The organism is Prevotella denticola, assembly GCF_900454835.1.
Lineage (GTDB): Bacteria > Bacteroidota > Bacteroidia > Bacteroidales > Bacteroidaceae > Prevotella > Prevotella denticola.
On sequence record NZ_UGTM01000002.1, the window covers coordinates 1,038,083 to 1,095,753 of the forward strand.

Genomic DNA, 57,671 nt, shown 5'->3' on the forward strand with positions numbered 1-57,671 from the left:
CTCGATCCCGACAAGACAGTAGCCGTCATCGACAAGTATTTCGGCAGCTGGAAGCCCAGTGTACACATTGATGTACCGCAGTATGCTGCCCAGCCGGTCCTCACTGCTCCTGCCGACACGACCGTCATCGGCAAGGAGGCACCGATGTTCTTCATGGGGTGGCGAGCCGAAGCCGCCAACTCCCAGCAGATTGACACGCTCGAGGTAATCGCACAGCTGCTGTCCAACGGACGGGCCGGTCTCTTCGACCTCGACCTCAACCAGAAGATGAAGGTACAGGATGTTGGGGCTGGCGTGAATGACATGACCGACTATTCCGTCTTCTATCTTTACGGACAGTCAAAGGCGGGACAGACCCTGCCGGAGGTACGCAGCCTCGCACTGGCCGAGATAGAGAAGCTGAAAAAAGGACAGTTCTCCGACGACCTGCTGCCTTCCATCGTCAACAACTACAAGCGATACTACTACACACAGCTCGACAAGAACCAGTTCCGTGCCAACCAGTTCGTGGACGCTTTCATCAACCACAAGGACTGGAAGCGAGAAGTAGAGAAAATCAGCCGGATATCCAAACTGACCAAAGCAGACATCGTCAGCTATGCCAGGAAGTTCTTCAGCAACGGCTTTGCCTGCGTCTACAAGGAACAGGGCAACGACACGACAATCAAAAAGGTGGAAAAGCCTTCCATCACACCTATCCCTACCAACAACGACAAGCACAGTGCGTTCCTGGAAGAAATCGTAAACACGAAGACAACACCTATCCAGCCGCAATTCGTCGACTACAAGCGTGATCTGACCAAGGCCGTGACGAGGAAGGGCCTGCCCATGCTCTACAAACAGGACACGACAAACGACCTGTTCACGCTGTGTTTCGTCCTTCCGTTCGGTGACGAACACAATCCGAAGCTCAACTATGCCGCCGGCTATCTCGACTATTTAGGTACGGACAAGCTGACCAACGAACAGATCAAGCAGCAGTTCTACAAGCTGGCGTGCGATTACAGCATCAGCGAAAGGAACGAACGTACGTACATCACGCTGAACGGTCTGAACTCCAACCTGCCGCAGGCACTCGCTCTGCTGAACAACCTGGTCAGCAATGCAAAGGTAGACAGGCAGGCATACGACCTCTATGTAGAGCAGATACTGAAATCCCGCAGCGACAACAAGGCCAACCAGCAGGCCAACTTCTCCGCACTCAGGAACTATGCGACCTACGGAACCTACAACCCGACACGCAACATCCTCAGCGAAAAGGCCTTGAAGGCGATGAACCCACAGGAGCTGCTTACGATGCTGAAAAGTCTGAAGAACTACAAAATGACAGTTCTCTACTATGGGCCGTCAAGTCTGAAAGCCATCGACCAGCTCGTCACGAAGACCGTTCAGTCGCCGAAGACATTCGCCGCTGTACCTGCACAGAAACGCTACGTGGAACAGACGACACCAAAGAACGAGGTCGTCATCGCACCTTACGATGCCAAGAACATCTACATGGTACAGCTCCACAACGAGAATCAGGAATGGTCGGCCGACCGTGCCCCCGTCATCGCACTCTTCAACGAATACTTCGGCGGCAGCATGAACGCCATTGTCTTCCAGGAGCTGCGCGAGGCACGCGGACTGGCCTATTCAGCCTTTGCACGGTATGACGAGCCTTACCGTCTGGGCGACAAGGAGAGCTTCTACACCTATATCATCACGCAGAACGACAAGATGATGGACTGTGTACACGAGTTCAACAAACTACTCAATGATATGCCGGTACGTCAGGCCGGCTTCGACCTCGCCAAGCAGAGCCTGATGAAGAGCCTGGCCTCCGCACGTACAACGAAATACGGCATCCTTACGTCTTATCTCGCAGCACAGCGGCTGGGACTCGACTACTCGCTGAACGAGAAGATTTACAAGGCTCTGCCGGCTCTGCAGCTGAAGGACATCATCGACTTCGAGAAGACGTACATTGCCAACAAACCTTACAAGTACATCATCCTCGGCGACGAGAAAGAGCTGGACATGAAGGCGTTGGAAAAAATCGCTCCGATCAAGCGGGTAACGACAGAGGAAATCTTCGGATATTGAGGATTCCCACCCTCTTGACCGCTCAGAAGACACACATCTATCCCCTCTCGGCAGAGAGGGGGTATCTGGCGAAAACATACAAAAACATCATATAACAAACAGATAACCCCGAGCGGAGCTGTATCAGAGAAGCCAATGGGTCATTGATACTTCCTCTGACGGGCAAACAAAACATTATGGCTGAATTCAAATACGCCCCAATGTTCCAATTGGGCAAGGATGACACCGAATACCGGCTGGTATCAAAGGAAGGTATCAGCACCGGTGAGTTTGAAGGTAAAGAGATTCTCAAGGTCAGCAAGGAGGCACTCACTCTGCTGGCGCAGGAGGCTTTCCACGACTGCGAGTTCATGCTCCGCCGTGCGCACAACGAGCAGGTTGCGAAAATCCTGACCGACCCGGAGGCATCAGAGAACGACAAGTACGTCGCCCTGCAGTTCCTCCGCAATGCCGAGACGGCCGTAAAGGGCATACTGCCTTTCTGCCAGGACACGGGTACCGCCATCATCCATGGCGAGAAAGGACAGCAGGTATGGACCGGGTTTGAAGATGAAGAGGCACTCTCAAGGGGCGTGTTCAACACCTTCACCGAGGAGAACCTCCGCTACTCTCAGAATGCTCCGCTCAATATGTACGACGAGGTGAACACCAAGTGCAACCTCCCGGCACAGATCGACATCGAGGCCGTCGAGGGTGCAGAGTACCGCTTCGTCATGGTTGCCAAGGGCGGCGGTTCCGCCAACAAGACCTACTTCTACCCCATGACCAAGGCCACCATCCAGAACGAGGGCACGCTCATTCCGTTCCTCGTAGAGAAGATGAAGAGCCTCGGAACGGCAGCCTGTCCTCCTTACCACATCTGCTTCGTCATCGGCGGTACTTCCGCAGAGAAGAACCTCCTCACCGTAAAGCTCGGCAGCATTAAGTATTACGACAGCCTTCCCACTACCGGCGACGAGACAGGCCGCGCCTTCCGCGACACCGACCTGGAAGCCAAGCTGCTCGTTGAGGCGCATAAGATCGGGCTCGGCGCACAGTTCGGCGGCAAGTATCTTGCCCACGACATCCGTGTCATCCGCCTGCCCCGCCACGGTGCCAGCTGTCCTATCGGCATGGGTGTCAGCTGCTCTGCCGACCGCAACATCAAGGCGAAGATCAACAAAGAGGGTATCTGGCTCGAGAAGATGGACACCAACCCGGGCGAACTGATTCCGGAGGAATACCGCAAGCCGGGCGAAGGAAGCAAGGGGATTGAGATCGACCTCGACAAGGGCATCGATGCCGTTCGGGCTGAACTGACGAAATATCCTGTCTCGACACGTGTCAATCTTAAGGGAACCATCATCGTTGCCCGCGACATTGCCCACGCCAAGCTCAAGGCTCGGCTGGATGCCGGCGAGGACCTGCCACAGTATTTCAAGGATCATCCCATTCTCTATGCCGGACCGGCCAAGACGCCGAAAGGCTACCCATGCGGTTCGATGGGGCCGACCACGGCCAACCGCATGGATCCGTATGTCGACGAGTTCCAGGACCACGGCGGCTCGCTCGTCATGATTGCCAAGGGCAACCGCACGCAGACTGTTACGGATGCCTGCAAGAAACACGGCGGCTTCTATCTCGGCACCATCGGCGGTGTCGCAGCCGTACTGTCCCAGAGCAGCATCAAGAGCATTGAGTGCGTAGAATACCCCGAACTGGGCATGGAAGCCATCTGGAAGATTACCGTGGAGGACTTCCCGGCTTTCATTCTCGTAGACGACAAGGGGCACGACTTCTTCAAGGAGCTGAAGCCGTGGACAGGCTGCAGCTGTGGAAAGTAGTTTTTCCACAGGTACGGCAACAGGACTTTAACTGTCAGCATTGCTGACCGCCAGACAAAAGAAAGCGGCATGAAGACATCGCACAATGCGTGTCTCATGCCGCTTTTCTTGTACAGTTGCGGTCCGTCCTACTTGATTGAACTACAGGCGGCGCGATTCCCAGACAGTCGGGAATGACGTTCCCGAACGGTCGGGAACAGCATTCCCAACGCCCGGGAAGGCTGTTCCCAAGCGGTTGGGAATATCAAAGCCGATGCCTTCATTTTCAATTTGCCGGACCGACCAGTACCTTCCGCACACGCCCGTCACTCATCCTGATGATATTCAAGCCACGTGTTCTGTGCTGGAGTCTTCTGCCGTCGATACTGTAGATACCTGTTTCAACAGCTCCGTCCATCCCCTTGTCAAGAGACTTGATACGGGTCGGTGTAAGGTCTCCTACAATGCTGTCAAACAGTCCGGAACCGAAAGTACCGTCAGCCTCGTATTTACTTTCCGCTCCTCCCACAACGTGCAAGGTCACACTGTTGTCGAAGGTGTTGAAAGCACCGGCTGCACAGGTAGGCGGTTCAGGGGCATAGATAGAAACGTCCGTGAGGGAAGTGTTGTAAACGGCAAAGATGTCATTACCTATATACGTCAGCGTGCTTGGCAACGTGACGCTCTCCAGGCTGCCGCAGGCTCCGAAAGTGGCATCCTCCAGCCGGGTGATGCCCTCCGGAAGGGTGATCCGGCTTAGGTCTGTATAGTAGAAACAGCTGCTTCCGATGCTCCTGATCGTTTGGGGAAGTTCTATTTCCTCCAGTCCACTGAAGAGGAACGCATCTTTTCCGATGGTTTCAGTACCTTCGTTGACCGTTACCCTGGCCAGATTCTTCTCGCGTTTTTCTTTGCCTTTCATCCCGGCATGGGCATTCTGACCGCCCGCCTGGGCAAAGGCACCGTCGGCAATCTGTCTGACCGTAGCCGGAGTGGTATAGCTTTTTCCGTCCTTGGAGGCCGGATAGGTCCACAAGACTGACCTGTCTTTGCTGAAGAGTACGCCGTCAATTGCTGCGAAAGAAGGGTTTTCCGATGCCACTTCAATCTTTTGCAGCGCATAAGTCATACTAAATACTTCACTGCCGATATGGGTGACAGAAGCAGGAATACGGACAGCCGTGACCTTCTTCAACGGAGAGAAGGCCTCATCACCGATGCTCTCCATATCCTGCGGGACTTCCACGATGCCCTCGGACATATTGAAACATTGCAGTACCTTATGTCTGCTGACATCGCAAAGCATGTACCCAATCATCTTGAAGACAGTGTTGGCAGGATCGACCTTCACCTCCGTATAATCTTTGCTGCCTGCAAAAGCCGCATCTCCAATATACTTTACAGAGGCCGGTATCGTCAGGGCCTTACTGTGAGTACTGTAGAAGGCACGCTTCCCAATGCTCTCCAGGCCATTGTTCAACACTACCGAAATCAGGTCGCAGTTCTGGAAGGCATTGTCAGAAATGGTCCTGAGCGTCTTCGGGAAGTAAATATACATGAAATAAGTCAGGTTCTGGAAGCAGCCTTCGGGTATGCTTTCAAACTCCGCATCATGCAAGTTCGCCGAATGCAGGTCCGTCAGCGAACCTCCTTTCGCAAGTCTGGCCAGGAACTTCAGGTCAGCATCATTCATCGGTCCGGTGACTTTGATGCCCTGGACATGTACGTCACCATAGAGTTCCATCACGGTCTGTTCCAGCGTGCCGGCCTTGGTAAGCTGTACAACACGCTGATTGAAATAGGCATCAGTGGGAACCTTGTAATCGTCCTGTGCAAAGACAAACGTCGTACTGAACAAGACGAAGAGGGTAAGTAAGATCTTTTTCATACGCAATTGATATTTAATAAATGAATTCATTACAGGAGGCAATGCGTTGCCGCCTGCCTCAGAGTGTTACGCCCATTGAAATTTCAAGATTGTGGCCATGCTGGTGGTTGTCGTACCACCTGCGCCCCAGCTGCATCTGCATGAAAGCGGAAGTCAGAGACCTGACAAGTCTGAAATCATAGCGGATGTGAAGCCCTGCGTCCCAATAGCTTGCCTGCTGCATGAATGCGTTGTTGCGGAACATCCCGACGGGCTTGTCGAACACTTGGGGTTCAGTGAAGACAAAATGATGGTGGACCTGCCTGCCTACATGAGACAGGAAGCCTACTGACAGCAGGCCTCTTGAGAACATTCTCGACAGATCCAGTTTCAAGGAAGGTACGAGAAAAGCTGTTTTCAGTTGTCGTGCAGGAGTCTGGTACTGCGTATTGTCTACGTCATAAGCCAGCCTCGGCAGCATGACGAGCCAAATGGCAGGTGTGAATTTATATAACGCCGAGAGCGACAACTGCATGCCCTGGTGCTGGTAAATGAAAGGTCTGGAGCTTGCTATCTCCTTGTAATTTGTCAGTCCGCTGTCATAATAGCGTTCCTGCCCCTCTCTTTTCGTTGTCTCGGCGGAGAATGTTGCCTTGCAGTCCCACTGTCTCCATTGCCCTGTCCAGCTTAGTTCACCTCTCCACTTCGTCTGGAAAACATCACAGATCGGAATGTCACGTTCCGAGGAAAGCCGTTTCTGGATGTTCTCATACTCGAGATCCGTTGAAGCCTGCAGCCCGAGCCCGTCCTTCGTATGTGTAGACAGCCCCGCTGAGTAATTTCCACCTTCATACTTCACGCCGTTCTGCAATCCTTTGAAACGGAAATACTGCATGCCCAGACCGGTGAGATGATACAGGACACGGTTGCCCTGCGGGTTCATAAACTGTACGTCACTCTGCTGTGTGTACTTCCCGATGCCGGCATACAGCCCTACGACACGCCGTGCGGAGACAGCATAGCCTCCTCCAAAATGCAGCTGTACGTCAAGTGTCGTGTTCTTGGGACGTGGGTCACGGTCGCGGTACTCTATTGTAGAGCGGTAACTCATCTCAGCTCCTATGGAGAGTCTGTTCATCTGGTGTGCATATCCACCCCTGAACAAATAGTACTCGCGCCGCATTGATACAGTGGCTGTATCGGCAATGACGTAAGGGAACACACGCTGGTAATCGCTGTTCAGATTCCATGATATACCCTGCCTGCTGCCGTTCTCATAGACGGCTTCCCCCCATGCCACAGACTTCTTGCTGATTCTTAAGTGCGACTGTACTCTGAAGAACATCAGCTCCGCACCGGTCCCCTGCTGTGCATCGACCGCGAGAGACGCTCCGTCATGGCGGTAGCCGGCCTGCACCTGCGAAAGGCTGGGAGTAAATTCATTCAGATTGGAGACTATGTCTGATGGGTTCAAGTAGCTCAAAGAAGGCAGCCGGAGGGTAGTCTCCCGTACAGCTTCCAATGAATGTGAATGCGAAGACAGGGACGGCTGTATGTGCTCTTGTGCGGCTCCACAGAGAGGGGAGACGCACAGAAGCACAAAGAGGAAATACCGGCATGGCCTATTTGAAGACATACCATGGATCAGCCTTAACCGTCTCGAAGTCATTTTGAGAGTCGTTAGTGTCAATCAGCTTATGTTTCCTGGCATCGTATTTCCTGCGCACCGACTTGCCATAACGCTGCTGGTCATGGTCGACTGTGGAGAACCAGGCATAGCCGTTGTCCAGTGTCGGACTGATTACATTCCATTTCTTCTTGTCTTTGATGGCCAGTACTACGGCATCTACAATCCATGTGTTGGGGACTTTAACAGCATGGAATTTCATGTCCTTGACCGTCGTCCCGTACACGAAACGGTAAGAATAATCGTATTGGTAGTCTTTTCCGGTCGTAAAGGTATGGTTGTCCACTCCCAGGAAGCCCATGACATAGGAATAAAAACCACGGTCGTGCGGACCCCATATCGTACGTGAATAGGTATAGAGACGCTCCATGTTGGGGACATCGGGGTTGTCAATATCAGTGACCCTTGGGTTTGTCGACTCGTCATACCATTCGAAGTTGGCCTTTGAAAGATTGAAAGAGTTGGGATTCCTGCCGGCTGTGGTATGGTCAATGGCATTGTCGCAGATAATGAGCGAAGCACCGGGCTGGACAGGATAATTCTTGTCTACACCATGCATTCCCGGGATTTTGGTGATGTACTGTACCGGTGTTTCCTTGTCCAGAACATACGGCTTATAGTCCTGGTGTATCATCTGCTGGAAGGCACTCTCCGCAATGAACAGCCCGTCGGCATAGAGCACCTCATCCGAATTATTGGTAATTCTGAAGTACTGGTCACCGGTATATGGGTCACCACTGGGGCGGAGTGTGCGGGCGGCAAAGATTTCAGCAATCACGAAGCCATTACCCATATTGGGGAAGAACAGGTCGATGGCGAAACGAGGCAGCGTAGAAGCAGTGCTTTTCACCAAGGACTGGTTCATCAGATTGCCACGGACAATGCTTTTAGTCTTCAGCTTGCTGTGATGAACGGCATTAGCCTCAAGCTCTACATTGTAAAGCCCTTCGGCGATATTGAGCGTATCAATACTGATGGACGACTGCAGTTTCCCCTCCGCATCAAGGCATTTGACGGACGGAACGGTAAAAGTGCTGTCCCTTCCTGTTGACACATTATGTACCTTTACCTTGATGGAGACAAGGGAATCGACACCGCTGAATGCCTGGGACAGGCTGATGTCAAGTCCGAACTTGGCATAGTTCACGGCAGAACCGCCAGGAGAAACATCATCATTGGTGCAGGAGTTGAAAAGAACTGACACCAATATGATGGCAAAGAAAGTTTTGATTAACGTTTTCATATCTGTCTGTTTATAATTAGGTTTATATCTTCAGTCCCATTTCCATTCCAAAATAAGGCGAGAACGTACGGCGTACAGTAAACCCGTTCACCTCATAATCAGGGGCAATGTAAAGTACCCTGTCGGCAAAGAAAGACAAGGAAAGATGCTTGCCGAACTTTTTTGTCGCCTTGAAATTGACCAGCATATAGCTGCGTTCCCTATTGCTCATGTCCTGTCCTGCCGTACCGCTCAGTACAAGCCAGCGCAGGTAAGGGTCGTTCTTGTCGGCTTCGGTATAAGGATGTACCGCACCAGTGATGTCCATATAACCCATGGGGACGCTTGAGGTTGGCGGGCGTTTCGTGCTACTCATCCAGAAACATTCAGACGTTGCCGACAGAATCAGTCCCAATCTGTCGATATACGAGTCAAAGATAAAATTAGATGTAAAGATCTGTCTGTCATATCTATCCGTATTCAGATAGTATCCGGCATATCTGTCGACAACAGCCACACCGCCGACAACCACATTGGGTGCGGCTCTGAACAGCGGAATACTGTTCTCGTATACGGTCCTGAACCATGCTCCGTTCACGGTTATGCGGGTCTGGATGACAGGTATGCGCGGTGAGGAATACTGGAACTCTATGCCCCGCTTCTTTATCCTTGATCCGTTTTCGGTCGTTCCGTATCCGTCTAAGATGGTATCAGTAACAGATGGCAGGGCATCCAAGGCCGGCGGTCCGGTGAGTTTTGACGGGTCGATAGCCGACGTAGCGTATTTCCTGTAAGTAAACGGACGTATTGTCGTGGTGCTTCTGAAGCCGTCCTTCATGTCTTCCTGGAAATAGGTAAGGTTGAAATGATGCGCACCTCTGTCTACTCCCATGCGTATTTCCCATTTCCTGTTGCGTGCCGGCTGCAGGTCGGGATTGACGGGATTCAGCTTGTACGTGCGGATATGGATACGTTTGTATTCGGGGCGGATGTCCCAGTAGTTCAGTTCCGTAATGTCCTTATAGATATAATCAGGGTACAGATCAAGGATTGTCGGCATCTTCGTCATCATTCCGAAGCCGCCGGAGACATAGCACCTGAAGCCTGCAAACTGCGGAAAGTCCCATTGGGCATTGATACGTGTGTCGGTGAAGATTCTGCCGTGTATGGCGTAATAGCCCGGGATGTTGAGCAGCTGGGTAGTACGGATGCCGCCCATCAGCGTCAACCGGTGTCTGCCGACAGGCATGGTCGCATTGTCTTCCGCATAGAAAGACAGGATATCCGTTGCCGGAATTTCCTTGTACGATCGGGGGCGGCGGGCTGTTGAAGCATGCAGGGGTCTTGTGATGTCGAATATCTGTCCTCTCCCATAGTTTTTGTTGAGCTGGAATTCTGCACCTGCCGTTATACGGTGGCGCATGGATGCAGTCCGTGCCGCCCATTCCGTCTCACCTCTGACAGTACTGTAGAACGGAATGCCTTCTACACGGTAGTCGCACACATACTGGAACGGCAGGAACAGTCCGTCGTACTCACCGCTCTCATAAGCCAGCGGGACGGCATAGTCCCGTTGCAAGGCGACGGCCTCGGTCTGGTGTATTCGGTCGAAGGCAATACTGGCGGCATAGGTCAGCAATGCACTTCTGAATCCGGTCTGCTCCATTCTCCTGAACATGAGCTGCTGATTCAGTCCCATCTTGAGGTACGAGGACCGGTAACGGTCGTCTTTATGTATCTGGATCTCCGGATCCGTCTTCACATTATCTATGTTCAGGGCATAGTCCGTAGCTCCGTTCCATTCAAGAACATAATGCCTGCCCAAATCCCACTTGCGCTGCAGGCGGGCTGAGAAGGTGAGGCGGCGATAGGTCTCGAACCTGTTCCTCGGTTCTTTGCGGGCATCGAGCAGACCGCCGTCAACATTCAGGTTCCACTTTCCCGACAACAGGAAACCTTTTCCCAGCGACACCAGTTTTCCGTATTCGTCGGCCTTAAGGCGGAGCTGCAAGGGCGATTGTGTATGCTTTCTCGTGATACTGATCAGTCCGCTCGTCAGTTCTCCGTATTTTACGGATGGTATGCCGCGGATGATTTCCACTTTCTCAATGTTGTCAGTAGGTATTTCCCGCATATCCACACCGTAGCTCGTGTGGTTTCTGCTGTTATCGGCATCCCCCTGGAATGTACCCGCAATGTACTGCATATTGGCATCCGTGCCGATGGCCTGTCCGTCTATCACGAATTTCGTACCCAACGAGGAGGTGGCATACTGTGAGCTTGGAGAACCCGCCTCGCGCAACGTAATGACATTGGCACTGCCCAGCGAAGGTGGCTTCGTCATTCCACCGGGCAGCAGTGCCAGCAGATCGGCAAACGAGGAAGGCTGCAGATGTTCCATGGCTGTCTGTCCGATGATGGTGGTACTTGTCATTCCTTTCTTTTCCGCTGCCGTTACAACAACCTCGTTCATGGCTTGCTTCTGTGCCTGCATATAGATACGCACGGAGCCTGTTTCCTGAAGCTGCAGGACGGTGTCGACAGGCTGGTAGCCGACAGCTGTGACACGAAGCTGCAGGACACCTGGAGGAAGGCCTTTCATGATGAAATGCCCTGCAGCGTCTGACACGGTTCCTCCCAACAGCTTCTTCTGCCGGTACACACGTATCGTAGCCCCTGCCACCTCCTGTGCGGCATCAGAGGCGGTGACTGTTCCTTGCAGAAGACGTGCAGCACGGTCGCCGTCATGCTGTGCATGGGCTGCCAGGGTTGTGACCAGAAACAGAATTACAACGTATATGGATTTAGCCATTGGGATTGATTTGGTGGCAAAATTAATAAGAATGTACAATCCAGTCAATACCTAAAAACAATGATTTCATACGGACATAGACAACGAGTCCCTGTCTTCATAGGTGACAAAGGTGAGAATAACAGATGTGGAGCAGAGAGAAAAACAATCCTGTAAACTTACAAAAGGATGTTTACAGACTCGGAAAAACGAGATGAAGAAGTGGCTGTGCTGACATCAGGAAAAGTCATGACACGCCAAGGCAGTGCAGTTCCCAAGTAGTAGGGAATGGAATTCCCAGACAGTGGGGAACAGCGTTCCCAACGCCTGGGAAGGCCGTTCCCAACGCCCGGGAATAGAGTTCCCGATCGGTTGGGAACATCACGCTACCGTAGTCACGGTCATCTTAACGTCGGTACAATGGCAAGATAGACAACATCGTGGTCCGTCCGGTTCTCGAACCAGTGGAAATGTCCCTCCGGACAATAATGCATCTGCCCTACCCTTGCCACTTCCGTCGTGTCGTCGTAATGAACGGTCAGCTCACCGCTGAGGACATACATCGCCTCAAACGTACCCGTATGCTGATGGCGGCCGCTGCTGGCACCCGGCCGCAAAGTAGAATACATGATACGTGCCTTGTCGTCCACATAAGCCCGCATATCGAGCTTTCCCTCTCCGCCTTTGAAGCCTTCGATGTGCTCCTCGGCAATCTTGTCGAAATCAATGATCATGATGTTTCTCGTTTTGAATTTATCTCCTGCAAAATTACATAAAAATGTCGAATAACAGGCCGGACAGATAAGGAATGCTCCTTTCCTATTAGATGGCATACACGAAAAAAGCAGGAACTCCGGCGGAGTCCCTGCTTTCCCTATTGTTGTTTCTGAAGATTTAGAAAGTGTAACGCAAACCGAGCTGACCGCGCCAGCGGCTGTAATAGTCGCTGTAGTCGCGTGTCGCATAGCCGCCGGTGAACTGGTAGTGACCGTTCTTCTGGTAGTTTACAGGATTGTAGTAAACGCCGAAGCCGTCGCCATGGGTATGTCCCCAGTCCTTGTTGAGCAGGTTGCCGACATTGATGATATCGAAGCTCAGTTCGAGCGAATTCATCTGACCGCCCACCTTGAAGCTATACTTCTGTGCGAAATGCACATCGAAGTGATGTTCAAAGGCAAGATTGTCGGCATAACGCTTGTAGAACTCGCCACGGTGGTTCTTCATGTAGGAGTCATGCCCGATCCAGTACTTCATCAGCTGCCGCTGCATATCTTCCGTCAGCTTGGGTGCCGTGAAGCCGTCGCCGAAGACGGCTCTGGTAAGTGCATTGGCAGAGAAGTCGGTCTCGTCGAAACGCATCCTGTCAATCTGGGCATCCGTAGGGATGAAGAACAGGTCGTTTCCGTTGGCACCGTCCTCGTTGACGTCACCGTAGTAATAGAGGGTATAAGGCGAACCGCTGCGTCCCTGGTAGATAAGACCGACGGTGGTCTGCCACTCCTTCTTCGATCCGTAGCTTACATGATAGTAAGCAGATGCCTGAAGACGGTGGGGAACGTTATAGGCCGAATGACCGAGTTCCGGATCGTTGGAATTCCGGTAAGTGTAGTTGAATCTCCAGTTGCTCTCTGCAACGGAAGAGCCGCCGTTGTTCACACTCATGGATCGTGTCCAGGTATAGCTTGCCATGAGGTCAAGACCGAAGTTGAAATGCTTCTCCGCCTTCAGACTCAGGTTCACGGTGTAACCTTTCGACGTATTGCTCAGCTTGTAGATGTTGGCAAAAGGCGTACCGTTCGTCGTCTTGGCAAAAAGCGGCCGGTTGTCCTCGACCGGTGCGCCTGCACTGCCGTAGACCTGGCCGTAGGTCTTGCCGGTCTGCTCGTAGGCAAGGTTCTGGTAGAGAATGTCGTTCAGCGTCTTCGAGTAGATGGCCTCTGCTGTCCAGTTGATGCCCAGCACATTGAAATCAAAGCCGAGATTGAAGCGCAGGTTCTGCGCGAACTTGAAGTGACGGTCGTAGACGTTGATGGTCTGGCTGCCGGTTGCCTTCAGCTTCGAGGCATTGGCCTCCTGTGCATTCGGGTCGAGCAGCAGGTCCAGTCCGTTGGTCTTATAGGAATTGTAGGTAGAGAGCTGGATACCCGTGTTGGAGTAGTTGTTGCTGATCCATACGAACGGTATGCGACCGGTAAACACGCCGGCACCACCGCGGAGAATGAACCTGTGGTCGTGGTTGATGTCCCAGCGGAAGCCTACACGCGGGCTCCAGAGCGGTGTGCTTGACAGTTTCTGGTTGGTCTTGACATTCCATCCTCTCGTCTCGGCATACTGGTTGAACGGCTCGTTGGCCGTCGGCGCATCAAAGATGATCGGCATATCCATACGGAGTCCGTAAGTCAGCTGGAAATTGTTGGAAACGTCCCATTTGTCCTGGGCATAGAAACTCAGCTGTGCCGCACCGAAGGAAGCCTCCCACCTCGGGTCGCCAGTCACGTCAGTATTGGCATGACCGTAACGGTACTGGTTGAGGTAAGACTTCGCCGGATCTATTGTTCCTGCAATATAATCCTCATAGTAGCTCTTGAAGGCATCGTAGTTCTTGAAGGTATAGCTGCCGAAAAGATCCTGGATAAAGAGGTTCGTGAACTTATACAGTTCGTTGTGCGTACCGAAAGTGTAGGTGTGGTTGCCTTTGTACCAGGTAAGGTTGTCCTCCAGGGTGTAGATGTCCTGGTCCAGACGGTTGGCCATGGAGGAACGCTCGATGCCCAGGTTGACGGAACCGCCGCCGACATTGTTGACAGAAATGCTTGGATATTCGCCATTGATGTCGCGCTTGTCCCTTACGCGTACATAGCTGGCACGTGCCTCGTTGGCCACCGACGGAGACAGGCGGCTCTGCAGCTCGGCGATGAACGAGTTGGTGACACTCTTGAACGGATAAGCATAGCTGCTGCCGTTGAGGGCTTTGCGCGAACCGGCATTGTTCAGCTGGGACGCACTGACGATGCTCCATCGTACGGTGGCCTTGTTGGTCTCGTTGATGTTCCAGTCCAGTTTCAGCCCGCCCTTGTCACTCCTTGTGTAAATATCCTCGGTAGAGAGAGCTGTAGGATAGTTCACGCCCTGACGCTGTGCAAGGTCGGCGATCTTCGCAAGGACATCGCTGGCCTTGGCTGCATCGACGGCAGACGACTCCGCTCCGAGCGTGTAAAGGTTCGGATAGGTCTTGTTGGTCTTCTCATAGTTGGCAAAGAAGAAGAGCTTGTCCTTGATGATCGGGCCGCCGAAGGTAATGCCGGCATTGTACTCCTGCTGCTTGTTGTACTTGGGCGCATAGCCGCCGTCAGCGAGAGGATACTTGGACCCGATGAGGTTCTGGTTGTTGCCGAATCCATAGACACTGCCATGGAACACATTCGTTCCGCTCTTGGTAATGGCATTGATGGCACCGCCCGTGAAACCGCCCTGACGGACATCAAAGGGAGCAACGTTCACCTGGATCTGCTCGATCGTCTCCATGGAAACAGGCTGGGCACCAGCCTGACCGCCGTTGGCACCGTCGGCAGCAAGGCCGAAGACATCGTTGTTGGCAGCACCGTCTATCATGAAGGAGTTGTAACGGTTGCTTGTTCCGGCAAACGACATGGCACCGTTGTTGGAGGTGGTCAGCTGCGGATTGAGCCGTGCCACATCGGCAATACCGTGGGTAATGCTCGGCATATCAGCAATCTGCTTGGAGCTGAGGCTCGTCGCTGCACCCGTCTTCGTAGCGTTGACGCCGGCGCTTCCTGTCACGACGACTTCCTGTAGTTCCTTGGAATCGTCCTGAAGCGAACAGGAGAGATCTTCCGTCTCGCCGAGGCGGAGCGTCACGTTCTCAAACGTCTTTGTCTTCTGTCCGATGTAAGCCACTGAAACCTTGTACGGTCCGCCTACACGCATACCCTGGATGGTATAACGGCCGTCAATGTTCGTCACAGCCCGGTAGACTGTTCCCGAAGGTACATGGGTTGCAGTAACGGTAGCACCAATGACATCTTCGCCCTGGGACGTTACCTTTCCGCTGATTCCTGATGTTGTAATCTGTGCCATGGCAGAAGTTGTCATCACAAGCAACAACATAACCAGGAGAAGTAATCTTTTCTGCATAGTTCTGCTAAGAGATTAAATGAAGTAATAACGTTATTTAAATGTATGTTGCAAATATAAGCAAATTTTCCGATACTTACACGGTAAACCGTAAAAAAGTTGTAACGACCTGTGGTTATCCTACCCTCTACCCACCACAGCCCATCATCATCCATCATCGCCTATCATATCCTCGTATTGCCTATCATCGCCTATAACAGCTCATCATCACCCATCATCAAAAAAAACAGCTTACACTCTACGTGCAAGCTGCGACATCATAACGGCACTAAGTCCTGCGGTCTCTGTACGCAGGCGGCTCTTTCCCAGTGTGACACTCTCAAAGCCATGTGCCATGGCAAGGCGTACTTCCTCGATGGAGAAATCGCCCTCAGGCCCTATCAGGACCGTAATATCCGCCGCTCCAGAGGGGTGTTCTTTCTGCGCTTCCGGCCCGTTCTGCAAGAAAATCCCAGGTTGCAATGCACTGTTGATTGCCGTGAAGAAGTCTGTACGAGGAATTTCAGGATAACAATGACAGATGAATTTCCGTCCCTTGTCAGGACAGTTTTCCACAAACGAACTGAAAGAAGACATCGGGTTGACCAGCGGTTTCCAGCCTTTACGGCTCTGCTTCACCGCCGAGACAACGATTTTCTCTATGCGATCGGCACGCAGCGTTTTGCGCTCGGAAAACCTGCAGTCCAGAAAGCTGATCTCGTCAAAGCCCACTTCCGTGGCTTTCTCTGCCATCCATTCCATGCGTCCCATGTCTTTCGTAGGAGCAATGGCAAGATGAATCCGCCCCGACCAGGCAGGCTTCTGCCTCATGGTCTGACGAATGATATAGACACATTTCTTTGCCGTTGCCAGTACGACCTCCGCCTGATAGAAGTTTCCTTCTCCATCCATCAGGAACATCTCGTCACCCTCCTTCAGACGGAGGACACGCAGCGCATGAACGGCTTCTTCAGCCGGCAGCTCGTTCAATGCGGCTGCATTGGGAACATAAAAATATCTCGCTTCTTTCATTGTCCGTTTTTCTCTGGAGACGATTACGGCAGGAGAAATCTCCGGTTATGCGTCTTTCTTTCTGTGCCTCATCTCATCCCGGAGCATGGAAGCCAACTCATAGTTCTCCTCCTCTATCGCCTTGTCCAGCGCATGACGCAGCATTTCCATGCTGAGCGCATTGACCGGCAGAGCTATCTTGTTCTTGTTCGCATGATAATCCACACTTTGCCGCTTGAAAAGACTCTCCTCCATGAAGATGTCCAGCTTCGCAACCTGTGCCAGCAGAACGGCATCGGAAGCACGGATTGGGGTAAGTGTCAGGTCGTCTTTATCGACCAGAAGTGCCTTGTACTGTCCGTCAATGATCGAATTGAAAAGAACCTCATAATGTTCCCCCGTCATCCTGGGATTTATACTGCACAGCACTTCTGGAAGCAGTCTTTCCGTGAGGGACGTGCCCGCTGCCCGCAGGCTGAGTTCATACTCCATGCGGCTGTCACATACGATGGCCACCTGCCGTATATGCGAAAGGTCTGACAGGATGAGCAGTCCCAGTTCCGGACCGCCCACAATCTGGGAAACGCCTGTATATATCAGCTGGACCTTGCTCATTATGAACCCTTTTGTATCTTATAGGGAAAAATCACTTATGGATTTGCCGGATATTTCCTTATGCTTTGTTGAATACTTCTTTGTATTTCTGCCGTACAGTTCCTTAAACCTTCGTCAAAGACTTCCTTTTCCTTACCTGATGATTATCTTCTTATGCCTTCTTGGGACGGAAAATCAGTGCAAAGCTGACACCGACGGCAAAGGCATAGCCGGCAAAGATAAACCAGCAGGACTGCCAGTCGCCGACCGTCAGCTTGTCGCCCCCTATCTTCTGCGAATGGGTATAGACATTGATGACGGCCTGTGCTGCCAGCGTCCCTATCGTCGCACCGATGCCGTTTGTCATCAGCATGAACAGTCCCTGTGCAGACGAACGGAGTGCCGGCTCCGTACTGTTGTCCACGAACAGCGAGCCCGAGATGTTGAAGAAGTCGAAGGCAACGCCGTAGACTATCATCGACAGCACGAAGAGCAACACGCCTGGAAAACCAGGGTTGCCTACACCGAACAGTCCGAAACGCAGCACCCATGCGAACATGGCTATCAGCATGACATTCTTGATGCCGTAGTGACGCATGAAGAAAGGAATCAGCAGGATGCAGCAGGTCTCACTGATCTGTGAAAGACTGATCAGAATATTGGCATGCTGCACGCCGAAGGCCTGGGCGAATTCAGGCTGGGCACCGAAGCTGGACAGGAACGGATTGGCAAAACCGTTGGTAATCTGCAGACTCACTCCCAGAAGCATGGAGAAGATAAAGAAGATGGCCATCTTCTTCTGCTTGAACAGCGTGAAGGCACGCAGGCCGAAGGCATCGACAAAGCTCTTCTTGTCCGTTCCCTTACTGACTTCGCACTTCGGCAGCGTAAAGGCATAAAGGAACAGAATGATACTCACCGCCCCGGAAGTGACAAATTGGTTCTGGTTGCTCTGGAAGCCCAGAAGATCGACCAGCCACATGGTAAGGATGAATCCGATCGTTCCGAATACACGTATCGGGGGAAAGTCCTTCACCGTGTCCATGCCGGCATTCGTCAGGGCACTGTAGGCAACAGAGTTGGTAAGTGCCAGCGTCGGCATATAGAAAGCAACTGAAAGAGAATAGAGCGTGAAGATAATGGGAGACTCCACATGATTGCCCATCCTCAGACCGTAGCCTGCCGTGGCGAACATAAACAGTCCTGCAAGCAGATGGCAGAAGCCCAACAGCCGCTGGGCAGGCACCCAGCGGTCGGCCACGATGCCCATCAGCGCCGGCATGAAAATCGACATCACACCCTGCATGGAATAAAACCAGCCAATCCCAGTACCAATGCCGATTCTCTCAAGATAGCGACCCATAGAGGTCAGATAAGCTCCCCACACTGCAAACTCCAGAAAGTTCATCAGTGCCAAACGTACCTTCAAATTCATGTTTTCAGTAATTGATTTATGACCGCAAAAGTAATGATTTTATCAGAATTGACCAAACACGTGAGCATTTTTTGCTACCGGAACTCTGTGCCGGTCCATTCAAGCTCTTTCGGTTTCAGCAGAGCTGCCACACGCTTTGCATCCTTGGCCGAAAGCAGAGGATAACTCCAGCTTACTGACAATGAGGGTCGGTCGGCCGACAGATGGAAGACCCGCATACGTGGAACTGCCAGGGACTTCAGTTCTGCAAACTCCTCCTCACCCATCGTATCGGGTCTGGAAACCGTCTCCTGACACACGACTACCGCCTTCTTCTCCTGCCAGAGCTGACTGAACAGATGCAGGCTGCTCTCTGCCGCCGGGGCCTCCCACGTCCGGACGAGTGCCAGTGTGGACTTGTCGAGCAGACGGATTTCCAGCCGGCTGCTTCCGCTGAGCCTGACAGAGAGATAACTGTCTGTCATGCGCTCGATGCGCACCGTATCGCCCAAGGCATCTCTGACAGCCGGTTCTGCCTTCATGTCGACATAATCGACCAGTTCCGTACGCTGGCTCCTGCTCAGATAAGGGATGATGCTGTCGGGCATTTCTATCCACACTGTTCGCAGGCTTTGGGCAGAAACACCCAGGCAGCCAGCAAGGAGAATAATAAATATCAATGATTTTCTCATCATGTACTGTAACTTTAGAAAAAGGACCAAATGTACTGTAACTTTAGAAAAAGGACCAAATGTACTGTAACTTTAGAAAGGACCAAATGACAGGTCACAGCAGTTGCGGAAAGTGGCAATGGTGAAGAGCCGCATCCCGTCCTTGTCATACCCGACGACAAAACGTCCGTCTTCATGGTTCATGCCTTCCGTCGTACTGTAAGTCTGCCCGTACTTCTTCCACAAGACACCCATCCGTTCCACGGCTTCCGCATGACTCGCACAGATATCCTTCAGCCTAACAAGCTGAAGCCGGTCGCTGTCGTCAAAAAAGACATTGGCCTCCGAGAATCTCTCCCCATTGAAGACTACATTGCTGAAAACGGCTTTCACGCACGTCTCAGAGACCGGCTGCCCGAAGCGGCGCGTGAACTCTTCCATGGCCTTCTGGCGGCTGACCATGAACTGAATGCCATCGATCGACCGCTGCGCATATGCTGTTGCGGCAAACGAAAGAACGACGGACACCAGTAAAAATCTCTTCATCAACTGGAATTTGATATATGACAGCATCATTTTACTTTCAAGCTCTCTGCAGAAAAAATGCAGACGACCCATAGAGGAGAACCTGTTTCCATCCTGCCGGGTGCAGCCTGCCTCCTCTACTCCATACTGTGCCAGAACCGGTATTGACATACATCCCGTCACACAGATGGACGTATCAGGCACATCAGGAAGCCAGCTGCAAATTTACACAAAAAAGAAAGAAGAAACGAATAAAAAGCGAAAACGTTTTGCCATCTCTGCCTTTTCTTTTACCTTTGCCAGTGGAAACCAAAGACAAAGAAACAGATATGAAATGTCCGGAATGTAACAATGAGGTGAATGAGAAAGAGCAGCAATGTCCCCACTGCGGTGCGCCGCTGCATCACGAGGACAGGGATGACGAACCGACGCTGGGCCGCGGGATGGTCGCCTTCATCATCATCGGAACCGTCTTCCTTGTCGCTTTCGGATTCTTCTATTACAGCCAGCACAAAAACGATCCGGAATACACACAGACCGCCATTGAGCCAGACTCAAATCTGGCCGACAACGACAAAGCGAAGTTCGACACAATAGCAAGGGACACGACAGCAAAAGATTCGACCGACAGTCAGGAAGAGGAGCAGGCTGAAAAGGTTTTCAACAGTATTCGCGGCCGCGACCGTGCGTACCACAAGGTACGCCGTGACGAGTCGTCCGCAGCTGCTCCCGACGACCAGGCCGGGGCTTCCGAAGGGACATCCAGCTCGTCCGGCGACCCACAGCCTATTGCGCCAGCAGCTTCCAAACCACGCGTTGAGACAATTGAAACAGAATAAAGGAAAACAGAATTCACAGGAGAAATGCACATAACATAAAGAGACAAAGGGCAAGGTATGACAAATCTTGCACTGGCATTTACTGACATCCGGGACGGAACCGTTTCCCGAGCTCTATAACCCGAAGGGCTGTTTTCAAGATTCCATACGGTAAGGTTTTATTTACGAACGCAGCTTTCCCATTGTATCATTTTTGCCTTCATGTGCCATCCTCCTTCATTCCACGTCTGTTGTGGAATACTCCATAGAGAATGAGAGCCCTACCCTACCACTTCCAATCTGCAGTGAAAAGTGCCTGCAAGAAATAAGGTAGTGACAGTTGCATAATATTATTCAAACAGTCCCGCCACACCGTCTTTGACACGCTTGAAAAAATTGGTCCAGCTGCTGCTTGAGCCTTTTTTCGGGCTGACAGGCTGTGTGTTCTGCTTGCCCTGTCTGTTCTGCTGGGCAGCCTGTGCGCCACGTGATGCCACAGCCTGCGTCTTCGCTTTCGACGACTGCAGCCCGCTACGTGTCTCTGGGGTATTGTCTTTTCCATCCCTCTCCATCTTTGTCTGCACCGGAAGCCTTCTATTATTCAGGCGTGTATTCACCTTGCGTTCTATTTCCTTCGGCCTGTCCTCCTCGGGCTTCTCCCATTCAGGGATGAACTCATAGCATACGCCGGCAGTACCATATTCCACCTCAGGCATTTCGATTCCCCCAGTCGACTCCGACGGGAATGGAATCTCGGTCTCTTTCGGCACCACCTCGACCTTCACGTATGCCACGCCGCAGGAGAGTGTCCCCAGCTCTCGTGCAGCAGCATATGACAGATCGACGACACGTCCACGGACGAAAGGGCCACGGTCCGTCACACGGACGATGACCGACCTGCCGTTGCGGGGATTCGTCACTCTTAAACGTGTTCCAAAGGGGAGTGTGCGGTGCGCACAGGTAAAACCATTACGGTCGTAACGTTCACCGTTACTCATCCGGCGACCGTGCAGTCCGTTACTGTAATAAGAAGCCTTTCCGCCAGACTGGGCTTGTGCCGTCTGCGTAAGGATACTGATGAACGAGAAAAACGCCATCAGGAGAAGTCTGGTTCTATACATAACAATTGTTCAACACAACCAGCCTTCTCCTGCGGCATCTGTCCTCCTCTCTGCCGTGAAAGACAGGGAGGAGGGAAGAGAAAACCGGTTTCTATTATACGACGCCCTGTGCGAGCATGGCCTTCGCCACCTTCATGAAGCCCGCGATGTTGGCCCCCTTGATATAGTCGATATGACCGTCAGGCTGTTTGCCATACTTCACACACTGCTCGTGAATAGAGCTCATGATGTAATGGAGCTTCTGGTCGACCTCCTCCGGACTCCATGAGAGACGGAGCGAATTCTGCGACATCTCAAGGCCTGATGTAGCCACACCACCTGCATTGACAGCCTTTCCGGGAGCGAAGAGCTGCTTGGCAGCGGTGAACTTGTCGGCAGCCTCTGCGGTGCAGCCCATGTTTGAAACCTCGGCTACGCACAGCGGCTTGCAAGCCAGAATCCTGTCGGCATCCTCGCCGTTCAACTCGTTCTGTGTCGCACATGGCAGATAGATGTCTGCCTTCTGCTCCCAAGGCTTGCGACCCTTGAAGAACTGTGAGCCCGGGAACTTTGTTGCATAAGGCTCGCAGACATCGTTGCCGCTGCTGCGGAGTTCGAGCATGTACTCGATCTTCTCGCCGCTGATGCCAGCAGGATCGTAGATGTAACCGTCAGGACCGCTCAGCGTGATGACCTTCGCACCCAGCTCGGTAGCCTTCTTGGCAGCGCCCCATGCTACGTTTCCGAAACCTGAGAGAGCAACAGTCTTGCCCTTGATGTCGAGACCGTGGGTCTCCATCATCTGGTGAACGAAGTAGAGCGCACCGTAACCCGTTGCCTCCGGACGGAGGATAGAGCCGCCCCATTCTCTGCCCTTGCCTGTGAGCATGCCCTGGAACTGGTGCGTCAGCTTGCGGTACTGACCGAAGAGATAACCGATCTCACGTCCGCCGACACCGATGTCGCCTGCAGGAACATCCTCGTCAGGACCGATGTGGCGGTAAAGCTCGTTCATGAAGGCCTGGCAGAAACGCATGACTTCAGCATCACTCTTGCCGCGCGGTGAGAAATCAGAGCCACCCTTGCCGCCGCCCATAGGCAGTGTGGTAAGTGCATTCTTGAAGGTCTGCTCGAAACCGAGGAACTTCAGGATGCTGAGGTTTACGGATGCGTGGAAACGCAGACCGCCCTTGTACGGACCGATGGCGCCGTTGAACTGTACACGGTAACCGAGGTTCACCTGTACCTTGCCCTGATCATCCACCCATGGCACACGGAAAGTGATGATGCGCTCCGGCTCCACGATGCGTTCGATAATGCTTGCGCGCTCGAACTCCGGGTGCTGGTTGTAGACATCCTTTACAGAAACGAGCACTTCGCGTACTGCCTGCAAATACTCTGACTCTCCTGGATGCTTCTGCTCCAGTGCCTGCATGATTTTTTCGACTTCCATAGTAAATTGACTTTTTTATTTGTTTATGTTAGGTAGTTTCATCCAGTTCAGAATGATACGGCAAATATATCCAAATTCTGTCAAACCACCAAATGAAAATCGAAAAAATTTAATTTTCCACTGGCTTCTCGGCTGCCGCCATGATTACCAGGGAAAGATGCCGGCGTGCAAAGTAATAAAAAATATATCATTTATGTAGCGAAAAGATAGGATGTCTTGTATTTATTTCGTATTTTTGTCGAAAATTAAGTTTTCAGCGATGAGTGAGCAGATTCCCCCACAATGGAGCAATTTTTATCTGAAAGATGTCAGTTTTGTCAATCTGATGATGCGCCGTATCTACAACGTCCTGATTGTAGCCAACCCTTACGATGCCTTCATGCTCGAGGACGACGGACGTGTGGAAGAGAAAATCTACAACGAGTACATGGAACTGGGGCTGCGCTATCCACCTACCTTCACGCAGGTCTCGACAACCGAAGAGGCTGCCAAAGTACTCAGCACGGTAGACATCGACCTGGTCATCTGCATGCCGGGCAATGCCGACAATGACGCCTTCGACGTGGCGAGAGCCGTGAAAGCGGAGTTCCCCGGCATCCACTGTGTGGTGCTGACACCTTTCTCCCACGGCATCACGCAGCGCATCCAGCATGAGGACCTGAGCATCTTCGACTATGTTTTCTGCTGGCTGGGCAATACCAACCTCATCCTGTCCATCATCAAGCTGATGGAGGACAAAATGAACATCGACCATGACATCCGCGAGGTGGGCGTACAGATGATTCTGCTTGTAGAGGACTCCATCCGCTTCTATTCCTCCATCCTGCCGAACCTGTACGGCTATATCCTCACGCAAAGCCGGAACTTCGCCACGGAAGCCCTCACCCGACACGATGCCTCGCTGCGCCAGCGCGGCCGTCCGAAAGTCGTCCTGGCACGCACCTACGACGAAGCATGGGAGATATACCAACGCTACAAGGACAACTGCCTGGGCGTCATCTCCGACGTGAGGTTCCCTATTAATAATAATGTGGAACAGAAGGAAAAGACTTCAGCGAAAGACCCGGAAGCCGGACTGAAGCTGCTCCGTGCCATCCGAAAGGAAGACGAATACCTGCCCCTGATCATAGAGAGCTCGGAGGGCGACAACCGGAAGAAGGCGGAAGCGGAAGGCTTCCGATTCGTAGACAAGAACTCGAAGAAGATGAGCGTGGACCTCCGCCACCTGCTCGAAGAGCACATGGGTTTCGGAGATTTCATCTTCCGCAACCCGACGACACACGAGGAGGTAATGCGCATCTGCAGCCTAAAGGAGCTGCAGGACAACATCTTCCAGATTCCACGCGACTCCATGCTCTATCACATCTCACGCAACCACGTGAGCCGCTGGCTCTCCGCCCGCGCCATTTTCCCGGTATCTTCTTTCCTGAAAGGCATCACCTGGCATAAGCTGCAGGACGTGGACATGCACCGGCAGATCATCTTCGATGCCATCGTCGCCTACCGGCGGATGCGCAACGTGGGCGTCGTCGCCCTGTTCGACCGTCATAAGTTCGACCGCTATGCCCATTTCGCCCGCATCGGCGACGGTTCGCTGGGCGGGAAAGGACGCGGACTGGCCTTCCTCGACAATGTCATCAAACGGCATCCCGACTTCAACAGATTCCCGAACGCAACGGTGCAGATTCCGAAGACGGTCGTCCTCTGTACGGATGTCTTCGACAGCTTCATGGAGCAGAACAACCTCTACCAGATCGCCCTCAGCGATGCCCCCGACGACGAGATTCTCCATGCTTTCCTGCACGCCCAGCTGCCCGATGCGTTCATCCCCGACTTCTTCGCATTCTTCGAGGCAACACACTCGCCGATTGCCGTGCGGTCGAGTTCGCTGCTGGAAGACAGCCACTATCAGCCTTTCGCCGGCATTTACTCCACCTATATGATACCCTGTCTGGAAGACAAGTACGAGATGCTGCGGATGCTGGCGTGTGCCGTCAAGGCGGTCTATGCCTCCGTCTACTACCGCGACTCCAAGGCCTACATGACTGCCACGAGCAACGTCATCGACCAGGAGAAGATGGCGGTCATTCTCCAGCAGGTGACAGGCAAGGACTACGGCGGCCGTTTCTACCCGAACATCTCGGGTGTCCTCCGCTCCCTGAACTACTATCCCATCGGGGAAGAGAAGGCCGAAGAGGGCATCGCCTCCCTGGCGCTTGGCCTGGGAAAATACATCGTCGACGGCGGCCAGACCCTGCGCGTCTGTCCGTTCCATCCGCACCAGGTGTTGCAGATGAGCGAGCTGAAGATGGCCTTGCGTGAAACCCAGACGCAGTTCTATGCTCTCGATATGCAGCACGTAGGCGAAGACTTCAAGGTGGACGACGGCTTTAACATTCTCAAGTTGCAGGTGAAAGAGGCTGAGGCAGATGGCAGCCTGCAGTACATCGCCTCCACCTATTCGCCCGACGACCAGGCCATCTACGACGGAGCCTACGAAGAAGGGCGCAAGATTGTTTCCTTCTGCGGCGTACTGAAACAGGAGGTCTTCCCCCTCCCCGAACTGCTCCAGATGGCGATGCGATACGGGGCGGAAGCCATGCGCCGGCCGGTGGAAATCGAGTTCGCCGTCAATCTGAACAGCGACAGGACGGGGGAGCTCTACCTTCTCCAGATCCGCCCTATCGTCGATACGAAACAGATGCTGGAGGAAGACCTTGCTTCCATTCCAGACGAACGGTGTCTGCTCAGGAGCCATAACTCCCTCGGACATGGCATTTCGGACGACGTGACGGATGTCGTCTATGTGAAGACGGACACCTCCTTTACCGCAAAGGACAACCCGGCCATCGCCGACGAAATCGAACAGATCAACCGCAGGTTCCTCGATGCCGGCCGCAACTATGTACTCATCGGTCCGGGCCGCTGGGGATCGAGCGATTCCTGGCTGGGTATTCCCGTGAAGTGGCCGCATATCTCCGCAGCGCGAGTTATCGTCGAAGAAGGGCTGGAGCACTACCGTGTAGACCCGAGCCAGGGAACACACTTCTTCCAGAACCTCACCTCCTTCGGTGTGGGCTACTTCACCATCAATCCCTACAAACACGACGGCTTTTACCAGCGCAGTGTCCTCGATGCCCTGCCTGCCGTAGACGAGACAGCCCACGTCCGCCACGTCCGCTTTCCCCGCCCGCTGAAGATCATGATGGACGGCAAGAAACAGGAAGGTGTAGTGCTGATGCCTGGTATCTGATAGTCACCTTGCCAAAAGGGCCTCACTTGGCATTCAAGTAAGGCCTACTTGGGCTTCAATCGGGCGTTACTTGAAGCGCAACTAAGCACCTTCTGGAAGCATGATTATAGTATACTGGTTTTCAGATGGTTAAGGACGGATGGAATCAGGATGCTGCCCTCATGATTTTCTGTACTCTGGAAAAGACCTGAAAACTGCCGGGAGTTGATCGTTGAGGATTAAATGATTGTCCGATTTTCCGTATGGGCCCAAGAAGAACAGACAATCTATCTGAACCCATCAGATAAAAGCAGGTCTCCCTGCTTGAAGGAAATCCGTCGGACAAAAATCTGTCTTTTCTTCTCTTTCCTGAAAAGCCAATGGGGCCTGGAGGTTGTGTGACTGAAACAGCCTGACAAAGCGGGAACAATCCCGGACCGGCTGCTTGTCAGGAAAAAATAGTGTTTAAAATTGTTGTTTTTCAATTTTATTTGTATATTTGCAGTTATATTAATTTTTTGATCATATTTTTGAAACATAACTATGGCGCAAACGGATAATCATCTTGTCATCATGGCGGGAGGAGTAGGCAGCAGGTTCTGGCCGATGAGCACAACAGACCGTCCCAAGCAGTTCATCGATGTCCTGGGAGTGGGCAAGTCACTCATACAGCTGACGTACACCCGCTTCGCAGATGTCATTTCCTCGGAAAATGTATGGGTCGTCACGAACCAGAAATACGTAGAACTGGTACATGAGCAGCTGCCGGATATCCCTGTAAGCCACATCCTGAGCGAACCCTGCCGCCGCAACACCGCCCCCTGTGTGGCGTATGTCAGCTGGCGTATCAAGAAGGAGAACCCCAAGGCGAACATCGTCGTGTCGCCGAGCGACCATATCGTGACCGACGAAACAGAATTCAGGAGGGTCGTAAGGAACTGCCTGAAGTTCACGGCAGAGACCGATGCCATCGTCACCCTGGGCATGAAGCCGACACGTCCGGAAACGGGCTACGGATATATTCAGGCCGACCTCTCCACCGCTTCCGCCCGGAACAGGGAGATTTTCCGTGTCGACCAGTTCCGTGAGAAACCCGACCTGGAGACGGCCGAACGTTACATAAAACAGAACAACTTCTTCTGGAATGCGGGCATCTTCATCTGGAGTGCCTCTACCATCGTCAATGCCTTCCGCATCTACCAGCCCGGCGTGGCCCGTATCTTCGAGCGCATCATGGATGTCCTGGGGACGGACGACGAACAGCGTGTGATCGATGAGGTCTACCCGGAATGCGAAAACATATCGGTCGACTATGCCATCATGGAGAAGGCAGAGGAAATCTTCGTCTGTCCTGCCGACTTCGGCTGGAGCGATTTAGGCACATGGGGGTCGCTGCTTGCACAGACACAGCATGACATCTACGGCAACACGGTGATAGGTAAAGACGTGCGCCTCTTTGACAGCAGGAACTGCATCGTACACACGACAGAGGAACAAAAGGTTGTCATCCAGGGACTTGACGGATACATTGTCGCCGAACAGAACGGTAAACTGCTCATCTGCCGTCTCTCAGAGGAACAGCGACTGAAACAGTTTACAGGGGAAGGATAAAGCCTTCATGAGTCAGACTCACACACCAGAAACATAAAGGCATAGTCTGAAAAATCCACGTTGGTCTGTCGTTGATATGGACATTGTCAACTCTTTGTGCCTTTTTGTCTTTCATGCGGCATCTTTCCGCTTTCTTTTTCAATCGCATAGCCCCGCTATGATTTTTCAAGAAGAAAACAGAATCTGATCGGCTAAAAGACAAAAGACATCAAAGGGGATTTCCAGGACCTGCCTAAAACGAAAGGGGAAGTAAACCTGCCTGAAGACCGGACTGTAAAGGATAGACAGATGTGCAACATCCAAATCAAACACAAAGCCCCCTAAAGGCTTGATCATTGCAGAACAGTTACTTATGGATTATAAATCAAGGTTGTTTCTTCTCTCTATCTTCATACCGCACTTCCTCTTTTCACAGGTTCCACAGCTTGTGCGGGTCAATCCACAGCATTATTTCCAGCGCACGGTACCGAAAGGGAACTACAGCGGGCTGACCTGGCTGGGCGGCGACCGTTATGCTGTCGTCTCCGACAAAGCACCGCAGAGCGGATTTTTCATCTTCCATATACAGACGGATGCCGTCAGCGGAGACCTTACCGGTGTCCGGACAGAGAGGTTCTGCTCGTCCGGAGAGACAAACCATGACGAGGAAGGCATCGCCTTCTTTCCGAAAGACAGTACGCTGCTGATCTCACGCGAGGCAGACAACAGAATCCTGGAGTACGGAATGGATGGGAAACTGACGGGTAGGGAGCTTTCTGTCCCCGCCGTCTTCGCCTGTGCCACATCGCGCTACGGTTTTGAATCCCTGACCTACAACGCTGTGACGCACCGTTTCTGGACGACCTCTGAAAGCACACTGGCGACAGACGGGAAACAGGCTGATGCCAGAAACCAAATAGGAAACAGGCTCCGGCTGCAGAGCTTTGACGACAATTTCCAGCCCAGAGACCAGTATGCCTATCTGATGGAGACACCGGAGCACCATTCCTCCGTCTCGAATTATGCAATGGGCGTACCGGCCATGGCGGCTCTGGACGACGGCCGTCTGCTTGTCCTGGAACGTGAGTTCCTGGTGACACCGGACAAGTTCGGCTCGTTTGTCATCAACAGACTCTTCTGCGTGAATCCGGCATTGTCCACACCGGTCAGCCCGGAAAGAAGGCTTGGTACCGACAGCCCTTATCTGAAGAAGAGGCTGCTTGCAGCGTGGAAGACAACCCTTACCCTGTTCCGGCAGAACCTTGCCAACTACGAGGGAATGTGCCTCGGACCGTACCTTGCAGACGGAAGCCGGGTCGTCGTGCTATGCGCCGACAGTCAGGACCAGTACGGCGGCATCCTGCGCGACTGGTTCCGGACCGTCGTTATCCGCTGATGCCATGCCGGCCGGAGAATAGCATCTGGCGACACCCGGCAATACAATTATCCGGTCGGAAGGAGTTATATCCATTTTGTTACCTTTGTAGACGATAGTTTGAAAAGGCTTCCCATCGGGCAGACAAAACGACAGTAAGGACGTGGGACGAAGAAAGACAGCAGAAGAAAAAGCACTGCCATCAGAAGCACCGTCCATGTAGCCGACTGGAAGATGAATGCCACGAAGAGTTCGTAGTTCATCCACTGTGACCAGACACCGGCAAGCATAAGCCCCATCAGCACCCAGAACAGGAGCTTGCGGAAACGATCAAGACACTGCACGGTCCGCCTGTCCATTTTCCACTTCCGATGGTATGCCATCCCTGCCAGCTCCTGTGCCGATCCCAGAGGACATACATGGGTGCAGTAGTAATTCTTCCGGCCGAATAGAGGATAAACAAACGCCGTGACAAGCATCACTATCGGAATCAGGGAAACCCATACACTGATGCCGCCTGACATGAAACCGATGATGACCGACCAGGAGATGAATGTTCCGCACCAAAGACCGAGAACGGAGAAATTCAGCAGGAGCTGGAACACTCGATACCGTCTGTTCTTCACAAATAACGGAATGATGGCAGCCATGAGGACAACGACCAGACCGATGATGCTCTTTGCGCGGAGATCCAGCTTGTCGAAGAAAGAGGCCTCCCGGACATTTCTGGACGCATAGCGCAGACCCGCCTGCATATTACCGATAATGCCGCGCGAAGAATAAGTCGCACCGCTCACGCCGTCTACTTTCATTGCCAGAGCCTGTTCGGGGGTCTTTCCGTTCCACCGGCTCAACAAGACACTGGCTTCCTGGAAAAAGTCGGGACTCTCCGAATTGTGCAGTGCCTTCACCTGCTGCACCCTGCCCTTCTTCAGGTAGATTTCCAAAGGGACAGGGCCGCCAAAACCTTTCACACCCTTTGCCAGACCGGCAGTGCTGATGACGACCGTCCCGTCATCCAGTACCCGGAGTGTATCGGCCTGATTCCTGGCAGCCGATTTTGCCGTATCGGACAGGGGGATGCCCCATAGTCTGCCGTCACGCTGGACAGCCGCCACCGCAATGACCAACAGGCAGGCTGCAAGAATAAAAAACTGCTGTAATCTCTTCATAAACATGAGATCCTATTATAATAAGGTGTGCAAAAATACGAATAAATAACGAAAACAACTCATTGCCAAGTATGTATAACTTTGCTTATTCATACTTTCAAATAATTAACATCATTTTATCAGATTTTATTTTGCAGCTTCATTTCTTTTCTCTATATTTGCACACAGACTTGAACCTAAGCCAATTCAGATATCCATCACGGAGCCAAAAGAAGAACCAATTTCAAACACCTAAACAAATATGACAAACAAAAGAACCTGCCTGTATGACAGACACGTCGAATCAGGCGCACTGATGACTCCATTTGCCGGTTTCGACATGCCTATCCAATATACCGGAATCATCGAAGAACATAATGCCGTACGAGAGCACTGCGGTGTCTTTGACGTCTCCCACATGGGGGAAGTAATCGTTTCGGGACCAGATGCCGACAGATACATCAACCACATATTTACGAACGACGTGACGGGACTGCCGGCAGGAAAAGTACTCTATGGCATGCTCTGTTATCCGGATGGAGGTGTCGTGGACGACACGTGCATCTGCAAGCTCGACGAGCGGCTTTACCTCATGACCATCAACGCTGCCAACATCGACAAGGACATGGCATGGATCAGACAGAATGCTGAGGGGTTCGATGTCATCATCGAAAACAAGAGTGATGCTTACGGACAGCTGGCCGTACAGGGGCCGGAAGCCGAGGAGAAGATGGAAAACGTACTCGGACTTGCCTGCAAGGAGCTGAAATTCTACGAAGTGAAACGACTGGAGAAAGACGGTGAGGAAGTCATTGTCTCCCGCACCGGATATACCGGTGAGGACGGATTTGAGGTCTATGGAACACCGGGATATATCATCAAGGCATGGGACAAGCTCATGGAAGCCGGGGTAAAACCTTGCGGACTGGGCTGTCGCGACACACTGCGCTTTGAGGTCGGACTGCCGCTCTATGGCGATGAACTTTCCGACAAGATCTCGCCTGTCATGGCAGGATTGTCAATGTTCGTGAAGTTCGACAAGGAAGAGTTCATCGGCAAGGAGGCCCTCCTGCGCCAGAAGACGGAAGGGGTTTCCCAGCGTCTGCGCGGCATAGAACTGGAGGGGAACGCCATTCCACGCCATGGATACAAGGTTCTCAAGGACGGCAAGGAGGTTGGCGAGGTCACCACCGGTTACCGTCTCATCTCAACAGAAAAGAGCTGTGCCGTAGCATTGGTGGATGCTTCCATCAAGATGGGAGACAGAGTTGAAATTCAAATCCGCAAGAAGACCTTCCCCGGTACCGTTGTCAAAAAGAAATTCTACGAGAAGCATTACAAGAAGTAAATTTCCCTCATGATTGTTTTTTACAGCCTATAAATGCTATAATCGCTTATCACCGTTTATAATCAGCCGTAACCGTTTATAATTGTCTTATAATCGCCTATAAACGTTTATGGCAGCTATACATTATAAACCCAAACAAAAATAATTCTAAAAAGAAAAATATTATGGCAAAAGTTATTGAAGGACTCTACTATTCAGAGTCACACGAATTTGTTAAAATTGCCGGCAGCGTTGGTTACATCGGCATCACCGACTACGCACAGCATGCCTTGGGAAACATTGTCTATGTTGATATGCCAGAGGTTGACGATGATATCGAAATAAACGAAGACTTCGGTGCTATCGAGAGTGTCAAGGCCGCCTCCGACCTCAAGTCTCCCGTCTCCGGAAAAGTCATCGAAGTCAACGAGGCTCTGGAAGACGAACCGGGTCTTCTCAACAAGGATGCATTCGAGAACTGGATCATCAAGGTTGAACTTACCGACACTTCCGAGCTTAAGGATCTTATGGATGCAAAGGCATACGAGGAATTCTGCGCTGAATAAAGCGTCACGGTCTTACAGGGTGTTCCACAGTGTACATGAAGCTCTCTTCAGAAGATTATCTTGACCCATAGGATCCAGCAGGATGTCACCCGAACGTCAACAGGATACCAACAGGACACCCGCAGGGCATCGGAAGAACACCACGGGCCACGGAATGAGACAGGAGTTCAGAATCTCTACAGGTATTGATAGGCGTTTTCGCAAACGCCTATCAACACTCATCATGCCTTCCAGCTCCATCAACACCTATCAAGGCCTATCAACGCCCATCAAGGCCTATCATCGCCTATCATCGCCTACAACTAACCTAAACCATCTTTAAGTAAAATGAACCATAAGTTTTTACCTCACACAAGCGAGGACATACTGCAGATGCTTGACCGCATCGGCATAAAGGATCTTGACGGTCTCTATGCCGAAGTGCCTGAAAGCATCCGCTTCAAAGAAGAGTATGAACTTCCGGAAGCAATGAGCGAACTGGAAATACGTGCGTTCTTCGAGAAACTCGGACGGAAGAACAACCTGCTGACCTGCTTTGCCGGAGGCGGCGTATATGACCACTACGCACCGAGCGTCATCCCCAGCTTACTGGGCCGGTCAGAGTTCCTCACCTCCTACACTCCCTACCAGGCAGAAATATCACAGGGAACACTTCATTATATCTTCGAGTTCCAGAGTATGATTGCAGAACTCACAGGCATGGACATTGCCAATGCCTCGATGTACGAAGGGACAACTGCCACTGCGGAAGCCATGATGGTGGCTTTCCACAATGCCAAGAAAGCTGACACCGTACTGTATTCTGATACGCTTTCCGAAAACATCATCGGTGTACTTAAAACTTATGCACACTTCCACGGAGTAACACTCAAAGCTGTAAAGTCCGCTGAAGGCGTAACTTCGCATGAGGACCTGAAGAAACAGATGGAGAACGGGGGAGTAGCCGGCGTCATCGTCCAGCAGCCTAACCGATACGGTATCATCGAAGACTTCACAGGCTTTGCCGAAACCTGCCATGACAGAAAAGCACTGTTTATCGTCAATAGCGTCGCTTCCGACCTCGCTCTTCTGAAGACCCCGGGAGAATGGGGGGCAGACCTTGCCGTAGGCGACGTACAGAGCCTCGGACTGCCTATGGCATTCGGAGGTCCATACGCCGGCTATATGTGTTCGACCGAAAAGCTCATGCGCAAGCTCCCTGGACGCATTGTCGGAAAAACGCATGACAACCGCGGACAGCGTGTGTTCGTTCTGACCCTACAGGCACGTGAGCAGCATATTCGCCGACAGAAAGCCACTTCCAACATCTGTTCCAACCAGAGCCTGATGGCACTTTACGCAACTATCTACATGAGCATCATGGGCAAGGAAGGCGTGAAGGAAGCTGCCCAGACCAGTTACGACGGTGCACATTACCTCTGTGAGCAGCTTGTCGGCACAGAAAAGGCAAGGCTCGTTTATGACAAACCGTTCTTCAATGAATTTCTCGTCCAGATAAAGAATCGCAACGCTTTCTTCGACAAGGCCGTCAGAAACGGAATCCTCCCTGGCATCAAGATAGATGATGACAAACTTCTCTTGGCCGTTACGGAGAAACGCACGAAAGAAGAGATTGACACACTGGTAGGATTATTATAGCCAACCCACGTTTTTCTAAATCTAAACAACAATGAACAATAAACTATATGGCAATCTGATATTTGAGCTGTCACATCCAGGAAGACGCGCCTACAGCCTTCCACAGAATCGTTTCGGACACCATCCCTTACCAGCCTTCTGCAGAAGAGCTAAAGATGCGGAACTGCCAGAGTGCGATGAGATGACAGTCGTCAGGCATTATACAAATCACAGTGAGAACAACTTCGGTGTTGACAATGGTTTCTACCCGCTCGGATCATGTACAATGAAGTACAACCCTGTCATCAACGAGGAGATTTCATCGATGAAGGAATTTACAGACCTTCATCCATTGCAGCCTGCTGAGACTGTGCAGGGCGCATTGGAGGCAGAATACGGTATACAGCGCGCACTGGCCTCCATCACCGGCATGGCCGATGTCACACTCAACCCCTACGCCGGGGCACACGGAGAGCTGACAGGTCTGATGATCATCTCGTCCTACCACCAGCAGCGCAGCGACACCAAACGGACGAAGGTCATCGTGCCCGACTCTGCCCATGGAACCAATCCTGCCTCTGCCGCTGTATGCGGATTGGAGGTCGTAGAGGTGAAGAGCACTGCGGAAGGACTGGTGGATGTCAACGACCTCAAGCCACTTCTGGGCGATGATGTCGCCGGCATGATGATGACCAACCCCAACACCCTTGGGCTCTTCGAGAAAGACATCCCGGAGATAGCCAGGCTCGTGCATGACTGTGGCGGGCTGATGTACTACGACGGTGCCAACCTCAATCCGCTTTTAGGTGCTGCACGTCCGGGAGACATGGGGTTTGACGTTATCCACCTCAACCTCCACAAGACTTTCTCAACACCGCATGGCGGTGGCGGTCCGGGATCAGGACCTGTCGGCGTGTGCGAGAAACTGATACCTTTCCTGCCCAAGCCTCATGTCATCAAGACGAAAGAGGGCTTTTCTGTCGAAGAATCCAAGTTGAGCGAAGAGTATTCCACTGCAAACAACCGGATAGGCGGCTATCTCGGCAACTTCCTCGTTATTATCCGTGCCTACACCTACATCCTTTCCCTCGGAAGAAACCACATCAAAGAAGTAGGGCCGCTTGCAACACTCAATGCCAACTACATCAAGGAGTGTCTGAAGGATGACTACGAACTTCCCGTCGACACACTTTGCAAGCATGAGTTCGTGTTTGACGGCCTGAAGGATAAGAGCACCGGGGTGACAACCATGGATGTTGCCAAGCGACTGCTTGACTATGGTTATCATGCGCCGACGATTTACTTCCCATTGCTCTTCCATGAGGCGATGATGATCGAGCCGACTGAAAGTGAGAGCAAGGATACCATTGACGGCTTCATCAAGACGATGCACATCATCGCCAAGGAGGCACGCGAGACACCAGAGCTTGTCAAGGAGGCCCCCCACAGCACACCTATCGGACGCGTGGACGATGTTCTTGCAGCCAAGCATCCGGTCCTCACCTACCGACAACTCGTCAACGACAAAGCAGAAGAGGGATAAATCCCTTGGGAACGTGAATATACCATACAATGAGAACCCAAACTCTATTTCAAGAGGATAATATGGAGAAAACAGATCTATTGATAATCGGTTCGGGACCAGGTGGTTACCGAGCCGCTTCCTATGCTATACAGAATGGTTTGCAAGTAACCATCATCGAGAAGGCCCAGCCCGGAGGAACCTGTCTCAACGCAGGATGCATCCCTACCAAAAGCCTTGCCCATGATGCTGAGATGCGGCTTGCCGCTTCCGCCCTCTACGGAACAACTCCTCCACTCGACTTCCCCAAAGTCATGGAAAAGAAAGAAGAAATCATCAAACAGCTCAGGGAAGGTGTAAGTGCATTGCTCAACCAGCCTGGCATCAATTTCATAAAGGGTGAGGCACATTTTGTCTCCGACCATGTCGTCGAGGTGAACGGAAAACGGATGGAGGCGGAAAACATCATCATTGCCACCGGTTCACGTTCAAAGATGCCTCCTTTCATGAAAGAAGAAGACATCCGGAATCAGCCGGAAGGGGAACAACATATCGTCACCTCCACAGAACTGCTTTCCATCAAGGAAATTCCACAGCGGATCACAATCATAGGAGCAGGAGTCATCGGAATGGAATTTGCCTCCGCATTTGCCGCATTCGGAAGTGAAGTGACGGTCATCGAGTTCATGAAAGAATGCCTGCCCCCTGTCGACAGCGACATTGCCAAACGGCTGAGGAAAACACTGGAAAAGAGGGGCGTCACATTCTATATGCAGAGTGCCGTCAGACAGATCATCACTTCCTCTGGGAATGAGCAGAATGCCACGACGGTCGTCTTCGACAGGAAAGGCAAGGAACAGACCGTGGAGACCGACCTTGTACTCATTGCCACCGGACGGCAACCCAATGTAGAGAACATCGGCCTGGAGTCAGCAGGCATCGAATTCAACCCCAGAGGTATCACGGTTGACGACAACATGGAAACAAATGTGAAAGGCGTCTACGCCATCGGCGATGTCAATGCACGCCAGATGCTGGCACATGCTGCGACTTTCCAGGGCTTCCGTGCTGTCAACCACATTCTCGGCAGGAAAGACTTCATCCGGTTTGACATCATGCCAGCCGCTATCTTCACCTACCCTGAAGCCGCCTGTGTGGGCAGGACGGAAGACCAGTGCAAAGCCCAGGACATCAAGTACGCTACCCGGAAAGGATTCTACCGTTCAAACGGGAAAGCATTGAGCATGGAAGAGACGGAAGGGATGATAAAGATTCTCGTGGGCGAGAACGGAATCATTCTGGGCGGTCACGCATACGGAGCACATGCCGCCGACCTCATCCAGGAACTGTCTGCACTGATGAACCGTGATGCCCGGCTGGAAGAGATACGCGACATCATCCATATTCATCCTACACTGGGCGAGATCTTGCAGGACGCACTCATCTGAGGCTGAAGTCCCTGTCCCGACAGACAGGGCACAGCCTGAAAAAAGACTGCCGGCAGGAAGACCGATGTGCCTGGCTGGGCAAATGACATTACAGAATCTTCATCCTCCCGGTGCAGAAACACAAAGACACCCCTCCTGACACACAACATTTAATCATAAAATGTTTGGAAGATAAAAATCTTTATACTAACTTTGCACACAGAAAGGATACAGATTCAGTCGTATCGATTCGATCGGGATAGTCATCAAATAAATTAGAAAACCCGAGATGACTTCTTCTGTCAATGGCGGGCCACATAAACCGCTTTCTGCGACTAAGCCGCAAGGCCAGTGGATTACAACGACGAGGAGCTCTCTTATCATTGATACTCGGACTTTTCATCACATCGTCGGTACGACTTTTCTATTCCCCCTTCCGAAAAGAAAGCGGGATTGAGGTGGGGTTCCCAAAGGAGCTCCACCTTTTTCAGACATATCTGATGAGGATTCTTGCACTTCCTGATGAGAGCCCGCAGCATCTCTGATGAAAGTCCTGGAAAGTCCCAGATGAGACCCTTACCACCTCAGAAGAGATACAGGAAAATCCGGAAATGAAGAATGGGAAACCACATAGGAACCTGTGAAGCCGACAGGAGGGTCCGCATTACAGAACAGCATCTTCCCTATAATTTCTCAATACAAAGTAAAAACAATCATCCCAGCAGGGGTATTCTTACAAAGCTGAAGTCAAAAAAGACTTTGAAACTGGACTCGGCAGACAGGACTCCTGAAAAAAGGATAGAAAAAAGAAAGGAAACAACAATGTTCTCAGGAATCGTAGAAGAAATGGCAATCCTTACCGGGATAGAGCAGGAACAGAAAAATATCCACTTCACGTTACGCTGCTCATTCACCGATGAACTGAAAATCGACCAAAGTATTGCCCATAACGGTGTCTGCCTCACCGTCGTACGCATCAAGGACGACACCTATACGGTGACTGCCATGAAAGAAACCCTCAAACGGTCCAACCTCGGGCTGCTTCAGGTAGGAGACCGCGTGAACATCGAACGGTCGATGCTCATGAACGGCAGGCTGGACGGCCACATCGTACAAGGACACGTGGACCAGACTGCAAAATGCATCAACATGGAAGATGCAGACGGAAGCACCTATTTCACTTTCGAATACCCTTACAACCGTGAAATGATGCAACGCGGATACTTCACTGTTGATAAGGGTTCCGTCACTGTCAACGGGATCTCTCTCACCGTCTGTGAACCGACTGCCAACAGTTTCAAGGTAGCCATCATTCCCTATACAAGAACGAACACGAACTTTGCGTATATCACCATCGGGACGGTCGTCAACCTTGAGTTCGACATCCTTGGGAAATATATCGCACGACTGAACAGCCTGTCGACACAGGCGCAGGGATAGAAGACCGCTCCCAGACTGACCGTTCATCATCTGCCCCTACAGTTCCACATATCTCTTTGCGGATATGCACGAGAAAGACACCGGCTTCTGCACGTCGCCCCGACAGGGACTGTACAGAAGCCGGTGTCTTTTTCGTGTCATGCCGGTATGGACTGGAACACTTACAACGTATGCCCGTCAAGATAATCCTGGATGGTCGTCTTGTAGCTGTCCGATATAGGCAGAATGGCGTTGCCGATGACAACCCGGAAGCGGTCGATTCCTTCTATCTTCCTCATGTGTACGATATAGGAACGGTGAATACGCATGAACTCCGGTTTGGGGAGCGACTCCTCAATTTTCTTCATGTTCATCAGGCTCATGACCGGATCGCGGCCGTCTGTAAGATAAATCTTGACATAGTCCTTCAGACCTTCAATATAAAGGATGTCATCGAACATGATTTTAACCAGTTTATACTCACTTTTGACAAAGATAAAGCGGTCGTCCGAGGCATTCTCCGACTGGCGGACACTCCTGAACCATTCCAATGCCCTGTTGGCACCTGCCAGAAAATCATCATAGCTGACTGGCTTCATGAGATAATCAACGGCATTGGCTTTGTAACCATCGACGGCATACTGACTGAAGGCGGTTGTAAAGATGATCTTCGTCTCCTTGGGAAGAATCTTGGCAAACTCGAGTCCGCTGAGTTCAGGCATCTGAATATCCAAGAAAATGAGATCAACCCTGTTCTCTCGGATAACTTTAATCCCCTCTACCGCACTGTTGAAGACACCGATCAGATTCAGGAAGAGTGTCTTCCTGGCATAGCTTGCAAGCAGTTCGGCAGCCAGAGGTTCATCGTCAATGATTATGCAGTTTAGTGTCATAGATGATTATTTTGGATGAATAGATATTTCGTTTACTGTCAATTTCTTTTTCCCACTTGTACTTGCCGGGATAGGCAAGTTCAAGTCTCCTCTCCACCTGCTTGAGTCCGATTCCGTGTCTGTTTCTTTCCGCTTCTCCCCTGGGGTAGTTGCTGTTCTGGATAGAGAAGACAACACGTTTGCTGTCAGCCTCCAGACTGATATGGATGAAGTTCCTGTGCCCGGTACTTATTCCATGCTTGAAGGCATTTTCCAGCAACGAGATGAATATCATCGGCGCGACGAGTATCCGACAGGAGTCCGGGATATTGCATTCACGCGTTATCTCGACATTGTCAGGTATGCGGATCATCATCAGTTCAACATAGTTCTGCAGGAACTCCGCTTCCTCCTTCAGATTCACATAGGGCTGCTGGTAGTCGTAGAGGATATGGCGGAGCATCTTCGACAGGTCGATGATTGCTTTCTGCGCCTTCTCGGTATCGAACGCCGTAAGCGCATAGATATTATTCATGGTGTTGAGGAGGAAATGCGGATTCACCTGCTGACGGAGATTTATCAGTTCCGCCTTCGTCATAGCCGTCTCCGCCGCTCGTTTTTCTTCTTCAGCCTTCGACAGCCGCTGTGCCATCAGAACCGAAGTCGCCACGCCGGCACAGACACTAAGATTGAAGAAGTTGCGGAGGATGAAAGCCACGTGGGGACTGATTTCCTTCCCTGCTGACAGCATCTGGTAAGGAAAAGTCATGATGTACTGTTCACTTCCTGTGTAGCAGAGCCATTCATACTGTGCGATGGACAGGACCAGAATGAGAAGCGTGTTGAGTGTCCAGAACTCCTTTTTGTGCCCTTTCAGCAACAGGGGTGAGAGCACGAAATAATTGAGATAGCCCACTATTACCATGGACAGCGGGACAATATACGGCAAAACACCATTCTGCAATAAGGAAACGCCATGAGGGGCATACATCATCGGAACAAGGAAGAGCGGGAGCCAGATGATTATCTGGTTCCATAAATTCCTGGATGTATAAATCTGTTTTCTCATTTACCGTTCCTGTCTGCGTATGTCCGATACAAATCTGCAAACAAAGGTAATAAAAGTTTCTGTAAAATAAAATGTATTCTCAAAATATGTGAGTTTTTTTTTACATTTACCCATATCAAATTATATACAAAAACAATACTGTTAACTTATTTTTCACATTACACAGGCTTGACGAAGCAGCAGAAATCCGCCTGCAGCCCATCCGAATCCAATCCACTGAAACGAGCCAAGTACCTACCTTCAGACTGCTCCGTACGACAGCCTCATCCAGCTGTCTGCAACAGGCAGAATGGACTTTGGGTAACGGGAAGAAAGTATTTTACATTTATCATCCTGCCAACGCCTTTTTCCACCGATATTGTATGATCGGTAAGGAGAAACTACGTACAAGCCTCCCATGCATAGAACAGAAATCAAGAAAGTCTGCTAAAGCCGATTCAGGCTACAACCAATAGTTTTCCCTGCCGGTTGAGAACAAGTCAGGAAAAGCACCGGGAATCGGTCACCAGGCTTCATTGGACCGGCACAGCAGGCACTGGAGACCGAAACAGCAGACCCGGAGACGACACAGGAAACAGGAGTGCCAAGCATCGAGGACGCTTTCAGAAACACACGGGATAAAATGAAGAGGCCCTGCCCTTCTGTCTTCCAGGTCTGGAGACAGAGAGGGACAGGGCTTTTAGCGTCCTGCTGTCCGCCGCCTACTTAGAGGCAACTGGATAGAGGACAAACTCGAAGGTTGCAGATTGTATGGGTACTCTGTATTTCGGGGCGACACCTGGACCGCAGGTAGCAGTCCCTACCCCACTCTGTTCCGCATCCAGATGGATGGTGAGCAAGCCGTCGCGGGAAAGCTGGTTGATATGTGTTGCACGGTCGATGACACTGTCAGAGAACGGCACGACGGAGAACTGGAACGGAGAACGTGCAGCCACCATGAGGCGGTTCTTCGTGTCGGAGAGCGACATCCACCGAACATCAGTACGGTTCCCGGTTGCCTGCGGCTTCACATAATAGTGGAACATCGCCTCTGCCGTCGTCCGGTAGCGTCCTATCCGTCCGGCCTGTCTGCGGTCGCTGTAGGTCTCGATGTCTCCCCGGCCGTAGTATTCCACCTTGCCGAACGAATCGTCCATGCGGAAAGAAAGTCCGACACGGGCAAGCGACTTGATGACAGCTGTGTCTGGCATGAAGGTCACCTTTACAGCCAGTGCGCCGTTCTTCTCCGGCTTGTAAGTGAAATCAGCTTTACCGATGACATTTCCTTTTCGGCTCAGTATCTCCGTTTCTGCACGGGTCACATCTCTGTTGCGGACGATTTTCGTCACCCTCTGGCTGATGGAGTCGATGCCTTCCTCACGCCACAGCCTCAGACCGTACGGGTCACGGCCGTCATTGTCGGTGGAAGGACGGTAAAGGCTGAGCGACAGCGGAGTACTCAGAAATTCCCGTCCACCGCTCTTCAGGGAGGTCAGCTTACCGGTCTTCCCATCCACTTCATAGCGCATACCCTGCTTCTCATGCGGGAGGAAAACGGTGCAGTCGGATGCGGTCTTCAGTCCGAACTGGTCGTAGGCCACCACATCATTCCGGGTAAGGACAAGTCCGTCACGGACCGGATGCCACTCAAGATTCAGGAAAAGTTCCCGGGCTGTTCTGGAAAATACGGACGGCAGAATGATTACAGTCGACTCGTGGGGCGCACAGTCTACGTGCTGTGTACCGTCGGAGAGCACTTTCCCGTTCTCATCCACAATCCGCCAGTCGAGCCGGTATTCGTTGAGATTGGTAAAGTCAAACCAGTTTTTCACCTTTACGGTTATCTCCTTCCCGGTCGAGACAAGCTCGGACTTGATGTTCTGATAGACCTTCTTCACTTCCTGGAGATGCGGATGCGGTGTACGGTCGGCCGCTACCAGACCGTTGCAGCAGAAGTTGCCGAAGCTGGGGACATCCTTCGGACCGTAGTCGCCGCCGTAGCTCCAGTACCAGTTTCCGTTCTTGTCAATCTCACGGAACGACTGGTCCACCCAGTCCCAGATGCTTCCGCCCTGCAGGATGGGTTCTTTCTCTATCAGGTCCCAGTATTCCTTCATGCCGCCGCAGCTGTTGCCCATGGCATGGAGATACTCACACATAATGTAGGGGCGCGTGGTGTCCGTCCGCTTTGCATAGGCCTCCATGTGGCTCAGCGGACGGTACATCGGACAGTATATGTCCGTATTGAAATTCTCTTCAGCACGTTCATACTGCACAGGCCGTGTCGTGTCCGTCCGCTTCAGCCAGCGGTAGGTGTGTTCGAAGTTCGTACCGTTGCCGGCCTCGTTGCCCAGCGACCAAATGATGATGCTCGGGTGATTCTTGGAACGCCCGTACATACGCTGCGTCCTGTCCATGTGGGCAGAAAGCCAGGTACTGTCCTTTGCCAGCGATTCTTTTCCATAACCCATTCCATGCGACTCGATGTTCGCCTCGTCGATGACATACAGACCGTATTTGTCACAGAGCTGGTACCAGTAGGAATCCGCAGGATAATGCGAACAGCGCACGAGGTTGATATTGTTCTGCTTCATCATGCGGATGTCCTGTTCCATGAGTTCCTTGCTCACGGTACGGCCACGTCCGGAATGCTCGTGCCTGTTGACTCCCTTGACGAGGATGGGCGTTCCGTTCACGCAAAGCTGCCTGTCCTTGATTTCTATGGTGCGGAATCCCACCTTGCCGCCGGTCTGTTCGGCGACGTTCCCGTGCCTGTCTTTCAATGTGATGAGCAGTGTATAGAGATTCGGATGTTCTGCGCTCCATGCCGCTACATTCTGTACTGTCTGTGGGGCAAAGTCCACCGTCACGTCTTTCTCCCTGCCGCTGACAGGCCTCTCCTCTGTGAGCACCGGCCTCCCTTCCGCATCAGTCAGCACGTAACCGACCGTTCCCTGCCCGGCCCCTTTCACACTTGCAGAAAGGTTGAAGCTGCCCCTGAAAGATCCGCCGTCCTGTCTTTCCACACCTGCCGATACATGATAGTCGGCAATGTACTGTGCCGGAGTGGCATAGAGATAAACATCCTGTTCGATGCCGCTCATGCGCCAATAGTCCTGACATTCCAGGTAGGAGCCGGCACTCCAGCGGTAGACTTCCATGGCCACGACGTTCTCTCCATCATGCAGATACCGGGTGACATCCCACTCTGAAGGCATCTTCGCCCCCATGTTGTAGCCTACATACTGTCCGTTGACCCACAGGTAGAAGAACGACTTGACACCCTCGCAGCATAGTACGATGCGCCGGTCTTTCCACGCCGCCGGGACGGTGAACGTGCGGCGATACGACCCCACCTCATTCTCCGCATACGGAACAAGGGGTGGATTCTTCCTGAAGTGGAAGAGCTTGTCATCGAACTCATAGGTCTCGTTGACATAGATGGGCAGTCCGTAGCCCTGCCGCTCCCAGTTCCCAGGCACGTCGATATCAGCCCATCCCTGTACGGCAAAGTCCGTCTGGAAGAAGTTCCTGGGCCTGCGGTCAGGGTTTCTCGTCCAATGGAACTTCCACTTGCCGTTGAGCGTCATGTAGTAAGCCGAATGCTCGTAGCCGCCGGGCTGCTGCAGCTCGTCGGGCGAACTGCAGGGCAGGACATAGGCGTGCGGTCCAATCCGGTTCAGGCCGGTACTGTATTGACTCTGCCACTCCGGGGCAGCTGTCTGTGCCATGGAAAATAAGGGCACGAGTACTCCGATGAGAAGCACAGAAAGTCTTGTCATATTCGTTTCAGGTAATGAATTATCAGAATAGATTTAGTTGGAAGCGGCATGAGGCCGTCCCCTCCCGACCGTCATTCAGAGAGGGTTATCTTCCTGCCGCTGATGGTATAATGGAAAGAGACGGTATAGGAAAGTCCGTCCAGCACCTTCCTTATGTCCTTATTCCGCTTGATGACGCCTGTATAAGTCTTCCCGGACTCCAGCCTGGAGTCCACTGTAATCTTACAACCGTAGACCTGCTCCAGAATGCCTGCAATCTGCCCGATCTGCAGATTGCTGAACGGAATCATATTGTCGCGCCACACTGCATCGACAGGGGCATAGCCGTTCTCTGTCCGGATGGTCGGGGCATTCCTGCTGACGGTAGCCTTCTGGTTGGGATGCAGTACGACCTTTCCCTGTCCGGCCAGTCCGGTCACCTCCAGACGTCCTTCTATCAGGCTGATGACATCTTCGTCTCCCGTACCTTTCGCATTGAAGTTGAAGGTCGTGCCCAGTACCTTTGCCGATGCGCCGCCGCTGCTTACGATGAACGGTCTCTCAGGATTTTTGGTGACATGGAACAGGGCTTCTCCCTTCAGGTTCACCCTCCGCTCCGTACCGTCGAAACCTTCGGCATAGCTGATGGACGCACCTCTGTTGAGCCAGACAGTGGAATGGTCGGGGAGCACCACTTTCTTCACTCCGCCGAGGGCAGCGACGGTGATGGTCTCGACCGACTGCCGGAAATAGGCATACAGCCCTCCGCCCGCCAGCAGGACAGCTGCCAGGACAGCCGCGGCATAGCGCAGAATCCGGAAAGAACGGCTGCGGTTCTTCTTCGCTTCGTAGTCGCCTATCCTGTTGAAAAGTTTCGCCTCGGCCTCATCTATCTTCTCCGGTGTCGCAAGCGGATTGGGCTTCCCCAGATGGTAAGCTGCCTCCAGACCGAAGAGTTCTCTCCGGTTTTCCTCTGAACATGCCAGCCATTCGGCCAGCCGTTCCATCTCCCTGTCCGTTGCCTTTCCGGCGAGATAGTCCTTGAGGGTCTTGTTGTTTATATCGTCCATACTGTTCTTTTTCTTTTCTTACATTCATCGCAGTTCTTTTTCCGCTGCTTATCCTAATAACAATTGAATGCGCCTATTTACGTAAAGGCAAATAATAAAAAATGTTATAGGATTTTCCTGCAGGCTGACTTCTGCTTTGGAGACTCTGCACCGCTGTCCTCTGTCTCTCTTTTTCCGACATCGGTCAATGTGATTTTCAACCCACACCTGATCGGTTTCCAACCAAGGCCCGATCGGCTTCCGACTAAGGCCTGATTGACGTCCAACTAAGGCCTGATTGGAGCACAACTAAGCACCTTTTCTCAACGTATGCGCAACTGTCTGACCGACAAAATGTTACAGATGTCATTCGAGCCTTGGAAATGAGAAACTTCCATGCTGCCACGGATTCTCATACCCTGTGCCTCAGCTTCTGCCGCAAAGACTTCAGGGCCTTGTACAGATGCACCTCGACGGTACGTATCGAAATGCCCAGCTGTTCGGCGATTTCTTTGTTCTTCCTGTCGTGCTGGTAGCTGAGGACAAAGACCTCACGGCACTTGGCGGGCAGCTCGCTGATGGCATCATTGATCTGCCTGCGCATCTCCAACCCCTCGATATAACCCATAACGTCGTTAGCTTCCGGATTGTAGTATTCCATTCTGAGCTGGGCGACCTTCTTCACACTGTCAGCATGGTTGCTGACAACCGTACGGTGCTTGATGACATTGAGCGACCGGGTATAGATGGCACGATAGAGGAATGCCTTGATATGGCTCTCGTCATCAACATCGTCTTTATGCTTCCACAGTTCCATGAAGGCTTCCTGTACGACATCCTCAGCCTCATCGTCATGGACAAGGCGTGCGGCATAAAAGGAAAGAGAGGGATACAGGTCTCTGAATAGCTGTCTGAACCTTTGCTCTGGTAGTGTCATTATCGATTCTTTTTCCTGCCAATGACAGGCTGTCCGCAACGACAGCCTGAAACCAGCAGGAGAATGTTCATCTTTGTGTGACAAAGATACACTTTTTTATACTTTTCAAAGGGTACGGAGTGGTTAATTTATGTAAAATATGGAAAGTCTACATCTTGTATAAAGATAATTGCCTATCTTTGTAAAGACAAACTCAATGTATCATCAGCGTGGAAAAAATCTGCACGCCTGCTGCCTTGAAGTATGATGAAAACGGACCGTTTCGGTAGATATTCTGTTCTTGTAGTCTGTGTGTGCGCCCTCCTGCTGGTCGGTGTACAGACAGTCGCTGCACAGGTGTCGCTGACGACGGACCGTACGACGCTGAAGACCGTCGTGCAGCGCATCAAATCGAAGACTCGCTACCGCTTCTTTTACAGCGACGAGCTGGGCAGGGAGCTGGTGAACGCCGTCTCCATCCATGACCTGCCGATAGACTTTGTCCTTGACCGTCTCTTTGCACATACAGGTATCACATACAGAATCATCGACAACATCATCTACCTGAAGAAGACGAAACCTTCCACCGCACCGCCCGGTCCGACACCGGCCGTTCCGCCGCACAGAGAGGACCCGCGCGGGACACCGGCCGCCTACACCTTCCATGGACAGATACAGGATGCGGCAGGCAATCCGCTCATCGGGGCATCGGTCATGGTAAAAGGTACGCCGAAGGTGCATACCATTGCCGACCTGGACGGCCGGTTTGTTCTGAAAACGGAAAAACCGAACCCCGTGCTGGTGGTCTCCTGCGTCGGTTTCAACACGGTGGAAAAACGCGCCGAGGGCAGACACAGCCAGCTGTTCGTACTGAAGGAGAACCTTTACGAGCTGGGCGATGTCCTCGTGACAGCCCTGGGTATCAGCCGGTCGCGTCCGGCACTGAACTACAATGTCAAGCAGATGGACGGCGAGGAGATGAACACGGTGAAGACAACCCATCTGGCCAACGCCCTGGGTGGAAGGGTGGCCGGAGTCGCTGTCAACGAGTCGGCAGCCGGCATGGGAGGTGCGGCACGTGTGGTAATGCGCGGCCCGAAGTCGCTGGCACAAAGCAACCAGCCGCTTTACGTCATTGACGGAATCCCGGTGAATAACCGCAGCAACGACGACATCAAAAGCGGCATCTACTCCCAGCAGCCCGGTGCGGAGAGCATTGCCGACATCAATCCCGACGACGTGGAGAGTGTTTCGGTGCTGACGGGAGCGGCGGCCGCCGCCCTCTACGGTTCGGCCGCTGCCCAGGGAGCCGTGATGATCAGGACAAAGTCGGGCAGAGTGGGACGGCTGTCGGTGGAACTGTCGTCGGCCACGCAGTTCCTCTCGCCTTTTGTCCTGCCCGAATTCCAGAACGAATATGGAAACCGTCCCAACGAAATGAAGTCGTGGGGAACGAAGGATGCAGCAGCCTCCGGCGGATTTACACCAGCCGACTTCTTCCGCACAGGAGTGAACTTCACCCATAACGCGACACTCACGGCAGGGACGGAACGCAACCAGGTCTACCTCTCTCTCGGCTCGTCAACCGTAAGCGGCATCATCCCCAACAATGATTTCCAGCGATACAACCTGGCATTCAAGAATGTCTTTTCTACCTTGAAGGACAGACTGCGGCTTACGTTCTCCTTCAAGTACGCAAGGGAGAACGACCGCAACATGCTGGCACAGGGGCAGTACTTCAACCCCCTGACCTCTGTCTACCTTTTCCCGCGCGGCGAGCGTTTCGACGCCGTCAGGGAGTTCGAGCGTTTCGATGTGGCACGCAACATCAACCTGCAGAACTGGAACTACGGCGACGATCTGAAGATGCAGAACCCCTACTGGGTGACCAACCGCATGGTGAAGACAACGAAGCGCAACAGATACCTTACGGACCTGGGCGTGAAGTACAGTGCGGCGGACTGGCTGACTCTCGAGGGAAGAATCCGGTGGGACGAGGCGGTGAACCGGATTGAGGACAAGCGGTATGCCTCTACGCTGGATGTCTTTGCACACTCTCCTTACGGATATTACGGTTACTGCAAGGTGAACGACCGTGCGTTCTATGCCGACTGCATGGTGGATGTCTCCCGGCACTGGAGCGACTGCTCGGTTGAGGCGAACATCGGTGCGGCCTTCTCAAACACGTCGTATGACGTGACCGGCTTCCAGGGAGGGTTGAAGGCTCCGTCGAACATTTTCACGCCGAACGCCATCGACTACAGCAAGGTGTCAGGCGACAACCGCCCCATCTTCGAGATTACACGGCACGCCATCCACTCCCTTTTCGGGAGTATCGAAGCAGGATGGCGCAGGCGTATCTACCTGACAGTGACCGGCCGCAACGACTGGGACTCAGCCCTCAGCAACACTGCCCGCAAGTCTTTCTTCTACCCTTCCGTAGGACTGTCGACAGTCCTCTCGAAGCTGTTCAGGCTGCCGGCATTCGTCGACCTGCTGAAATTCCGTGCATCATGGGCTTCCGTCGGTTCGGCTATCCCGCCCAACATCTCTTCTGCCTGGCGTTATGAGTACGTACCCTCCACGGGCACTTACCGAACAGTCACCTACAAATTCCCCGACACCTTCTACCCCGAGCGGACAAACTCGTGGGAGGCGGGACTGACGGCCTATCTCTTCAAGGAAGCCGTTTCGGTGAAGCTGACACTCTACCGGTCGGACACGAAAAACCAGACTTTCCTCCGCCAGATTACCTTGGGCGGTGCCTACGACCGGGAGTACATCCAGGCCGGAGACGTACGGAACAGAGGAATGGAACTGAGTCTGGGCTACAGAAAGACATGGAACCGGCTGCACTGGTCAGTGGACATGAATTACAGCATGAACCGCAACCGTATTGTCAGACTGCTCGACAATCCCAACGAGACCCTGCGGCAAGGCGGGCTGAACGGATGCGAAGTGATTCTGACACAAGGTGGTACGATGGGCGACCTTTACACCTTCACTGACTATAAGAGGGATGCGCAAGGGAACATCCAGCTCAACGCCGACGGACAGGTCATGCAGATGGAACTGCCGACACCGAAGCGGGTAGGAACGGTACTGCCCAAAGCACAGGTCGGACTGAACAACCGCCTTTCGTGGAGAGGACTGGAGCTCGGGCTGCTGGTGACAGCCCGGCTGGGGGGCGTCTGTGTGTCGCAGACGCAGGCCTTCATGGACTCGTATGGTGTATCCAGGAAGACAGCTCGGCTGAGGGATGCCGGTGGCATCAATGTAGGCGGCCGGCTGGTACCGGTGGAGAAGTACTATACCGTAGTGGGAGGTGAAACGCCCATCTGGGATGAATATATCTACAAAGCTACCAACGCCAGGGTCAAGGAGCTTTACCTGAGCTATACGACCGACAGGCTGCTCCGCGGCGCAAAGGTGACGCTGGGCGTAACGGCACGGAATCTGTGGATGCTGTACTGCAAGGCCCCCTTCGACCCAGAGTCGACACCTTCGACAGATATCTACTATCAGGGATTCGATTATTTCATGCAGCCCAGCCAACGTTCACTGGGCTTTTATGTCAACGTAAAACTGTAGGCCATGATGTTTCGCAGAAAGATACTTGCATACCTGTTCCTCCTGCCGGCAGCCCTGATCTCCTGCACGGGTAACTTCGAGGACATGAACCGCCCCGGCAGCAGACTTTCGCCCGAGGAACTGCAGCGCGACAACTACGCCGCCGGTTCCTTCCTCATACAGATGCAGGGAGTGGCTTTTCCGGAGCAGGAAAACGCCTACCAGACGATGATCGACTTCGTGGGCAACTATCTGGGACGTTACACCACCTACACCAAGGTGCTGCCGAAGAACCACACCCTCTTCAATGCGAGCAACAATTGGTGTGCCTGGCCGGCCTCTTATGCACCCGGTATCGTTTCGGCCTTCAACGAAGTGGAGAAGCTGAACGGAAAGGACAATATCTCCTATGCCTGGGCACTGATACTCCGTGCGCAGGCCTTCCTCCGATTCACAGACATCTACGGACCGTTTCCGCTCAGCATAGATACACACAACGCCGAAGTGTATTCGTCTCAAAAGGACATCTATTTACAGCTGATCAGCGACCTCGGAAAGGCTGTCGACTACATCTCGGCGGATGCGAATCTTGCCAGAGAACAGACTGCCTTCGCCCCCTACGACCTCGTCTACAAGGGGGATTTCAGGAAATGGAGAAAGTTTGCCAACTCGCTCAGACTGCGCATCGCCGTGCGCATCAGCAATGTGGAACCGGTACTGGCACGCTCCCTGGCAGAAGAAGCCGTGAGGGATGGCGTAATCGAACGGAATGAGGACAACTGTACGATAAGCTATAACAAGTCGGGGCTATGGACTACGGCAGTATCATGGGGGGACAGCCGCATCTGTGCTGACCTTGAGAGTTACATGACAGGCTACAGAGACCCCAGGCTCGGCCGGTATTTCCAGCAGCCGGAACAGCCAGGAGACCGCAGGTTCATCGGCTGCCGGGCCGGTGCGCTGATCGGGAGCAACTTCCTCGCAAAGCGTCTTTACTCTACTGCGAACGTATCGGAGACAACACCGGGCGTATGGTTGACAGCTTCCGAGATGGCGTTCTGTAAGGCGGAAGGTGTTCTACGAGGATGGAATATGGGCGGAGGAACGGCAAAGGATTTCTATGAGCAGGGAGTCACTCTCTCCTTCCGACAGTGGGGGGCGGAAGGTGCGGAAGCTTATCTACAGGACAATATGTCCATGGAGGCCGATTACGTGGATGCCGTGGGAGGCTTTGGCGGCAACGCTCCCAGAATGTCCTTGATTACGGTTAAATGGGACGAAGATGCCTCGATAGCAGAAAAGATGGAACGGCTGATAGTACAGAAATGGATTGCCCTTTACCCCAACGGACAGGAAGCATGGGACGAAATACGCCGCACGGGATATCCGCATATCTTCCCCGTTCCGCAGCCGACGAACGGCTATACCTTATCGACTCCTAACAGAATACCTTTCGACAAGAACGAACAGATCAACAACCGGTCTAATTACGACAAAGCGGTAGAATACCTGGGCGGTCCGGATGACTATGCTACGCCTATGTGGTGGCAACGGTAAAACAGCGGAGGGCTGGGTACACCTTCCACCCTTCATCGAGATGGAAAGTCGTATGTCTTGTGCCGCTGCCCTATCCATTCCGACGAGAAAAAGCAGACAGGAAGCCGTCTTGCCATTCATACTCCGGAAGCTACGTCTCATCTATAAATGCAATGAAAATTTCTATAGGCTATAATTCTATCACCCATATTCTTGCTCTATATCAGATCTATCGGCGGTGTGACAACAGCTTTCAATCTGCAATTTGATATTCTCCCCAAACAAAGGAAAGCCCATTTCTCTACTCACAAACGAGTTTTGAAATGGGCTTTTCATATAGATTCGCTTCAGACTGAAGGCTTTCAAAAAAGAATCTGACTTCTGCTACACCCTCGCTTTCTGTATGCCAGGAATGGTCAGTCATTTCCCCGGAGCATGGAGGATGATACTCGTGGCACCAATAGTGAAGAGAGTCCCATCCTCTATGACGCGCCGCTCGCGGTCGCCGAGAATTTCATTATCCACAAAGGTTCCGGTATAAGACGGCCCGTCACGCAGCACATATTGAAGTTTCCCTTTTTTGTTCCGGCTGACGGTGATGGCACAGTGCGTCATATCAACACTGGGGTCGACAGTTTCTATAGGACAGTTGATAGGATTGCCTTTCATGTAGCGGCCAATGACATTCTCACCAAGCTGCAGCGGGATGACCTGCCGGAAATGAAAGACATTCTCAATGACGTGCAGTGATCCATATTCATTCTCCTGTTCATCAGGTCCTGGTTCGTTGTTCTCCTCTTTCTGTGTCTTGCGCAGTTTGGAGATACCGATACGGATACCAAACTCTTTTCCGCATTGTGGACACTGGAAGACAAGACGCTGCCCCGACTTGTATTTCGTTTCGTCGAAAGTAATGAAATTATCACATTTTGGGCATCTGACACGTTTCATATATATAATAATAGTAGATGTTGACACCAGAAGTTCCCTCCCCTCTTTCCCGAAAGCAGAGAAATATAAATGAATGCGGAGAAACAGATGCTGACAGGCCGCACCGACGGATGATAAACAGCAGAGAACGATAATGGAGCTTTATCCTGACCGCCTTCCGCAGTCACATCCCACTCTGAGGGGATTTCTTACTTTCCGATTTCAATTACCCATGATTCCTTGAACGCAGTGGTGGCATTGATGATCTTCATCCTTTCGTATGCCTCTTTCTGACTTGAGAAACAGCCGCAAAGAACTTTCATACTCTCCGCACCTTCATAGACACGTGCGTCTTCAAGTCCGTGTTTCCGCAATCTGGCGACAAAAGCGCGTGCGTTGCTCTCCGTAACGTGGCTTGCCATGACGATTGCCCAATAATGGGAAGAAACCGGAGAAGCTGCCTGGACGTTGTCTGCCGAAAGGCCTCTTCCTACCCGCAAAGGCCTGAACTGTCCAGAGATATTGGATGTGTCGCTGGAATCGAAGATGTTATAGAGAACTCCGCTCTTCACCTGCTGGCCGGGAACGCCGTTGCGTGTTGATCCCGGGAAAGCAACAAGGAATACAGCTGTAAGGAATGCGGCGGCAGCCGTAACGTTGCGGACGGCACGCATACTGATGCTGATGCGCTTGTCTTTTCCATCAGATTCGTCAATATACAGGATTCCGTGCCGGGATGATTTATGTCCTGATACGGAAGATCCGCTCTCTTCACCCATGACGGCAGCAGCCTTTCTGAAATCGAAGCTACCCAGGCCATAATAGGACGGCGTGAGGATTCCGCTTTCAAAAGGATCAAAAGTCAGTTTCCCCTCACGATTCCTTGAGAGACGGCCGAGGTCGGTCAGCTCGAAGAAACCTTCTTCACCGAGGATGCGGTAAATCTCGTCCACCTCACTTTCCACCTTACGGAGTGCTTCGGGATAACTCATGTCGTAGGCATCTACATACGATTGCACCAGCAGCGAATCATTCATCTTCAGCTGTGCGTTGAATCCTAGCGTACGGTAAGGAGGCAGAAACAGGCCGTCATTCACATCATATCTTGCAGAGACATGATGAGCCACGAAGCCTCCCAACCCGGGAACAATGACACAGTCATTTTCCAGTAGGAGTATTTCGATATGTCGGTCGAGTTTTATCACGTTTGCAAAATTAATTATTTTATTTGGAAGCGGCAAGTATCCTATCTTAAAAAATTTGCAGGGATGACGAAAAAGCCGGGAATCCTTTTTATAATCAATAATTCTTGTTACCTTTGCATAAGGTAGGCTGTGCTCGGCAATCTGAAAGCACGCTTGCATTGCGCTCGCTTGCACTACCTTTGCATAAGGTAGGCTGTGCTCGGCAATCTGAAAGCATATTTCCACTGCACGCACCGGCTCTATCTGGCTACCAGGCAAATACTAAAATTTAAATACAATGAAGTATATCAAGACGGATATTGAGGGAGTATGGGTGATTGAACCCAAGGTGTTCAATGACGCAAGAGGGTATTTCTTTGAATCATTCAAGCAGAGAGAGTTTGACGAACACATCGGGCACCATGTTGAGTTCATCCAGGACAACGAGTCAAAGTCGGGCTACGGGGTTCTTCGTGGACTGCACTACCAGCAGGGCGAATTCTCGCAGGCCAAGCTGGTGCGTGTAATCAAAGGCAAGGTAGTCGACGTGGCAGTGGATATCCGCAAAAGCTCACCGACCTTCGGCAAGTACGTCATGGTAGAACTGTCCGAGGACAACAAACGGCAGTTCTTCATCCCCCGCGGTTTCGCCCATGGCTTCCTGGTCCTCTCCGATGAGGCGATATTCACCTACAAGGTCGACAACGCCTATGCTCCTCAGTCCGAGGCAAGCATCCGCTGGGACGATGAGACGATAGGCATCAACTGGCCTGTGGATGCAAAGGATGTCGTGCTTTCGGACAAAGATCTCAACAAAGGGCTGGCATTGAAGGATGCCCGGCTGTTTGAATAGGACATACAGACACTGACGGCTTTCGTCCGTCGGGAATATTCCCGGACGGACGATGGTGCGTCATCAAATGTCATTCATACGTATTATGAAGAAGAAGACAATCATCAGTATATGCGTACTGCTACTGTTGGCCTCCTGCCGCAACCGCAGCACCGGCTACCAGCAGTCGCACGAAGACAAACAAGCCAAAGAGATGCTGCAGGGCTTATGGACCAACGGAGAGAACAGCGACCCTGCCATGCTGGTGAGAGGAGACAGCATCTTCTATCCCGACTCGGCCAGTATGCCCGTCCGTTTCTGGGTTTACCAGGATACGCTCTATCTGCAGGGAAAGAACCTGCACGGCTATAAAATCGAAAAACAGGCGCCTCATCTGCTGAAGTTCACCAACCAGAACGGCGACGAGGTAAGACTTGTGAAGAGCGGTGACAAGACGCTCCGCTCCGCCTTCAGCTATCATGTCTATGCGATGAACACCTTCCGTGAGCAGTCGCAAGACACGATCATCCGCACGGACTTAGGCTATTTCGAGAGCAAGGTTCATGTAGAAACAACCTCCGACAAAGTAATCAAATCCACCTATAACGACAACGGGGTCGAAGTGGACAATATGTATCTCGACAACGTCGCCTCCTTGCGACTGCTCAATCACGGTACTCCTGTCTTTGCCCATGACTTCCGGAAACAAGAGTTCCAGTCGCTCATTCCGAAAGACTTCCTTTTCCGGAGCATCCTCCGCAGGATGTATTTCACGCATGCGGATGCGAAAGCTCTTTACTATTACGTCGTCATCGGAATTCCTGATGCCGATACAACCTACGTGATCGAACTGCGTGTGACACCAGACGGCAGAATGAGCAAGAAGCTGCGATAAGAGGCAGGACACACGTCCTGTACGGTCCTCCAGCATCAAACACAGCCACGTATCTGCCGGCCTGCACATACACACAGGTGTCCGTCTTTTCAATCAGGAAATCGTCATCCTCAAACTTGTAGTAGACTCCATTCCAGTGTAATGGGAATGGAGTCCAATGTGGCATTGACAGACAAGGCTTCTGCCGTCCGACCTCTAAGTCTGCTGGAAGTGTTGTTCCACAGTGACTTGTCCACAAAATTTTCATAGAGTCGAAATCAGCCATCTCCTGGTAAAAGAATACACGGAGCATTACAGGCGACTTACCTTCTTTGTTCTCCTTCTTTGTTCTCATAGTTTGAGCGTTAGGTAGAAAGACACCTTGAAAGTTGTTCTCATAATGCATCATTCTTTTGTGTAGCACTCGGCTGCAAAGTTAATATATAAAACTCTGAGATAGAAAGAATTAATGCCGTCAATATGGTATTCAAAATCCCGTCACTGCTACATTTTTTGCTACTGCAATTTTTGTGTAGCAGTAAGTGTAGCAGAAATTGACCGAAAGATGACTGTCAAAATATAGGGTTATGCCGTCAGGCTATGGAGGTATATACAAAGAAAAATCGTTGTAAAACCTTGATTTTACAACGATTAGCTAATTTTTGAAGGCTAAATTGACAACCCTTGTGAAGTCCTTTTGAAGCCTATTAGCGGAGAGAGAGGCTCTTTCTCTTGAACCTTCAAATAGTATCATATACGTTCAATCTATTGTATAATAGAGGTTTATACAGAATGTTAATAAAATAAGATTTCATGGAAAATCTTTGGTAATATCAAAATTTGGGTGTAATTTTGGGTGCAGAAATCTATACACCCAAAAGCATGAACATCAAACGAAACATTATCTTCACGTTGGAAAGTAGGAAGAAGGACGGTGTTCTCATTGTTGAGAATGTGCCTATCCGTATGCGTGTCAATTTCGCTTCCAAGCGGATTGAGTTCACGACAGGCTATCGCATCGATGCTGCCAAGTGGGATGCAGATAAGCAACGTGTAAAGAATGGTTGTAGCAACAAACTGAAACAATCGGCTTCTGAAATCAATGCTTCACTCTTGGGCTACTATACAGAAATACAGGACATCTTCAAGAAGTTTGAAGTGGAAGAAATAATGCCCACACAGGAACAAATAAAAGAGGCTTTCAATGCTTTGCACAAACCTGTGAGCGAAGAATCTAAGCCAAAGAAAGAAGCATTGCCTTGTGATTTCTTTCAGGTGTTTGATGATTTTGTCGAGGATTGTGGACGTCAGAACAATTGGACGGACTCCACGTTTGAGAAATTTGCAGCCGTGAAAAATCATTTGACCAACTTTCGTGAAGGACTTACCTTTGAGTTCTTTGATGAGCGAGGCTTGAATGACTATGTGGGTTATCTGCGTGATGTAAAGGAGATGCGCAACACAACCATTGGCAAGCAATTGAGTTTCTTGAAATGGTTTTTGCGCTGGGCTTTCAAGAAAGGTGTGCATCAAAACAACGCCTACGATAGTTATAAGCCTAAACTCAAGAGTACCCAAAAGAAAATCATCTTTCTCACTTGGGACGAACTCAACCGTCTCCGAGAGTTCAAAATTCCTTCCAACAAGCAGGCTCTCGAACGTGTGCGTGATGTATTCCTCTTCCAATGCTTCACAGGCTTGCGCTATTCGGATGTGTTCAATCTCTGCAGAAGTGATATTAAAGGCGACCATATTGAAGTTACAACGGTCAAGACTTCCGATAGTTTGATTATAGAACTGAACAATCACAGCAAAGCAATTCTTGACAAGTACAAGGATGTGGCGTTTGAAGATGACAAGGTGCTGCCTGTTATTACCAATCAGAAAATGAATGACTATCTTAAGGAATTGGCGGAAATGGCTGGCATTGACGAGCCTGTACGACAAACATATTACAAAGGTAATGAGCGAATAGATGATGTTACGCCTAAATATGCCTTGCTCGGCACGCACGCAGGTCGCCGCACTTTTATCTGCAATGCGCTTGCATTGGGTATTCCTCCCCAAGTTGTGATGAAGTGGACAGGACACAGTGATTACAAGGCGATGAAGCCCTACATTGATATTGCGGACGACATCAAGGCAAACGCCATGAGTAAGTTCAACCAATTATAAATCAGATATGAAAATAAGCAAACTGAAACTCAAAAACTTCCGTAGCTATAGAAGCGTAGAAATCTCTTTCGAGAATCTTACAGCATTTATAGGGCGTAATGATATTGGAAAATCTACGATTTTAGAAGCCCTAGACATTTTCTTCAATGAAGGAAAAGGTGTTGTTAAATTAGAGGCTAACGATCTCAATACTGAAGCGAAAGGACCAGATGAACAGTATATTGAGATTACCGTATGTTTTAACGACCTACCAACTGAGATAACAATAGACAGTACATATCTAACGACTCTTGAAGATGAATTTTTGCTCAATGAGGATAAAGAACTTGAGGTTATCAAACGATACCCTTTAAAAGGGTTAAAAGAACAGGTGTATCTATCTGCATATCATCCATCCGATCAGAATTGTTCGGATTTGTATACAAAGAAATCTTCTGATCTAAAGAAAATAATAAAGGATGTAGGCATCCCTTGTGAGAATAATTCTATCAATGCAATAATGCGTTCTGCTATTTGGAAACACT

At 51.6% G+C, this 57,671-nt stretch carries 39 protein-coding genes and 1 pseudogene (2 of these 40 running past the window's edge); 18 read left to right on the forward strand and 22 right to left on the reverse strand.

All coding sequences use genetic code 11. The annotated features are described in order from the left end of the window. Both DYH27_RS12485 and DYH27_RS12490 read left to right on the forward strand, forming a co-directional pair. A protein-coding gene (locus tag DYH27_RS12485; RefSeq protein ID WP_025067513.1) for a M16 family metallopeptidase crosses the window boundary here: on the forward strand, window positions 1-2,085 show its 3' portion. Its footprint begins 846 nt before the window's first position; the window shows 2,085 of its 2,931 coding nt (coding positions 847-2,931); the start codon falls outside the window, past its left edge; its stop codon occupies window positions 2,083-2,085. A gap of 176 nt (window positions 2,086-2,261) precedes the next feature. Then, complete coding sequence (locus DYH27_RS12490; protein ID WP_004353851.1) at window positions 2,262-3,908, forward strand: fumarate hydratase; 1,647 nt, start codon at window positions 2,262-2,264, stop codon at window positions 3,906-3,908. A gap of 265 nt (window positions 3,909-4,173) precedes the next feature. On the opposite strand, the gene DYH27_RS12495 is transcribed toward DYH27_RS12490, so the two are convergent. From DYH27_RS12495 to DYH27_RS12545, 11 genes are all read right to left on the reverse strand, one after another. Next, window positions 4,174-5,775, reverse strand: a complete 1,602-nt coding sequence (locus DYH27_RS12495) for a leucine-rich repeat domain-containing protein (RefSeq protein WP_025067514.1) — start codon at window positions 5,773-5,775, stop codon at window positions 4,174-4,176. Between the two features lie 58 nt (window positions 5,776-5,833). Next, window positions 5,834-7,276, reverse strand: a complete 1,443-nt coding sequence (locus tag DYH27_RS12500; RefSeq protein ID WP_244595185.1) for a DUF6850 family outer membrane beta-barrel protein — start codon at window positions 7,274-7,276, stop codon at window positions 5,834-5,836. Between the two features lie 100 nt (window positions 7,277-7,376). Continuing rightward, window positions 7,377-8,684 (reverse strand): DUF4876 domain-containing protein, encoded by a 1,308-nt coding sequence (locus DYH27_RS12505; RefSeq protein ID WP_025067515.1) that lies wholly within the window; start codon window positions 8,682-8,684, stop codon window positions 7,377-7,379. Window positions 8,685-8,706: 22 nt separating this feature from the next. Next, the gene (locus DYH27_RS12510; protein WP_025067516.1) at window positions 8,707-11,475 is read right to left on the reverse strand and encodes a TonB-dependent receptor; all 2,769 of its coding nucleotides are present in this window, start codon (window positions 11,473-11,475) and stop codon (window positions 8,707-8,709) included. Between the two features lie 380 nt (window positions 11,476-11,855). Continuing rightward, window positions 11,856-12,188 carry a cupin domain-containing protein gene (locus tag DYH27_RS12515; RefSeq protein WP_025067517.1) on the reverse strand — a complete coding sequence of 111 codons (333 nt, stop codon included), beginning with the start codon at window positions 12,186-12,188 and terminating at the stop codon, window positions 11,856-11,858. A gap of 160 nt (window positions 12,189-12,348) precedes the next feature. Then, window positions 12,349-15,609 carry a TonB-dependent receptor gene (locus tag DYH27_RS12520; protein ID WP_025067518.1) on the reverse strand — a complete coding sequence of 1,087 codons (3,261 nt, stop codon included), beginning with the start codon at window positions 15,607-15,609 and terminating at the stop codon, window positions 12,349-12,351. Between the two features lie 231 nt (window positions 15,610-15,840). Next, window positions 15,841-16,620 (reverse strand): RsmE family RNA methyltransferase, encoded by a 780-nt coding sequence (locus DYH27_RS12525; protein ID WP_025067519.1) that lies wholly within the window; start codon window positions 16,618-16,620, stop codon window positions 15,841-15,843. Window positions 16,621-16,665: 45 nt separating this feature from the next. After that, the gene (locus tag DYH27_RS12530; RefSeq protein ID WP_004353821.1) at window positions 16,666-17,214 is read right to left on the reverse strand and encodes a bifunctional nuclease domain-containing protein; all 549 of its coding nucleotides are present in this window, start codon (window positions 17,212-17,214) and stop codon (window positions 16,666-16,668) included. A 151-nt stretch (window positions 17,215-17,365) separates the two neighbouring features. Next, the gene (locus DYH27_RS12535; protein WP_025067520.1) at window positions 17,366-18,628 is read right to left on the reverse strand and encodes an MFS transporter; all 1,263 of its coding nucleotides are present in this window, start codon (window positions 18,626-18,628) and stop codon (window positions 17,366-17,368) included. A 74-nt stretch (window positions 18,629-18,702) separates the two neighbouring features. Next, entirely contained in the window at window positions 18,703-19,302 is a 600-nt protein-coding gene (locus DYH27_RS12540; RefSeq protein ID WP_317047482.1) for a DUF3256 family protein, read from the reverse strand. 69 nt (window positions 19,303-19,371) lie between these two features. Then, window positions 19,372-19,824: a hypothetical protein gene (locus tag DYH27_RS12545; protein WP_025067522.1), complete on the reverse strand. Its 453-nt coding sequence runs from the start codon at window positions 19,822-19,824 to the stop codon at window positions 19,372-19,374. Between the two features lie 308 nt (window positions 19,825-20,132). On the opposite strand from DYH27_RS12545, the gene DYH27_RS12555 reads away from it, so the two are divergent. Then, on the forward strand, window positions 20,133-20,642 hold the full coding sequence (locus DYH27_RS12555; protein WP_025067523.1) for a zinc-ribbon domain-containing protein: 510 nt from the start codon (window positions 20,133-20,135) through the stop codon (window positions 20,640-20,642). A gap of 329 nt (window positions 20,643-20,971) precedes the next feature. Here the strand turns inward: DYH27_RS12555 and DYH27_RS12560 are convergent, their stop codons facing one another. Both DYH27_RS12560 and gdhA read right to left on the reverse strand, forming a co-directional pair. After that, window positions 20,972-21,742 (reverse strand): septal ring lytic transglycosylase RlpA family protein, encoded by a 771-nt coding sequence (locus DYH27_RS12560; protein WP_029216407.1) that lies wholly within the window; start codon window positions 21,740-21,742, stop codon window positions 20,972-20,974. Between the two features lie 94 nt (window positions 21,743-21,836). Further along, a complete protein-coding gene (gdhA, locus tag DYH27_RS12565; RefSeq protein ID WP_004353799.1) occupies window positions 21,837-23,174 on the reverse strand; it encodes an NADP-specific glutamate dehydrogenase in 1,338 nt (445 codons plus the stop codon). 259 nt (window positions 23,175-23,433) lie between these two features. Between gdhA and DYH27_RS12570 the strand changes: the two genes are divergently transcribed. The 3 genes from DYH27_RS12570 (at window position 23,434) to DYH27_RS12585 (ending at window position 29,392) form a co-directional block, all read left to right on the forward strand. Continuing rightward, window positions 23,434-26,427, forward strand: a complete 2,994-nt coding sequence (locus DYH27_RS12570) for a PEP/pyruvate-binding domain-containing protein (RefSeq protein ID WP_029216406.1) — start codon at window positions 23,434-23,436, stop codon at window positions 26,425-26,427. A 522-nt stretch (window positions 26,428-26,949) separates the two neighbouring features. Then, entirely contained in the window at window positions 26,950-28,017 is a 1,068-nt protein-coding gene (locus DYH27_RS12580; protein WP_004353838.1) for a mannose-1-phosphate guanylyltransferase, read from the forward strand. A gap of 352 nt (window positions 28,018-28,369) precedes the next feature. Beyond that, complete coding sequence (locus DYH27_RS12585) at window positions 28,370-29,392, forward strand: esterase-like activity of phytase family protein (protein ID WP_029216405.1); 1,023 nt, start codon at window positions 28,370-28,372, stop codon at window positions 29,390-29,392. A gap of 65 nt (window positions 29,393-29,457) precedes the next feature. Here the strand turns inward: DYH27_RS12585 and DYH27_RS12590 are convergent, their stop codons facing one another. Further along, entirely contained in the window at window positions 29,458-30,543 is a 1,086-nt protein-coding gene (locus DYH27_RS12590) for an FMN-binding protein (RefSeq protein WP_025067525.1), read from the reverse strand. A gap of 241 nt (window positions 30,544-30,784) precedes the next feature. Here DYH27_RS12590 and gcvT point away from each other — a divergent pair, with 241 nt between their 5' ends. The 6 genes from gcvT to DYH27_RS12620 all read left to right on the forward strand — a co-directional run bounded on the left by gcvT (window position 30,785) and on the right by DYH27_RS12620 (window position 38,421). Beyond that, window positions 30,785-31,870, forward strand: coding sequence for a glycine cleavage system aminomethyltransferase GcvT (gene gcvT, locus DYH27_RS12595; RefSeq protein ID WP_025067526.1), 1,086 nt, complete (start codon window positions 30,785-30,787; stop codon window positions 31,868-31,870). Window positions 31,871-32,034: 164 nt separating this feature from the next. Continuing rightward, on the forward strand, window positions 32,035-32,415 hold the full coding sequence (gene gcvH / locus DYH27_RS12600) for a glycine cleavage system protein GcvH (protein ID WP_013671990.1): 381 nt from the start codon (window positions 32,035-32,037) through the stop codon (window positions 32,413-32,415). A 327-nt stretch (window positions 32,416-32,742) separates the two neighbouring features. After that, the gene (gene gcvPA, locus DYH27_RS12605) at window positions 32,743-34,053 is read left to right on the forward strand and encodes an aminomethyl-transferring glycine dehydrogenase subunit GcvPA (RefSeq protein ID WP_025067527.1); all 1,311 of its coding nucleotides are present in this window, start codon (window positions 32,743-32,745) and stop codon (window positions 34,051-34,053) included. 31 nt (window positions 34,054-34,084) lie between these two features. Next, on the forward strand, window positions 34,085-35,575 hold the full coding sequence (gene gcvPB, locus DYH27_RS12610; RefSeq protein ID WP_013671988.1) for an aminomethyl-transferring glycine dehydrogenase subunit GcvPB: 1,491 nt from the start codon (window positions 34,085-34,087) through the stop codon (window positions 35,573-35,575). A gap of 62 nt (window positions 35,576-35,637) precedes the next feature. Continuing rightward, complete coding sequence (gene lpdA, locus DYH27_RS12615) at window positions 35,638-37,002, forward strand: dihydrolipoyl dehydrogenase (RefSeq protein ID WP_029216404.1); 1,365 nt, start codon at window positions 35,638-35,640, stop codon at window positions 37,000-37,002. 801 nt (window positions 37,003-37,803) lie between these two features. Next, window positions 37,804-38,421: a riboflavin synthase gene (locus tag DYH27_RS12620; RefSeq protein ID WP_025067528.1), complete on the forward strand. Its 618-nt coding sequence runs from the start codon at window positions 37,804-37,806 to the stop codon at window positions 38,419-38,421. Window positions 38,422-38,582: 161 nt separating this feature from the next. Here the strand turns inward: DYH27_RS12620 and DYH27_RS12625 are convergent, their stop codons facing one another. The 5 genes from DYH27_RS12625 to DYH27_RS12645 all read right to left on the reverse strand — a co-directional run bounded on the left by DYH27_RS12625 (window position 38,583) and on the right by DYH27_RS12645 (window position 46,067). After that, on the reverse strand, window positions 38,583-39,293 hold the full coding sequence (locus DYH27_RS12625; protein ID WP_004353829.1) for a LytR/AlgR family response regulator transcription factor: 711 nt from the start codon (window positions 39,291-39,293) through the stop codon (window positions 38,583-38,585). Next, on the reverse strand, window positions 39,268-40,341 hold the full coding sequence (locus DYH27_RS12630) for a sensor histidine kinase (protein WP_025067529.1): 1,074 nt from the start codon (window positions 40,339-40,341) through the stop codon (window positions 39,268-39,270). Before DYH27_RS12630 ends, DYH27_RS12625 begins: the two co-directional genes overlap by 26 nt. A 701-nt stretch (window positions 40,342-41,042) precedes the next feature. Then, window positions 41,043-44,102, reverse strand: coding sequence for a glycoside hydrolase family 2 TIM barrel-domain containing protein (locus DYH27_RS12635; protein WP_025067530.1), 3,060 nt, complete (start codon window positions 44,100-44,102; stop codon window positions 41,043-41,045). Window positions 44,103-44,173: 71 nt separating this feature from the next. Continuing rightward, on the reverse strand, window positions 44,174-45,151 hold the full coding sequence (locus DYH27_RS12640) for a FecR family protein (protein ID WP_013671981.1): 978 nt from the start codon (window positions 45,149-45,151) through the stop codon (window positions 44,174-44,176). Between the two features lie 391 nt (window positions 45,152-45,542). Then, entirely contained in the window at window positions 45,543-46,067 is a 525-nt protein-coding gene (locus DYH27_RS12645; protein ID WP_025067531.1) for an RNA polymerase sigma-70 factor, read from the reverse strand. Window positions 46,068-46,310: 243 nt separating this feature from the next. Between DYH27_RS12645 and DYH27_RS12650 the strand changes: the two genes are divergently transcribed. After that, window positions 46,311-49,637: a SusC/RagA family TonB-linked outer membrane protein gene (locus DYH27_RS12650; RefSeq protein WP_029216403.1), complete on the forward strand. Its 3,327-nt coding sequence runs from the start codon at window positions 46,311-46,313 to the stop codon at window positions 49,635-49,637. Between the two features lie 3 nt (window positions 49,638-49,640). Beyond that, on the forward strand, window positions 49,641-51,173 hold the full coding sequence (locus DYH27_RS12655; protein ID WP_029216402.1) for a RagB/SusD family nutrient uptake outer membrane protein: 1,533 nt from the start codon (window positions 49,641-49,643) through the stop codon (window positions 51,171-51,173). A 399-nt stretch (window positions 51,174-51,572) separates the two neighbouring features. Here the strand turns inward: DYH27_RS12655 and DYH27_RS12660 are convergent, their stop codons facing one another. Beyond that, window positions 51,573-52,103 carry an FHA domain-containing protein gene (locus DYH27_RS12660; RefSeq protein WP_025067533.1) on the reverse strand — a complete coding sequence of 177 codons (531 nt, stop codon included), beginning with the start codon at window positions 52,101-52,103 and terminating at the stop codon, window positions 51,573-51,575. 188 nt (window positions 52,104-52,291) lie between these two features. Next, the gene (locus DYH27_RS12665; protein ID WP_455430471.1) at window positions 52,292-53,287 is read right to left on the reverse strand and encodes an HU domain-containing protein; all 996 of its coding nucleotides are present in this window, start codon (window positions 53,285-53,287) and stop codon (window positions 52,292-52,294) included. A 277-nt stretch (window positions 53,288-53,564) separates the two neighbouring features. Between DYH27_RS12665 and rfbC the strand changes: the two genes are divergently transcribed. After that, window positions 53,565-54,119 (forward strand): dTDP-4-dehydrorhamnose 3,5-epimerase, encoded by a 555-nt coding sequence (gene rfbC / locus DYH27_RS12670; RefSeq protein WP_025067535.1) that lies wholly within the window; start codon window positions 53,565-53,567, stop codon window positions 54,117-54,119. Window positions 54,120-54,204: 85 nt separating this feature from the next. Beyond that, window positions 54,205-54,993, forward strand: a complete 789-nt coding sequence (locus tag DYH27_RS12675) for a DUF4738 domain-containing protein (RefSeq protein ID WP_013671973.1) — start codon at window positions 54,205-54,207, stop codon at window positions 54,991-54,993. A 94-nt stretch (window positions 54,994-55,087) separates the two neighbouring features. Here the strand turns inward: DYH27_RS12675 and DYH27_RS13625 are convergent. Beyond that, window positions 55,088-55,371: pseudogene (locus tag DYH27_RS13625) on the reverse strand (Arm DNA-binding domain-containing protein); the annotation flags it as partial. A gap of 483 nt (window positions 55,372-55,854) precedes the next feature. On the opposite strand from DYH27_RS13625, the gene DYH27_RS12685 reads away from it, so the two are divergent. Both DYH27_RS12685 and DYH27_RS12690 read left to right on the forward strand, forming a co-directional pair. Further along, window positions 55,855-57,147, forward strand: a complete 1,293-nt coding sequence (locus tag DYH27_RS12685; protein ID WP_025068383.1) for a site-specific integrase — start codon at window positions 55,855-55,857, stop codon at window positions 57,145-57,147. A 7-nt stretch (window positions 57,148-57,154) separates the two neighbouring features. Next, a protein-coding gene (locus DYH27_RS12690; RefSeq protein ID WP_025068384.1) for an ATP-binding protein crosses the window boundary here: on the forward strand, window positions 57,155-57,671 show its start. Its footprint extends 1,019 nt past the window's final position; 517 of the gene's 1,536 nt are visible here — the first part of the coding sequence; its start codon is at window positions 57,155-57,157; its stop codon lies beyond the right edge, outside the window.

Coding starts and splice junctions, on each gene's coding strand:
- DYH27_RS12490 (WP_004353851.1), top strand. CDS start 2,262: ATGGCTGAATTCAAATACGCCCCAATGTTCCAATTGGGCAAGGATGAC.
- DYH27_RS12495 (WP_025067514.1), bottom strand. CDS start 5,775: ATGAAAAAGATCTTACTTACCCTCTTCGTCTTGTTCAGTACGACGTTT.
- DYH27_RS12505 (WP_025067515.1), bottom strand. CDS start 8,684: ATGAAAACGTTAATCAAAACTTTCTTTGCCATCATATTGGTGTCAGTT.
- DYH27_RS12510 (WP_025067516.1), bottom strand. CDS start 11,475: ATGGCTAAATCCATATACGTTGTAATTCTGTTTCTGGTCACAACCCTG.
- DYH27_RS12515 (WP_025067517.1), bottom strand. CDS start 12,188: ATGATCATTGATTTCGACAAGATTGCCGAGGAGCACATCGAAGGCTTC.
- DYH27_RS12520 (WP_025067518.1), bottom strand. CDS start 15,609: ATGCAGAAAAGATTACTTCTCCTGGTTATGTTGTTGCTTGTGATGACA.
- DYH27_RS12525 (WP_025067519.1), bottom strand. CDS start 16,620: ATGAAAGAAGCGAGATATTTTTATGTTCCCAATGCAGCCGCATTGAAC.
- DYH27_RS12530 (WP_004353821.1), bottom strand. CDS start 17,214: ATGAGCAAGGTCCAGCTGATATATACAGGCGTTTCCCAGATTGTGGGC.
- DYH27_RS12535 (WP_025067520.1), bottom strand. CDS start 18,628: ATGAATTTGAAGGTACGTTTGGCACTGATGAACTTTCTGGAGTTTGCA.
- DYH27_RS12540 (WP_317047482.1), bottom strand. CDS start 19,302: ATGATGAGAAAATCATTGATATTTATTATTCTCCTTGCTGGCTGCCTG.
- DYH27_RS12545 (WP_025067522.1), bottom strand. CDS start 19,824: ATGAAGAGATTTTTACTGGTGTCCGTCGTTCTTTCGTTTGCCGCAACA.
- DYH27_RS12555 (WP_025067523.1), top strand. CDS start 20,133: ATGAAATGTCCGGAATGTAACAATGAGGTGAATGAGAAAGAGCAGCAA.
- DYH27_RS12560 (WP_029216407.1), bottom strand. CDS start 21,742: ATGTATAGAACCAGACTTCTCCTGATGGCGTTTTTCTCGTTCATCAGT.
- gdhA (WP_004353799.1), bottom strand. CDS start 23,174: ATGGAAGTCGAAAAAATCATGCAGGCACTGGAGCAGAAGCATCCAGGA.
- DYH27_RS12570 (WP_029216406.1), top strand. CDS start 23,434: ATGAGTGAGCAGATTCCCCCACAATGGAGCAATTTTTATCTGAAAGAT.
- DYH27_RS12580 (WP_004353838.1), top strand. CDS start 26,950: ATGGCGCAAACGGATAATCATCTTGTCATCATGGCGGGAGGAGTAGGC.
- DYH27_RS12585 (WP_029216405.1), top strand. CDS start 28,370: ATGGATTATAAATCAAGGTTGTTTCTTCTCTCTATCTTCATACCGCAC.
- DYH27_RS12590 (WP_025067525.1), bottom strand. CDS start 30,543: ATGAAGAGATTACAGCAGTTTTTTATTCTTGCAGCCTGCCTGTTGGTC.
- gcvT (WP_025067526.1), top strand. CDS start 30,785: ATGACAAACAAAAGAACCTGCCTGTATGACAGACACGTCGAATCAGGC.
- gcvH (WP_013671990.1), top strand. CDS start 32,035: ATGGCAAAAGTTATTGAAGGACTCTACTATTCAGAGTCACACGAATTT.
- gcvPA (WP_025067527.1), top strand. CDS start 32,743: ATGAACCATAAGTTTTTACCTCACACAAGCGAGGACATACTGCAGATG.
- gcvPB (WP_013671988.1), top strand. CDS start 34,085: ATGAACAATAAACTATATGGCAATCTGATATTTGAGCTGTCACATCCA.
- lpdA (WP_029216404.1), top strand. CDS start 35,638: ATGGAGAAAACAGATCTATTGATAATCGGTTCGGGACCAGGTGGTTAC.
- DYH27_RS12620 (WP_025067528.1), top strand. CDS start 37,804: ATGTTCTCAGGAATCGTAGAAGAAATGGCAATCCTTACCGGGATAGAG.
- DYH27_RS12625 (WP_004353829.1), bottom strand. CDS start 39,293: ATGACACTAAACTGCATAATCATTGACGATGAACCTCTGGCTGCCGAA.
- DYH27_RS12630 (WP_025067529.1), bottom strand. CDS start 40,341: ATGAGAAAACAGATTTATACATCCAGGAATTTATGGAACCAGATAATC.
- DYH27_RS12635 (WP_025067530.1), bottom strand. CDS start 44,102: ATGACAAGACTTTCTGTGCTTCTCATCGGAGTACTCGTGCCCTTATTT.
- DYH27_RS12640 (WP_013671981.1), bottom strand. CDS start 45,151: ATGGACGATATAAACAACAAGACCCTCAAGGACTATCTCGCCGGAAAG.
- DYH27_RS12645 (WP_025067531.1), bottom strand. CDS start 46,067: ATGACACTACCAGAGCAAAGGTTCAGACAGCTATTCAGAGACCTGTAT.
- DYH27_RS12650 (WP_029216403.1), top strand. CDS start 46,311: ATGATGAAAACGGACCGTTTCGGTAGATATTCTGTTCTTGTAGTCTGT.
- DYH27_RS12655 (WP_029216402.1), top strand. CDS start 49,641: ATGATGTTTCGCAGAAAGATACTTGCATACCTGTTCCTCCTGCCGGCA.
- DYH27_RS12660 (WP_025067533.1), bottom strand. CDS start 52,103: ATGAAACGTGTCAGATGCCCAAAATGTGATAATTTCATTACTTTCGAC.
- rfbC (WP_025067535.1), top strand. CDS start 53,565: ATGAAGTATATCAAGACGGATATTGAGGGAGTATGGGTGATTGAACCC.
- DYH27_RS12675 (WP_013671973.1), top strand. CDS start 54,205: ATGAAGAAGAAGACAATCATCAGTATATGCGTACTGCTACTGTTGGCC.
- DYH27_RS12685 (WP_025068383.1), top strand. CDS start 55,855: ATGAACATCAAACGAAACATTATCTTCACGTTGGAAAGTAGGAAGAAG.